The organism is Paracoccus sigandri, assembly GCF_003709565.1.
Taxonomy (GTDB): Bacteria; Pseudomonadota; Alphaproteobacteria; order Rhodobacterales; family Rhodobacteraceae; genus Paracoccus; species Paracoccus siganidrum.
Map to the genome: position 1 here is coordinate 108,983 of NZ_QNRC01000002.1, position 55,014 is coordinate 163,996.

55 protein-coding genes, 1 tRNA gene and 1 riboswitch (2 of these 57 only partly in view) are annotated in these 55,014 nt (G+C 70.0%); of the genes, 20 read left to right on the forward strand and 36 right to left on the reverse strand.

What is annotated here, in order from left to right:
- The 8 genes from C9E82_RS02055 to pdeM form a co-directional block, all read left to right on the forward strand.
- On the forward strand, positions 1-114 hold the end of the coding sequence (locus C9E82_RS02055; RefSeq protein WP_119897697.1) for an acyl-CoA dehydrogenase. The gene continues 2,118 nt to the left of window position 1, outside the view; 114 of the gene's 2,232 nt are visible here — the last part of the coding sequence; its start codon lies beyond the left edge, outside the window; it ends in the stop codon at positions 112-114.
- A complete protein-coding gene (locus C9E82_RS02060; protein WP_119897698.1) occupies positions 111-1,394 on the forward strand; it encodes an acetyl-CoA C-acetyltransferase in 1,284 nt (427 codons plus the stop codon). Before C9E82_RS02055 ends, C9E82_RS02060 begins: the two co-directional genes overlap by 4 nt.
- Positions 1,394-3,457 carry a 3-hydroxyacyl-CoA dehydrogenase NAD-binding domain-containing protein gene (locus C9E82_RS02065; protein ID WP_119897699.1) on the forward strand — a complete coding sequence of 688 codons (2,064 nt, stop codon included), beginning with the start codon at positions 1,394-1,396 and terminating at the stop codon, positions 3,455-3,457. Before C9E82_RS02060 ends, C9E82_RS02065 begins: the two co-directional genes overlap by 1 nt.
- Positions 3,457-5,277 (forward strand): acetyl-CoA hydrolase/transferase C-terminal domain-containing protein, encoded by a 1,821-nt coding sequence (locus C9E82_RS02070; protein WP_240643495.1) that lies wholly within the window; start codon positions 3,457-3,459, stop codon positions 5,275-5,277. The genes C9E82_RS02065 and C9E82_RS02070 overlap by 1 nt, the downstream gene beginning before the upstream one ends.
- 179 nt (positions 5,278-5,456) lie before the next feature.
- Positions 5,457-6,446 carry a ligase-associated DNA damage response exonuclease gene (locus C9E82_RS02075; protein ID WP_119897714.1) on the forward strand — a complete coding sequence of 330 codons (990 nt, stop codon included), beginning with the start codon at positions 5,457-5,459 and terminating at the stop codon, positions 6,444-6,446.
- On the forward strand, positions 6,443-8,002 hold the full coding sequence (locus C9E82_RS02080; protein WP_119897701.1) for a cisplatin damage response ATP-dependent DNA ligase: 1,560 nt from the start codon (positions 6,443-6,445) through the stop codon (positions 8,000-8,002). Before C9E82_RS02075 ends, C9E82_RS02080 begins: the two co-directional genes overlap by 4 nt.
- Complete coding sequence (locus C9E82_RS02085) at positions 7,999-10,407, forward strand: ligase-associated DNA damage response DEXH box helicase (RefSeq protein WP_240643496.1); 2,409 nt, start codon at positions 7,999-8,001, stop codon at positions 10,405-10,407. The genes C9E82_RS02080 and C9E82_RS02085 overlap by 4 nt, the downstream gene beginning before the upstream one ends.
- The gene (gene pdeM / locus C9E82_RS02090) at positions 10,400-11,107 is read left to right on the forward strand and encodes a ligase-associated DNA damage response endonuclease PdeM (protein WP_119897702.1); all 708 of its coding nucleotides are present in this window, start codon (positions 10,400-10,402) and stop codon (positions 11,105-11,107) included. The genes C9E82_RS02085 and pdeM overlap by 8 nt, the downstream gene beginning before the upstream one ends.
- A 24-nt stretch (positions 11,108-11,131) precedes the next feature.
- Here the strand turns inward: pdeM and C9E82_RS02095 are convergent, their stop codons facing one another.
- Genes C9E82_RS02095 through thiD form a run of 10 tightly spaced genes read right to left on the reverse strand, consistent with a single transcriptional unit; the run spans position 11,132 to position 18,506 of the window.
- The gene (locus tag C9E82_RS02095) at positions 11,132-11,869 is read right to left on the reverse strand and encodes an ABC transporter permease (RefSeq protein ID WP_420849815.1); all 738 of its coding nucleotides are present in this window, start codon (positions 11,867-11,869) and stop codon (positions 11,132-11,134) included.
- A gap of 2 nt (positions 11,870-11,871) precedes the next feature.
- Complete coding sequence (locus C9E82_RS02100; protein ID WP_119897703.1) at positions 11,872-12,576, reverse strand: ABC transporter ATP-binding protein; 705 nt, start codon at positions 12,574-12,576, stop codon at positions 11,872-11,874.
- Positions 12,573-13,250, reverse strand: a complete 678-nt coding sequence (locus C9E82_RS02105) for a TenA family protein (RefSeq protein ID WP_119897704.1) — start codon at positions 13,248-13,250, stop codon at positions 12,573-12,575. Before C9E82_RS02105 ends, C9E82_RS02100 begins: the two co-directional genes overlap by 4 nt.
- Entirely contained in the window at positions 13,247-14,194 is a 948-nt protein-coding gene (locus C9E82_RS02110; RefSeq protein WP_119897705.1) for an ABC transporter substrate-binding protein, read from the reverse strand. The genes C9E82_RS02105 and C9E82_RS02110 overlap by 4 nt, the downstream gene beginning before the upstream one ends.
- Positions 14,191-15,180: a HesA/MoeB/ThiF family protein gene (locus C9E82_RS02115; RefSeq protein WP_119897706.1), complete on the reverse strand. Its 990-nt coding sequence runs from the start codon at positions 15,178-15,180 to the stop codon at positions 14,191-14,193. The genes C9E82_RS02110 and C9E82_RS02115 overlap by 4 nt, the downstream gene beginning before the upstream one ends.
- Positions 15,177-15,773 carry a thiamine phosphate synthase gene (locus C9E82_RS02120; RefSeq protein WP_119897707.1) on the reverse strand — a complete coding sequence of 199 codons (597 nt, stop codon included), beginning with the start codon at positions 15,771-15,773 and terminating at the stop codon, positions 15,177-15,179. The genes C9E82_RS02115 and C9E82_RS02120 overlap by 4 nt, the downstream gene beginning before the upstream one ends.
- Complete coding sequence (locus tag C9E82_RS02125) at positions 15,770-16,534, reverse strand: thiazole synthase (RefSeq protein ID WP_119897708.1); 765 nt, start codon at positions 16,532-16,534, stop codon at positions 15,770-15,772. The genes C9E82_RS02120 and C9E82_RS02125 overlap by 4 nt, the downstream gene beginning before the upstream one ends.
- Before the next feature lie 3 nt (positions 16,535-16,537).
- Positions 16,538-16,732: a sulfur carrier protein ThiS gene (thiS, locus tag C9E82_RS02130; protein WP_119897709.1), complete on the reverse strand. Its 195-nt coding sequence runs from the start codon at positions 16,730-16,732 to the stop codon at positions 16,538-16,540.
- Positions 16,729-17,706 carry an FAD-dependent oxidoreductase gene (locus tag C9E82_RS02135; RefSeq protein ID WP_119897710.1) on the reverse strand — a complete coding sequence of 326 codons (978 nt, stop codon included), beginning with the start codon at positions 17,704-17,706 and terminating at the stop codon, positions 16,729-16,731. The genes thiS and C9E82_RS02135 overlap by 4 nt, the downstream gene beginning before the upstream one ends.
- The gene (gene thiD / locus C9E82_RS02140) at positions 17,703-18,506 is read right to left on the reverse strand and encodes a bifunctional hydroxymethylpyrimidine kinase/phosphomethylpyrimidine kinase (RefSeq protein ID WP_119897711.1); all 804 of its coding nucleotides are present in this window, start codon (positions 18,504-18,506) and stop codon (positions 17,703-17,705) included. The genes C9E82_RS02135 and thiD overlap by 4 nt, the downstream gene beginning before the upstream one ends.
- A 64-nt stretch (positions 18,507-18,570) precedes the next feature.
- Positions 18,571-18,676, reverse strand: a riboswitch (TPP riboswitch).
- 163 nt (positions 18,677-18,839) lie between these two features.
- Between thiD and C9E82_RS02145 the strand changes: the two genes are divergently transcribed.
- Positions 18,840-19,136 (forward strand): PRC-barrel domain-containing protein, encoded by a 297-nt coding sequence (locus C9E82_RS02145; protein ID WP_119896487.1) that lies wholly within the window; start codon positions 18,840-18,842, stop codon positions 19,134-19,136.
- Positions 19,137-19,241: 105 nt separating this feature from the next.
- Positions 19,242-19,397, forward strand: a complete 156-nt coding sequence (locus C9E82_RS24340; protein ID WP_170161969.1) for a hypothetical protein — start codon at positions 19,242-19,244, stop codon at positions 19,395-19,397.
- 149 nt (positions 19,398-19,546) lie between these two features.
- Here C9E82_RS24340 and C9E82_RS02150 read toward each other — a convergent pair whose 3' ends face one another.
- From C9E82_RS02150 to gltX, 6 genes are all read right to left on the reverse strand, one after another.
- The gene (locus tag C9E82_RS02150; protein WP_119896488.1) at positions 19,547-19,783 is read right to left on the reverse strand and encodes a hypothetical protein; all 237 of its coding nucleotides are present in this window, start codon (positions 19,781-19,783) and stop codon (positions 19,547-19,549) included.
- A gap of 69 nt (positions 19,784-19,852) precedes the next feature.
- Positions 19,853-20,011 carry a DUF2474 domain-containing protein gene (locus C9E82_RS02155; protein ID WP_205962115.1) on the reverse strand — a complete coding sequence of 53 codons (159 nt, stop codon included), beginning with the start codon at positions 20,009-20,011 and terminating at the stop codon, positions 19,853-19,855.
- The gene (gene cydB, locus C9E82_RS02160; RefSeq protein ID WP_119896489.1) at positions 20,011-21,021 is read right to left on the reverse strand and encodes a cytochrome d ubiquinol oxidase subunit II; all 1,011 of its coding nucleotides are present in this window, start codon (positions 21,019-21,021) and stop codon (positions 20,011-20,013) included. Before cydB ends, C9E82_RS02155 begins: the two co-directional genes overlap by 1 nt.
- 3 nt (positions 21,022-21,024) lie before the next feature.
- Entirely contained in the window at positions 21,025-22,431 is a 1,407-nt protein-coding gene (locus C9E82_RS02165) for a cytochrome ubiquinol oxidase subunit I (RefSeq protein ID WP_119896490.1), read from the reverse strand.
- Between the two features lie 346 nt (positions 22,432-22,777).
- Positions 22,778-22,854 (reverse strand) — tRNA-Met (locus tag C9E82_RS02170).
- Positions 22,855-23,149: 295 nt separating this feature from the next.
- The gene (gene gltX, locus C9E82_RS02175; protein WP_119896491.1) at positions 23,150-24,475 is read right to left on the reverse strand and encodes a glutamate--tRNA ligase; all 1,326 of its coding nucleotides are present in this window, start codon (positions 24,473-24,475) and stop codon (positions 23,150-23,152) included.
- Positions 24,476-24,555: 80 nt separating this feature from the next.
- Here gltX and C9E82_RS02180 point away from each other — a divergent pair, with 80 nt between their 5' ends.
- Both C9E82_RS02180 and C9E82_RS02185 read left to right on the forward strand, forming a co-directional pair.
- Positions 24,556-24,963, forward strand: coding sequence for a metallopeptidase family protein (locus C9E82_RS02180; protein WP_119896492.1), 408 nt, complete (start codon positions 24,556-24,558; stop codon positions 24,961-24,963).
- Positions 24,960-25,910, forward strand: a complete 951-nt coding sequence (locus C9E82_RS02185) for a 1-phosphofructokinase family hexose kinase (RefSeq protein WP_119896493.1) — start codon at positions 24,960-24,962, stop codon at positions 25,908-25,910. Before C9E82_RS02180 ends, C9E82_RS02185 begins: the two co-directional genes overlap by 4 nt.
- A gap of 92 nt (positions 25,911-26,002) precedes the next feature.
- Here C9E82_RS02185 and C9E82_RS02190 read toward each other — a convergent pair whose 3' ends face one another.
- The gene (locus tag C9E82_RS02190; protein WP_090617855.1) at positions 26,003-26,326 is read right to left on the reverse strand and encodes a DUF6280 family protein; all 324 of its coding nucleotides are present in this window, start codon (positions 26,324-26,326) and stop codon (positions 26,003-26,005) included.
- 359 nt (positions 26,327-26,685) lie between these two features.
- On the opposite strand from C9E82_RS02190, the gene efp reads away from it, so the two are divergent.
- A complete protein-coding gene (gene efp / locus C9E82_RS02195; protein WP_119896494.1) occupies positions 26,686-27,249 on the forward strand; it encodes an elongation factor P in 564 nt (187 codons plus the stop codon).
- 60 nt (positions 27,250-27,309) lie between these two features.
- Here efp and dinB read toward each other — a convergent pair whose 3' ends face one another.
- The 3 genes from dinB to C9E82_RS02210 are packed head-to-tail and all read right to left on the reverse strand — an operon-like array spanning position 27,310 to position 30,939.
- Positions 27,310-28,455: a DNA polymerase IV gene (dinB, locus tag C9E82_RS02200; protein WP_119896495.1), complete on the reverse strand. Its 1,146-nt coding sequence runs from the start codon at positions 28,453-28,455 to the stop codon at positions 27,310-27,312.
- Between the two features lie 13 nt (positions 28,456-28,468).
- Complete coding sequence (gene ygfZ, locus C9E82_RS02205; RefSeq protein WP_119896496.1) at positions 28,469-29,188, reverse strand: CAF17-like 4Fe-4S cluster assembly/insertion protein YgfZ; 720 nt, start codon at positions 29,186-29,188, stop codon at positions 28,469-28,471.
- A complete protein-coding gene (locus tag C9E82_RS02210; RefSeq protein ID WP_119896546.1) occupies positions 29,185-30,939 on the reverse strand; it encodes an ABC transporter ATP-binding protein in 1,755 nt (584 codons plus the stop codon). Before C9E82_RS02210 ends, ygfZ begins: the two co-directional genes overlap by 4 nt.
- Before the next feature lie 333 nt (positions 30,940-31,272).
- Here C9E82_RS02210 and C9E82_RS02215 point away from each other — a divergent pair, with 333 nt between their 5' ends.
- Complete coding sequence (locus C9E82_RS02215; protein WP_119896497.1) at positions 31,273-32,445, forward strand: pyridoxal-phosphate-dependent aminotransferase family protein; 1,173 nt, start codon at positions 31,273-31,275, stop codon at positions 32,443-32,445.
- Here the strand turns inward: C9E82_RS02215 and rsmD are convergent.
- The gene (rsmD, locus tag C9E82_RS02220) at positions 32,442-33,008 is read right to left on the reverse strand and encodes a 16S rRNA (guanine(966)-N(2))-methyltransferase RsmD (RefSeq protein WP_119896498.1); all 567 of its coding nucleotides are present in this window, start codon (positions 33,006-33,008) and stop codon (positions 32,442-32,444) included. The two genes, C9E82_RS02215 and rsmD, sit on opposite strands and share 4 nt — an antisense overlap.
- A gap of 97 nt (positions 33,009-33,105) precedes the next feature.
- On the reverse strand, positions 33,106-34,308 hold the full coding sequence (locus C9E82_RS02225) for an NAD(P)/FAD-dependent oxidoreductase (RefSeq protein ID WP_119896499.1): 1,203 nt from the start codon (positions 34,306-34,308) through the stop codon (positions 33,106-33,108).
- Positions 34,309-34,408: 100 nt separating this feature from the next.
- Here C9E82_RS02225 and C9E82_RS02230 point away from each other — a divergent pair, with 100 nt between their 5' ends.
- Complete coding sequence (locus C9E82_RS02230; RefSeq protein ID WP_119896500.1) at positions 34,409-34,894, forward strand: peroxiredoxin; 486 nt, start codon at positions 34,409-34,411, stop codon at positions 34,892-34,894.
- A gap of 85 nt (positions 34,895-34,979) precedes the next feature.
- On the opposite strand, the gene pgi is transcribed toward C9E82_RS02230, so the two are convergent.
- From pgi to C9E82_RS02255, 5 genes are all read right to left on the reverse strand, one after another.
- The gene (gene pgi / locus C9E82_RS02235) at positions 34,980-36,590 is read right to left on the reverse strand and encodes a glucose-6-phosphate isomerase (protein ID WP_119896501.1); all 1,611 of its coding nucleotides are present in this window, start codon (positions 36,588-36,590) and stop codon (positions 34,980-34,982) included.
- A 33-nt stretch (positions 36,591-36,623) separates the two neighbouring features.
- Positions 36,624-37,295, reverse strand: coding sequence for a 6-phosphogluconolactonase (gene pgl / locus C9E82_RS02240; RefSeq protein WP_119896502.1), 672 nt, complete (start codon positions 37,293-37,295; stop codon positions 36,624-36,626).
- Between the two features lie 2 nt (positions 37,296-37,297).
- Entirely contained in the window at positions 37,298-38,749 is a 1,452-nt protein-coding gene (zwf, locus tag C9E82_RS02245) for a glucose-6-phosphate dehydrogenase (RefSeq protein ID WP_119896503.1), read from the reverse strand.
- Between the two features lie 75 nt (positions 38,750-38,824).
- Positions 38,825-39,361, reverse strand: coding sequence for an RSP_2648 family PIN domain-containing protein (locus C9E82_RS02250; RefSeq protein ID WP_119896504.1), 537 nt, complete (start codon positions 39,359-39,361; stop codon positions 38,825-38,827).
- The gene (locus tag C9E82_RS02255; protein WP_119896505.1) at positions 39,358-40,554 is read right to left on the reverse strand and encodes an RSP_2647 family RNA methyltransferase; all 1,197 of its coding nucleotides are present in this window, start codon (positions 40,552-40,554) and stop codon (positions 39,358-39,360) included. The genes C9E82_RS02250 and C9E82_RS02255 overlap by 4 nt, the downstream gene beginning before the upstream one ends.
- 132 nt (positions 40,555-40,686) lie before the next feature.
- Between C9E82_RS02255 and edd the strand changes: the two genes are divergently transcribed.
- The gene (gene edd / locus C9E82_RS02260) at positions 40,687-42,489 is read left to right on the forward strand and encodes a phosphogluconate dehydratase (protein ID WP_119896506.1); all 1,803 of its coding nucleotides are present in this window, start codon (positions 40,687-40,689) and stop codon (positions 42,487-42,489) included.
- Between the two features lie 104 nt (positions 42,490-42,593).
- On the opposite strand, the gene C9E82_RS02265 is transcribed toward edd, so the two are convergent.
- On the reverse strand, positions 42,594-43,460 hold the full coding sequence (locus C9E82_RS02265; RefSeq protein WP_119896507.1) for a LysR family transcriptional regulator: 867 nt from the start codon (positions 43,458-43,460) through the stop codon (positions 42,594-42,596).
- A 137-nt stretch (positions 43,461-43,597) separates the two neighbouring features.
- Between C9E82_RS02265 and C9E82_RS02270 the strand changes: the two genes are divergently transcribed.
- Positions 43,598-43,825, forward strand: coding sequence for a DUF1127 domain-containing protein (locus C9E82_RS02270; RefSeq protein ID WP_170161971.1), 228 nt, complete (start codon positions 43,598-43,600; stop codon positions 43,823-43,825).
- A gap of 163 nt (positions 43,826-43,988) precedes the next feature.
- The gene (locus C9E82_RS02275; RefSeq protein ID WP_119896509.1) at positions 43,989-44,918 is read left to right on the forward strand and encodes a sugar-binding transcriptional regulator; all 930 of its coding nucleotides are present in this window, start codon (positions 43,989-43,991) and stop codon (positions 44,916-44,918) included.
- A 4-nt stretch (positions 44,919-44,922) separates the two neighbouring features.
- On the opposite strand, the gene C9E82_RS02280 is transcribed toward C9E82_RS02275, so the two are convergent.
- The 8 genes from C9E82_RS02280 to C9E82_RS02315 form a co-directional block, all read right to left on the reverse strand.
- Positions 44,923-46,380 (reverse strand): FGGY-family carbohydrate kinase, encoded by a 1,458-nt coding sequence (locus C9E82_RS02280; RefSeq protein WP_119896510.1) that lies wholly within the window; start codon positions 46,378-46,380, stop codon positions 44,923-44,925.
- 20 nt (positions 46,381-46,400) lie between these two features.
- Positions 46,401-47,099: an HAD family hydrolase gene (locus C9E82_RS02285; protein WP_119896511.1), complete on the reverse strand. Its 699-nt coding sequence runs from the start codon at positions 47,097-47,099 to the stop codon at positions 46,401-46,403.
- A 10-nt stretch (positions 47,100-47,109) separates the two neighbouring features.
- Positions 47,110-48,573: a mannitol dehydrogenase family protein gene (locus tag C9E82_RS02290; protein ID WP_119896512.1), complete on the reverse strand. Its 1,464-nt coding sequence runs from the start codon at positions 48,571-48,573 to the stop codon at positions 47,110-47,112.
- A 66-nt stretch (positions 48,574-48,639) separates the two neighbouring features.
- On the reverse strand, positions 48,640-49,638 hold the full coding sequence (locus C9E82_RS02295) for an ABC transporter ATP-binding protein (RefSeq protein WP_119896513.1): 999 nt from the start codon (positions 49,636-49,638) through the stop codon (positions 48,640-48,642).
- A 15-nt stretch (positions 49,639-49,653) separates the two neighbouring features.
- Positions 49,654-50,484, reverse strand: coding sequence for a carbohydrate ABC transporter permease (locus C9E82_RS02300; protein WP_119896514.1), 831 nt, complete (start codon positions 50,482-50,484; stop codon positions 49,654-49,656).
- 3 nt (positions 50,485-50,487) lie between these two features.
- Positions 50,488-51,357 (reverse strand): carbohydrate ABC transporter permease, encoded by an 870-nt coding sequence (locus C9E82_RS02305; protein WP_119896515.1) that lies wholly within the window; start codon positions 51,355-51,357, stop codon positions 50,488-50,490.
- Between the two features lie 72 nt (positions 51,358-51,429).
- Positions 51,430-52,737 (reverse strand): ABC transporter substrate-binding protein, encoded by a 1,308-nt coding sequence (locus C9E82_RS02310; RefSeq protein WP_119896516.1) that lies wholly within the window; start codon positions 52,735-52,737, stop codon positions 51,430-51,432.
- A 230-nt stretch (positions 52,738-52,967) separates the two neighbouring features.
- A complete protein-coding gene (locus C9E82_RS02315; RefSeq protein WP_119896517.1) occupies positions 52,968-53,408 on the reverse strand; it encodes an RrF2 family transcriptional regulator in 441 nt (146 codons plus the stop codon).
- A gap of 84 nt (positions 53,409-53,492) precedes the next feature.
- On the opposite strand from C9E82_RS02315, the gene hmpA reads away from it, so the two are divergent.
- Positions 53,493-54,686, forward strand: a complete 1,194-nt coding sequence (gene hmpA / locus C9E82_RS02320; protein WP_119896518.1) for an NO-inducible flavohemoprotein — start codon at positions 53,493-53,495, stop codon at positions 54,684-54,686.
- A gap of 19 nt (positions 54,687-54,705) precedes the next feature.
- A protein-coding gene (locus tag C9E82_RS02325) for an NnrS family protein (RefSeq protein ID WP_119896519.1) crosses the window boundary here: on the forward strand, positions 54,706-55,014 show its start. Its footprint extends 906 nt past the window's final position; only the first 309 of its 1,215 coding nucleotides appear in the window; the start codon lies at positions 54,706-54,708; the stop codon falls past the right edge of the window.

Consider the following 55,014-nt stretch of genomic DNA (forward strand, 5'->3'; position numbering starts at 1 on the left):
CACGCGCGGCTGGCCGAGATGGAGGAATTGGTCGCGCAGGTCATCGCCGTCGATGACTTCACGCCCGAGGAGCTGGCGCGGCTCTATCCCGGCACGAAGGAGACCTTGCAATGACCCGGAGCGTCTGGCTGGTCGACGGCGCGCGCACGCCTTTCCTGAAGGCGCGGGGCAAGCCCGGCCCCTTCACCCCGGTCGATCTGGCGGTGCAATGCGGCCGGCCGCTGCTGGCGCGGCAGCCCTTCGATCCCGCGCTGATCGAGCTGGTGATCCTCGGCTGCGTCAATGTCATCGCCGACGAGATGAACCCGGCCCGCGTGGCCGCGCTGCGGCTGGGCCTGCCCGACAGCACGGTGGCCTTCAGCGTGCAGATCAATTGCGGATCGGGAATGCAGTCGATCGACACCGCCCTGCGCTACATCCGCGAGGGCAGCCACGACATCATCCTGGCCGGCGGGACCGAGGCGCTGAGCCACGCGCCGCTGGTCCTGCGGCAGGAGGCGGTCGAATGGTTCGGCGAAATGGCCAATGCCAAGGGCGCCGTCGCCCGCGCCAGGGCCGCGGCCGGGTTCCGGCCGGGCTTCCTCAAGCCGGTCGTCGGGCTGGAACGCGGCCTGACCGACCCGATCACCGCGCTGAACATGGGCCAGACCGCCGAGATCCTGGCCCACCGCTTCGGCATCGACCGCGCAACCGCCGACGCCTATGCGATGGACAGCCACCACCGGCTGGCCCGCGCGCAGGACCAGGGCTGGCTGGAGGACGAGGTGATGCCCGCCTTCGACCGCGACGGCCATGCCCATCTGCGCGACGACGGCGTGCGCCCCGACAGCGACATGGCGGGGCTGGCGAAACCGAAACCCGCCTTCGAGCCGCCTTACGGCAAGGTCACGGCCGGCAATGCCAGCCAGATCACCGATGGCGCCTCTTGGACCATCCTTGCCTCGGAGGATGCCGTCCGGCGTCACGGGCTGACGCCCCTGGCGCGGATCGTCGACAGCGAATGGGCGGCGCTGGACCCCTCGGTGATGGGACTGGGTCCGGTCCTTGCCACCACGCCGCTGCTGCAGCGCCACGGGCTGTCCTGCGACGACATCGAGTTGTGGGAGATCAACGAGGCTTTCGCCGCGCAGGTGCTGGCCTGCCTTGCCGCCTGGCAGGACGCGGATTTCTGCCGCGAGGTGCTGGGGCTCGACCAGCCCTTCGGGCGGATCGACCGCGACCGGCTGAATGTGGATGGCGGAGCGATCTCGCTTGGCCATCCGGTCGGCACCAGCGGCAACCGGATCGTGCTGCACCTGGCCAACGCGCTGCGCCGCCTTGGCCATCGCCGCGGCATCGCCACCGAATGCATCGGCGGCGGACAGGGCGGCGCGATGCTGCTGGAGGCGGCGTGATGACCGGTGCAAGGGATTTCCTCGACAGCAGAAAGCTGGAGCTTGGTCCGGCGGCGGACCAGGCCACCCATCCCTGGCGGCGGGCCGAGGCCGACGGCATCGCCTGGCTGGTGCTGGATTGCATGGGCGGCCCGGTCAATACCGTCACCGAGGAGGTGCTGAGCGGGCTTGATGCGGCGCTGCGCGATCTGGCCGAAGCCCCGCCGCGCGGGGTCGTCATCCGCTCGGCCAAGCCCGGCGGCTTCGCGGCGGGCGCGGATATCGACAGTTTCGACCGGATCAGCGGTGAAGGCGCCGTCGATCTGCTGGAACGGGGCCATGCGGCGCTGGACCGGCTGGAGGCCCTGCCCTGCCCGACCGTCGCCGTCATCCACGGCGCGGCCCTTGGCGCGGGCTTCGAGATCGCGCTGGCCTGCGACCATCGCATCGCGATCGAGGGCGCGACATTCGCCTTCCCCGAGGTCAATCTGGGCCTGCATCCGGGCCTTGGCGGCACCTTCCGGCTGACCGGGCTGATCGACCCAGTTCAGGCGATGACCCTGATGCTGACCGGCAAGACCGCGCATGACGAAAAGGCGAAGAAGCTGGGCATCGTCGATCTGATCACCCCGGAACGGCATGTCCGCGCCGCCGTCGAGGCGGTGATCGCGGGCAAGGTCGACCCGCCGGCCAGGGGGCTGAAGGCCCGCGCCTTCGCGCTGGAAAAGGCGCGCAGCCTCGCCGCCGGCCGGATGCGGGCCGAGGCCGAGAAGAAGGCGCCCCCGGCGCATTTCCCCGCGCCCCATGCGCTGATCGACCTGTGGGAAGCCCATGGCGACGACCGCGACGCGATGCAAAGGGCCGAGATCGCCAGCTTCGCGAAACTGCTGGACAGCGAGACCTCGCGGAACCTGCGCCGCGCCTTCTTCCTGCGCCAGGACCTGAAGCAGGATGGCCGCGGCGATGACGGGATCGCCCATGTCCATGTGATCGGCGCGGGCGAGATGGGCGCGGGCATCGCCGGCTGGGCGGCGATCCGGGGCAAGCGCGTGAGCCTGGGCGATGTCAGCCCCGAGGCGCTGGCCCGCGCGATCCGGCAGGTGGCGCGGATCTGCCGCGACAGCCATCTGGACGCGATCGAAACCCGCGACGCGCTGGACCGGCTGATGCCCGACCCCAAGGGTTATGGCTACGCGCGCGCCGACCTGGTGATCGAGGCCGTGCCCGAGGATCGCGACCTGAAGGCCCGGATCCACCGCGAGGCGGCCGCGCGCATGAAGCCGGGCGCGATCCTTGCGACGAACACCTCCAGCCTGCCGCTGGCGGAACTGGCCCGCGCCCTGCCCGAGCCGGCGCGCTTCGCCGGGCTGCATTTCTTCAACCCCGTCGCGAAGATGCAGCTGGTCGAGGTGATCGGCCACGACGCCACCGACCCCGAGGTCATGGACCGCCTGGCCGGTTTCTGCGGCGCCATCGACCGGCTGCCCGCGACCCTGCGCGACTCTCCGGGCTTCCTGGTCAACCGCGCGCTGGTGCCCTATCTGGTCGAGGCGATGGTGCTGATGGACGAGGGCGTCCCGAAAGAGGTCATCGACCGCGCCGCGCTGGATTTCGGGATGCCGATGGGGCCGGTGGTGCTGGCCGATCAGGTGGGCCTGGACATCTGCCTCGACGTGGCCGAAAGCCTGAAATCCGCGCTGGAGAAGCCGATCCCCGAGATCAGCCCGCGCCTGCGCGAGAAGGTGAAGGCGGGCGAGACCGGCAAGAAGGCCGGGCGCGGCTTCTACGACTGGTCGGGCGGCACGCCGCATCCCGAAACCGCGCAGACCGGCCCCGAGGATCTGCAGGACCGGCTGATCCTGCCGATGCTGGATGCCTGCATGGAATGCCTGCGCGAGGGCGTCGCGCGCGACGCCGACCAGGTGGACGGCGCGATGATCTTCGCCACCGGCTTCGCGCCCTTCCGCGGCGGGCCGATGCATTACGCCAGGACGCGCGGTGTCGATGAGATCCGGCGCAGGCTGCAGGAGCTGGCGGATCGCCACGGCGACAGGTTCCGCCCCGATCCGGGCTGGGACGAATGATGCGCCATCACGATGCCGATGCCGTCGCGCGGGACATCGTTTCGCGGACCGGCGGCAGGATCCGCCTGGCGCTGCCGCTTGGCCTGGGCAAGCCGGTCTCGGTCGCGAATGCGCTGGTGCGGCTGGCCTGCGAGGATCCCCGGATCGAGCTGGCGATCTTCACCGCGCTGACGCTGGAACGGCCCCAACCGGGCAGCGGGATCGAGCGGCGCTTCCTGGAGCCCGCCATGGACCGGCTGTTCGGCGCCTATCCGCAGCTGCTCTATGCCGATCTGCTGCGGCGGGGAGAACTGCCCGGCAACATCACCGTGAACGAGTTCTTCTTCATGGCCGGCCGCTGGAGCGAGGTCGCGCAGGCGCAGCAGGACTATATCTCGGTCAACTATACCCATGCGCTGGACCTCTTGCTGCGGAAGCGCCCGAACGTCGTCGCGCAGCTGGTGGCCGAACAGGACGGGCGCTTCAGCCTGTCGGGCAATACCGACATCTCCGCGGACCTGTTCCGGCTGCGGCGCGAGGGGGCGGTGGATTTCCTGGCCGTGGCCGAGACCCATGCGGAACTGCCCTTCTTCGCCGGACGCGAGGCGCTGCTCGATCCGGGGGAATTCGCGCTGGTGCTGGACCGGCCCGAGGACTACGAGCTGTTTTCCGCCCCCAGGCGGCCGGTGGACGACGCAAGCCATGCGATCGGGCTGCATGTCGGCCGCCTGGTCGAGGATGGCGGGACGTTGCAGATCGGCATCGGCTCGATCGGCGACGCGGTGGCGAACGCGCTCCTGCTGCGCCATCGCGGCCAGGACCAGGCGCTGCGGGCGGATTGCCCTTTCGCCCTTCCCCAGGGCGCGGGCGGGCCGTTCCGGGCCGGGCTCTATGCCGTCACCGAGATGCTGGTCGGCGGCCTGCTGGAACTGTTCGAGGCCGGAGTGATCGACCGCGAGGTGGATGGCTGCGCGATCCATGCCGGCTTCTTCGTCGAGACGCGGGACTTCTATCGCCGCCTGCGCCGGATGGATCCCGACCGCCGCGCCCGGATCGGCATGGTCCCGGTCAGCTTCACCAACCAGCTTTACGGCGACGAGACCGGCAGGCGGGCGGCGCGGCGGGCGGCGCGCTTCGTGAATGCGGCGATGCAGGTCTCGCTGCTGGGCGATGTCATGTCGGACGCCGCCGCCGACGGCAAGGTCGTCAGCGGCATCGGCGGGCAGTTCAACTTCATCGAGCAGGCCCATGCGCTGCGGGACGGGCGCGCGATCATCACCCTGCCCGCCACGCGGACGGCCGAGGGCAGGCTGGACAGCAACATCTCGTGGTCGCTGCCCTCGGTCAGCGTGCCGCGCCACATGCGCGACATTGTCGTGACCGAATACGGCATCGCCGATCTGCGCGGCAAGACCGACGCGCAGGTGATCGCCGCCCTGATCGGCATCGCCGACAGCCGGTTCCAGCCGGGGCTGCTGCGGCGCGCGAAATCGGCGGGCAAGCTGCCAAAGGATTTCCGGCTGCCCCGCAGCGCAAGGCGGAACCTGCCGGAACGGCTGGCCGCATGGCTGGACCCGCACCGGGCATTGCTGCCCCGCTTCCCCCTGGGCACCGATTTCGACGAGGTCGAGCAGCGCCTGCTGCCCGCGCTGTCGGTGCTGAAGGACCTGTCGGCCAGCCTTCCCGGCAAGGCCCGGCTGCTGGCGGCGGGTTTCGGCAGGGGCGCCCCGGCCGAGGAACAGCGGGCGATGCGCCGCATGGGATTTAAGAACGGCAGCGGCGGCCTGGAGGCGCTGGCCCTGCGCGGCGCGCTGCGGATAAGCCGGCGCGCCGGGGGCTGAGCCGCGATGTCGCGCCGTCACGGGAACCGCATCGCCTGCCGCTCGTTTCGCTCTGGAACCTTAACCAGGCAGGGGCGACAGCCCGTCCGTCAGATGTGCGACCAGCCCCTTCTCCCCGCCGCCACGACCCGCGCCAAGCCCGCGCCGACCCCGGCCGGCGCAAGGATCGCGGCGTGAGCATCCGGGCCGAGGAGATCGTCTTCCCGACCGAGGCCGGGCTTTACTGCGCGCCCGGCGGCTTTCATGTCGATCCGCTGCGCCCGGTGCCCCATGCGCTGGTGACGCATGGCCATTCCGACCATGCCCGCCCCGGCCACGGAACGGTGACCGCCACCCGCCAGACGCTGGAGATCATGGCGATCCGCCATGGCGAGGATTTCGCCGACAGCCGCCGCATCGCGGAAGGACCGATGCGGATCGGCGGGGTGACGGTCAGCTTCCATCCCGCCGGCCATGTGCTGGGATCGGCGCAGGTCCTGATCGCCCCCGACCAGGGACCGCGCATCCTGATCTCGGGCGACTACTGCCGCAGCCCGAACCCGGTCTGCCAGCCCTTCGAGCCGGTTGCCTGCGATGTCTTCGTCACCGAGGCCACCTTCGGGCTGCCGGTCTTCCGCCATCCCGACCCGCTGGCCGAGATGGCGCGGCTGATCGCCAGCATGGCCGAATTCCCCGACCGGCCGCATCTGGTCGGCGCCTATGCGCTTGGCAAGGCGCAGCGCGTGATCGCGCTGGCCCGCGCCGCCGGGCACGACCGGCCCATCGCCATCCACGGCGCGCTGAAGCGGCTGTGCGACTATCACGTCGAACAGGGCATCGCGCTTGGGCCGCTGGTTCCGGCGACGGAACCGGGCGACGCGCAGCTGATCCTCGCGCCGCCCTCGGCCTTCGCCTCGCCCTGGGTGCAGCGGTTCCGCGATCCGGTGCTGGCCTATGCCTCGGGCTGGATGGCGGTCCGGGCCCGCGCCCGCCAGCGCCGGATCGAGCTGCCCCTGGTCATCAGCGACCACGCCGACTGGCCGCAGCTGACCGCCACCATCCGCGAGCTTTCGCCGCAGGAGGTCTGGATCACCCATGGCGCCGAGGACGGGCTGCTGCGCTGGTGCGAGATCGAGGGCATCCCCGCCCGGCCCCTGCGGCTGGTCGGCTACGAGGACGAGGCGGAATGAAGGCCTTCGCCCGCCTGCTGGAGCGGCTGGCCTTCACCGCGGGCCGCAACGCCAAGCTGACGATCCTGTCGCATTACCTTGCGGCGACGCCCGATCCCGACCGGGGCTGGGCGCTGGCGGCGCTGACCGGGACGCTGGATCTGCGGCAGGTCTCGCCCTCGCTTCTGCGGCGGCTGTCGGGCGAGCGGGTGGACGAACAGCTGTTCGCGCTGTCCTATGATTTCGTCGGCGACCTGGCCGAGACGATCGCGCTGATCTGGCCCGAAACCCCGGTCGCGGACCCGACCCCCGAGGTGCCGCTGTCGCAGGCGGTCGCGCTGCTGCGCGAGACCGGCAAGCTGTCGCTGCCCGCGGCGATCGCCGCGATGCTGGACCGCCTGACGCCGCCCGAACGCCTGGCCTTCCTGAAGCTTGCCACCGGCAACATGCGCGTCGGCGTCTCGGCCCGGCTGGCCCGCATCGCCCTGGCGCAGGCCGGGCCGCGCAGCGTCGAGGAGATCGAGGAGATCTGGCACGGGCTGGAGCCGCCCTATCTGCCGCTTTTCGCCTGGCTTGCGGGGGGCGAGCGTCCCGCCGCCGCCGCGCTGGCGCCGTTCCGGCCGGTGATGCTGTCGACCCCGGTCAGTTCCGACCAGCTTGCGGGCCTGGATCCCGCGGACTACCTGGCGGAATGGAAATGGGACGGCATCCGGGTGCAGGCGGTGGCCGAGGGCGGGCAGCGGCGGCTCTATTCCCGCACCGGCGAGGATATCGGCGCGGCCTTCCCCGACCTGGTCGAGGCGCTGGAATTCGAGGGCACGCTGGACGGCGAATTGCTGATCCGCCGCGGCGCCGAGATCGCACCCTTCGCCGATCTGCAAAGGCGGCTGGGGCGCAAGGCGGTCAGCCGGGCGATGATGCACAGCCATCCCGCCGGGCTGCGGCTCTATGACGTGCTGACATGGCGGGGCGAGGACCTGCGCCCCCTGCCCCTTGCCGAACGCCGCGCCCGGCTGGAGGCCGCGGATTTTCCCGGCGGCCGCATCGACCTGTCGCCGATCCTGCCCTTCGCCAGCTGGGACGAGCTTGCCCGCCTGCGCGCCGACCCGCCCTCGCCGGTGATCGAGGGGGTGATGATCAAGCGCCGCGACGCGCCCTATCTGGCCGGGCGCCCGCGCGGGCCGTGGTTCAAGTGGAAGCACGACCCGATGGTGATCGACGCCGTGCTGCTCTATGCGCAAAGCGGGCATGGCAAGCGCTCGGGTTTTTTCAGCGACTTCACCTTCGGCCTGTGGCAGGGCGAGGACCTGGTCCCGGTCGGCAAGGCCTATTTCGGCTTCACCGACGAAGAGCTGCGCGAGCTGGACCGCTTCGTGCGCCGCAACACCGTGCAGCGTTTCGGACCCGTGCGGCAGGTCGCGCCGCTTCTGGTCCTGGAGGTGGCCTTCGAGGGGCTGAACCGCTCGGCCCGCCACCGCTCCGGGCTGGCGATGCGCTTTCCGCGCATCTCGCGCATCCGCTGGGACAAGCCCGCCGCCGAGGCCGACCGGCTGGAAACGCTGCAGGCGATGCTGTGAGCCCGCGTCCCCCAGACCTGCCCGGACCCTTCGCCGACTGGTTCGCCCGGAACGGCTGGCAGCCCCATCCCCACCAGCTGGCGCTGCTCGCGGCGCGGCAGGACACGCTGCTGATCGCACCCACCGGCGGCGGCAAGACGCTGGCCGGGTTCCTGCCCTCGCTGGTCGATCTGCACCTGACCGGGGCGAAAGGGCTGCATACGCTCTATGTCTCGCCGCTGAAGGCGCTGACGGCGGATGTGGCGCGCAATCTCTCGCGCCCGGTCGCCGAGATCGGCCTGGCGATCCGCGTCGGCGACCGCACCGGCGACACGCCTGCCAGCCAGCGCCGGCGCCAGCGCGCCGACCCGCCCGAGATCCTGCTGACCACCCCGGAATCGCTGGCGCTGATGCTGTCCTGGCCCGAGGCGCCGCGGATGTTCGCCGGGCTCAGGCGCGTGGTGCTGGACGAATTGCACGCCCTTGCCGAATCGAAGCGCGGCGACCAGCTGATGCTGGGCCTGGCCCGGCTGCGCGGCCTGGCGCCCGGCCTGGTCGCCACCGGGCTTTCGGCCACGGTCGAGGACCCGCAGGCGCTGGGGCGCTTCATGGGTGCGGGCCAGGTGATCGAGGCCGATCCCGGCCCCCGGCCCGACATCGCGCTGCTGCCGACCGCGGCGCCGCCGCCCTGGGCGGGGGGCGGCGGGCGCCATGCGGTGCCCGATGTGCTGAACGCGGTGGCCGGGGCGAAGACGACGATCATCTTCCTCAACACCCGCGCCCAGGCAGAGCTGTTCTTCCAGGCGCTGTGGCTGCAGAACGACCGCGGCCTGCCCATCGGCCTGCATCACGGCGCGCTGGCGGCCGAGGCCCGCCGCCGGGTCGAGGCCGCGATGGCCGCGGGCGAATTGCGCGCGGTCGTGGCGACCGGCAGCCTGGACCTGGGGATCGACTGGGGCGACGTGGACCTGGTGATCCAGGTCGGGGCGCCGCGCAACATCAAGCGGCTGGTGCAGCGGATCGGACGGGCGAACCACCGCTACAACGCGCCCTCGCGCGCGCGGATCGTGGCGGCGAACCGCTTCGAGGTGATCGAATGCGTCGCCGCGCTGGAGGCCGCGCGGGCGGGCGAGCTGGATGGCGAGCCGCGCGGGCCGGGGCCGCTGGACGTGCTGATCCAGCACATCCTGCTGACCGCCTGCGCCGGGCCCTTCGACGCCGAAGCGCTTTTCGCCGAAGTCACCACCGCCGGTCCCTATGCCGCCCTGACCCGCGCGGATTTCGACGCCTGCCTGGATTTCGCCGCCACCGGCGGCTATGCGCTGCGCGTCTATGACCGCTGGCAGCGGCTGATGCAGCGCCACGGGCACTGGCAATTGCGCGACCCCCGCGCCGCCAGGTCGCTGCGCATGAACATCGGCACCATCGTCGAGGCCGAGAAGCTGAAGGTCCGCCGCCGCGGCCGGGGCGGCGCGGCCCTGGGCGAGGTCGAGGAAAGCTTCGCCGCCAGCCTCGCCCCCGGCGACACCTTCCTGCTGGGCGGGCAGGTGCTGCGCTATGACCGCATCCGGGAACTGGTGATGGAGGTCACGCCCCAGCCCGGCCGCGACCCGCGGATCGCCGTCTTCTCGGGGCTGAAATTCGCCACCTCGACCGAGCTTTCGCAGCGGATGCTGGCGATCATCGCCGATCCCGGCCGCCATCGCGAACTGCCCGGCGACATCCGGGCCTGGCTGGGGCTGCAGGCCCGCATCAGCGCCCTGCCCCGCCCCGGCCTGCTGCTGTGCGAGACCTTCCCGCGCGCCGACCGCTGGCACCTGGCGATCTATGGCTTCGCGGGCCGCAACGCCCACCAGACGCTCGGCCTGCTGGTGACGCGGCAGATGGAGCAGGCGGGCCTTGCGCCCCTGGGCTTCCTTGCCACCGACCATGCGCTGCTGATCACCTCGCTGAACCCGGTCGAGGACGTGGCGCCGCTGTTGCGCCGCCCGGTCCTGGAACAGGGGCTGGAGGACTGGCTGGCCGACACCTCGCTGATGCGGCGCAGCTTCCGGACGGTGGCGACCATCGCCGGGCTGATCCAGCGCAACCTGCCGGGGCATCGCCAGACCGGGCGGCAGGCGACCTTTTCCAGCGATATCATCTATGACACGCTGCGCCGCCACGACCCCGACCATATCCTGATCCGCGCCACCCGCGACGAGGCGCGGCGCGGCTTCGTCGATTTCGACCGCATCGGCGACATGCTGGCCCGCAATCCCCGGCTGGAGCTGCGGCGGCTGGACCGGGTCTCGCCCCTGGCCGCGCCCTTGCTGCTGGAGATGGGGCGGGTCAGGCTGGGCGGCACCGGGCAGGAGAGGCTGGCGGAGAAGATGGCGCAAGAGCTGATGGCAAGCGCGGGACTGGACGGGCTGGGCGATGGCTGAGCCGGGCACGGGCCGCGCGCTGCGATTCGCCGGGCTGGATTTCGTCGCCCGCCCCTCGGGCGCGCTGTGGTGGCCGGAACGGCAGACGCTGATCCTTGCCGACCTGCATCTGGGCCGGTCCGAGCGTTACGCCCGGCGCGGCGGGCCGCTTCTGCCGCCCTGGGACCTTGCCGACACGCTGGACCGGCTGGGCGCCGAGATCGAGGCGCTGCAACCCCTGCGCGTGGTCTCGCTGGGGGACGGTTTCGACGACGACCTGGCGGGCCGCGCGATCGCGGCGGATGCCGCGCGCCGGCTGTGGCATCTGGCCCAGGGGCGCGACTGGATCTGGGTCGCGGGCAATCACGACCCCCTGCCCGCCGGCCCCGGCCTTCCGGGCCGCAGCCTGGACGAGCTTCGGGATGGCATCGCCCTGCGGCATATCGCGGGGCAAGGCCCGGACGTCTCGGGCCACATGCACCCGGTGCTGCGGCTGGCCGGCCGGAACTGGCGCTGTTTCGTCCTGGGCCGCGACCACCTGGTCCTGCCCGCCTTCGGCACCTATACGGGCGGGCTGGCGATCACCGCCCCCGCCTTCCGCCGCCTGGTTCCCCAGGGGCTGGCCATCTGCTGTTCGGAACGGATGTTCACGGTGCCGCTGGCCGGCGACGGGCCGGGGATGCGGCGCGGCTCGGGCGCGAATGGCCAAGGACGGCGCTGATCCCGGCAGCCGGGGGCGATTGCCTCATGCGAAGCGGGCGAAGCCGCGTCGCACCATCCAGCTGACCGTTGCGTGGAAGGCCAGCGCCAGCAGCGTGACCAGCGCCAGCGCGGCGAAGGTCAGGTCGATGCGCATCCGGCCGTTGGCGTGGATCATCACCGCGCCCAGCCCCTCGGACCCGCCGACCCATTCGCCGATCACCGCGCCGATCGGCGCATAGACGGCGGCCAGCTTCAGCCCGCTGCCCAACATCGGCAGGGCCATCGGGATGCGCAGGTGCCACATCTCGCGCCAGCCATTCGCCCCCATGGTCCGCGCCAGGTCCAGGCAGGCGGGCGAGGTCCGCATCAGCCCGTCCAGAAAGGCCGAGGCCACCGGAAAGAAGCAGATCAGCGCCGCCACCACGATCTTCGGCGCCATGCCATAGCCCAGCCACAGGGTCAGGATCGGCGCCAGCGCGAAGATCGGGATCACCTGCGAGATGAGCAGCACCGGACGCAAGGCCGCCGCCAGCCGGGGAAAGCCGGCCATCGCCACGGCAAGCGCGGCGCCCGTCCCGGCGCCAAGCGTGAAGCCCGCCAGGATCTCGGTCGCGGTGCGCAGCACGGCGCGGGCCAGGACCGTGCGATGGCTGGAGAGCGCCTCGGCCACGGCCACGGGTCCCGGCAGCAGGAAGGGCGGCAGCCCGGTCGCGACGACCAGAGCCTGCCAGGCCAGCAGGAAGCCCGCCGCCACGGCCAGTGCGGTGCCGATCCGGCGCAGGATCACGCCGCGGCCTCCTGGGTCAGCCGGGTCAGCAGCGCGCCCTGGCAGGCCAGCACGCCGGGATCCGAGGGCGCGCGCGGCGGCGGGCCGGCGGGCGTGGGTTCCGTGGTCAGCCCGGCCTCGGTCAGCAGGCAGATGCGGTCCGACAGCCGCGCGGCCTCGGCCGGGTCATGGGTGACCATCAGCACCGTGCGGCCGATGAGCAGCCCCGCCGCCAGGTCCTGCATCGCCAGCCGCATCCGCGCATCCAGCGCCGAGAACGGCTCGTCCAGCAGGACCAGCGGGCGGTCCTCCATCAGCGTGCGGGCCAGCGCCACCCGCTGCCGCTGCCCGCCCGACAGCGCGGCGGGATATTTCGCGGCATGATCGGCCAGCCCGGCGCGCGCCAGGATCGAATCCAGCCGCGCGGCATCGGCTGCCTGCCCCCGCAGCCGCGGGCCAAGCGCCGCGTTCTGGCGCGTGGTCAGCCAGGGCAGCAGGCCGGGATCCTGCGCCATCAGCGCGACCGGCGGGCGGTTTTCCACGCGGCCAGCAAGGCTGCCGCCGATGGGCAGCCCGGCGATCAGCCGCAGCAGCGTCGATTTTCCGACGCCCGAGGGTCCCAGAAGCGAGGTCCATTGCCCCGGCGGCAGCTCCAGCCGGATCGGCGGGAACAGCGCCTGTCCGTCGATGCGCACCTGCCCCGAGAGGACCACCGGCCTCATGCCCGGCCCAACCCCCAGAAGGCAGCCTCCAGCCGGGTGGCGGTGGTGAAACGCGCGCTCAGCGCCTGCCAGCGCGGCAGGGTCTGCGGCGCGGGACCCAGCCGATCCGCCACCGCGCGGTCGATCAGCGCGCCGGTGTCGCGGCACAGCTGCTGGTACTCCGCGCCGCCATAGGTCCCGATCCAATCGCGATAGGGCGTGTCGCCGGCATCAAGCAGCAGCCGCGCGCCGATCTCGCCATAGCCCAGGACGCAGGGCGCCAAGGCCGCCAGCAGGTCCAGGAAATCGCCGGAATAGCCCGCCTCCAGCACATAGCGCGTATAGGCGAGGTTTTCCGGCGCCTCCTCGGTCGCCTCAAGATCCGCGCGGCTGATGCCCTCGGCCGCGCAGATGCCGACATGCAGCGCCATCTCGCCATGCAGCAGCGCATGTACGGTGGCGCTGGCGGCCTGCATCTCGGCCAGGCTGCCGGCCTTGACCACGGCCAGCGACCAGGCGCGCGCGAAATGCATCAGGAACAGATAGTCCTGCCGCAGATAGGTCAGGAAAGCCGCGCGGGGCAGCGATCCGTCCCGCAGCCCCTCGACGAAGGCGTGGCGGGTATAGTCCGCCCAGGGGCCGGGGCAATCGGCGCGCCAGCGGGCGAAGCTGCGTCCGTAATCCGGCGCGCTCACGGCTCGGCCCCCGGATCGAGCGCCAGGTCCGAGACCGGCAGGATGCTGTCGATCAGCCCCGATTCGTGCAGGAAGGCCTCGAAACGCGCATAGCGGCCATGGTCCAGCGCCGCCGGGCTGTGGGCGAAGCGCGGCAGCGTGTCGGCCCAGGCGCGGGTGTTCAGCTCATCCGACAGGTCGGGCGAGGTGGCGGCGAAGGTCTCGAAGGCCTCCTCGGGGTGGTTGACCATGTATTGCGTGCCGCGCTCGATGGCGGCCAGGAAGCGGTTGATGCGGTCGCGGTCCAGGCTGTCGCGATTGGCGACGAAGATCAGCTCGTCATAGCCGGGCAGGCCCTCTTCCTCGGGGAAGAAGCAGCGACCGTCGCCGCCGGCCAGCCGCATCTGGGTCAGCTCGAAATTGCGGAAGGCGCCCATGACGGCATCGACCTGGCCGGTCAGAAGCGAAGGGGTCAGCGACCAGTTCACGTTGACCATTTCCACGTCCTCCGGCGTCAGCCCGCCCTTGGCCAGCATCGCCCCGGTCATCGCGCTTTCCACGCCCGAGACCGAATAGCCGATCTTGCGGCCCTTCAGGTCGGCAAGGCTCTGGATCGGGCCGTCGGCATGGACCATCAGGCAGTTCAGCGGCGTGGCGACCAGCGTGCCGACGCGCACCACCGGCAGCCCCTCGTGGACCTGCAGATGAAGCTGCGGCTGATAGCTGACCGCCAGATCGGCCTGGCCGGCGGCGACCAGCTTCGGCGGCTCGGTCGGGTCGGCGGGGGCGATCACCTCGACCTGCAGATCCTGGTCGGCGAAGAAGCCCTTTTCCTGCGCCAGGATGATCGGCGCGTGGTCGGGATTCACATACCAGTCGAGGATCAGGGTCAGCTTGTCCTGCGCCATCGCCGGCAGCGCGAAGGCCAGCCCGGCGGCAAGGGCAATGAGGCGGGTCGGGGTCATCGGGGTTCTCCTGTAAGGATGATGGGCGGGTCGGCCAGCAGCAGGATCTCGCCCGGCCAATGGGGACGCAGCCGGTCGGCGGCGCGCCAGGCGCGCAGGCCCGAGCGGCAGGCGAAGACGGCGCGCTGACCGGCGGCGGGACGGGGACCGCCGGGGCCGAAATCCTCGACCCTGTGGCGCCGGGCATGGCGGGCGGCGGGCTGCGGCGCCTCGGCCTCGTCGCGCAGTTCCACAACGAAATCATTGGCTTGCAGGTCATTCTTCGCAAGGAAGGGGAAGATTTCATCCGGCTCTGGCGCATCGTCGAAGCGGAACGCGCTGCTGCGGAAGCCCTGCATCTCGTAGCGGATCAGCTGCCCCAGCGGCGAGGGCGTCAGCCCGACCAGCACCGCCAGCGCCATCTGCGCCTGGATCAGGCCGAACATGCCGACCACCGGGCCAAGCACCCCGGCCGAGGCGCAGGTCGCCAGGGTATCGGGCAGGTCGGGAAAGACCGCGCGCAAGGACGGCGCGCTGCCGCAGAAGCCGCCGACATAGCCCGAGAGGCCCAGGACCGAGGCCGAGATCAGCGGCCTGCCCGCCGCCAGGCAGCAATCCGACAGGATATAGCTGACCGCGAAACTGTCGGCGCAGTCCAGCACCAGATCGGCATCGGCGACCAGGCCGGGCGCGTTGTCGGGGGTCAGCCATGCGACCAGCGGCGCGACCGCGACATCGGGGTTCAGCGTGCGGGCGAATTCCGCCGCCGCCTCGGCCTTGGGTCGGCCCAGATGCGGGCCATAGATCGGCTGGCGGTGCAGGTTGGTTTCCTCGACCAGATCGGGATCGACCAGGGTGATCCGCCCCACGCCCGCCGCCGCCAGATATTGCACCACCGGCACGCCAAGCCCGCCCGCGCCGACGACCAGCAGATGCGCGGCCCCGATCCGTGCCTGACCCTCGGCGCCGATCTCGGGCAGGATCACCTGGCGGGCGTAGCGGTTCATGCCGTCACCCGCAGCCAGTCGCGCACGCGGCCCTCGGGGTCGGGGTTCAGGGTGATGTCGGTCACGACCGAGACCACATCGGCGCCGGCGGCGAAGGCTTCAGGCGCGCGGTCGATGTTCAGCCCGCCGATGGCGATCAGGGGGATGGTGCCGATCCGCGCCTTCCATTCGGTCAGCTTCGCGACGCCCTGCTGGTGCCATTTCATCTTCTTCAGGATCGTCGGCCAGACCGGCCCCAGCGCGACGTAATCGGGCGACAGCGCCAGCGCGCGCTCCAGCTCGGCCTCGTCATGGGTCGAGACGCCCAGCTTCAGCCCGGCGGCGCGGATGGCATCCAGGTCGGCATCGTCCAGATCCTCCTGCCCCAGATGGAGCCAGTCGCAGCCTTCCTCGATAGCGATCCGCCAGTGGTCATTGACCACCAAGATCGCGCCGTGGTCGCGGCACAGCTCGCGGGCGCGGCGGATCTGGGCGCGGGTTTCGGCGTCGGAACGGTCCTTGACGCGCAACTGCACCAGCTTGACGCCAAGCGGCAGCATCCGTTCCAGCCAGTCGGCAGATTCGAAGATCGGATAGAAACGCGGCAGGGTCATGACAGGAACGCCTTTCCGATGACGGGGGTCGAGGGGGCGGCCATGTCGCGCGGCTCCATCGGGTCGGCTTCATGGGCGGCGCGGCCGGCCTCGACGGCCAGCGCCATGGCCCGCGCCATCGCCGCCGGATCGCCCGCGTGGGCGACGGCGGTGTTCAGCAGCACGGCGTCGAACCCCATCTCCATCGCCTGCGCGGCATGGGACGGCAGGCCGATCCCCGCATCCACCACCAGCGGCACATCCGCGAAATGCGCCCGCAGGCTGCGCAGCCCATAGGCGTTGTTGATCCCCAGGCCCGAGCCGATCGGCGCGCCCCAGGGCATCAGCACCTGGCAGCCCGCGTCCAGCAGCCGCCCGCAGACGGTCAGGTCCTCGGTGCAATAGGGGAAGACCTGGAAGCCGTCCCCGGTCAGGATGCGGGCGGCCTCGACCAGTCCGAATACGTCGGGCTGCAGCGTGTCGGTATGGCCGATCACCTCCAGCTTGATCCAGTTCGTGTCGAACAGCTCGCGCGCCATATGGGCGGTGGTGACGGCTTCCTTGACCGTGTGGCAGCCCGCCGTGTTGGGCAGGATGCGGGCGCCAAGGCCCTGGACCAGCGACCAGAAATCCTGCCCGCCGCCCTGCTCGCGACGCAGGGAGACGGTGGCGATGCCGGCCTTCGAGGCGCGGAAGGCCTCGGCCAGGATCGCGGGCGAGGGATATTGCGCGGTGCCCAGCATCAGGGGGCTGGCGACCTCGACCCCGTAGAAGACCGGCATGGCCTAACCCCCCTGCATGGGCGCGACGACCTCGATCCGGTCGCCGTCATGGATCGGGGTGGCGGCGCGCAACCCGGCGGGCACGAAATCGCCGTTGCGGGCGGTGGCGAGCTTGCCATTGAGGCCCTGTTCGGCAAGCAGGTCGGCAAGGGTCGCGGCCTCGGTTTGCCGCGCCTCGCCGTTGAGGGTGATGTTCATCGGGATACCTCGTCCATGAATTCGGGGGTGATGCCGGTTTCCAGATGATCCGCCGCCATCGCGGCCACGGCGGGCGACAGCAGGAAACCGTGGCGATAGAGGCCGTTGGCGAAGATCGTGGCGCCGCGCCGCCGCAGCCTGGGAAGGTTGTCGGGGAAGGCCGGGCGGGCATCGGCGCCGGTCTCCAGCACCTCGGCCTCGCCGAAGGCCGGGTGCAGCGCATAGGCGGCGGACAGCAGTTCCAGCAGCGAGCGGGCGGTGACGATGCCGCGCCGGTCGCTTTCGATCATCGTCGCGCCCAGCATGAACACGCCATCGCCGCGCGGCACGATATAGAGCGGGATGCGCGGATGCAGCAGCCTGACGGGGCGCGAGAGCGTCACGTCGGGGCAACGCAGCACCAGCATCTCGCCGCGCACGCCGCGCAGGTCGGCAAGCCGGTCGCGGGCGGCGAGGCCGCGGGCGTCGATCAGGGTTTCCGGCGCGGCTTCGGGGGGCGTGCGGTGGAAAGCCACACCCTGCGCCACCAGCCGGTCGCGCAAGGCCGACAGCGCGGCGCGGGGGTCCAGATGCGCCTCGGCCTCGTAGAACAGCCCCGCGGCGAAGCGCCCCGCCAGATCCAGCTCCAGCGCGGCGATCTGATCGCCGTCCACCGTCCGGTGCCCGGTCGAGCGGCGGGCGAAGCGGGCCAGCTCGCCCCGGTCGCGGTTCAGGGTCAGGACCAGCGTGCCGTTGCGCTGGACGCCGCCCGCATGACGGTCCCACCAGTCGATGGCTGCCAGGCCGTGGCGCTCGACCGGTTCCTCGGCGGATTCGCGTTCGCAATGCGGGGCCAGCATCCCGCCCGCCCACCATGAACAGCCATGTGGGCCGGGCGCGGGTTCGGGATCGACCAGTTCGACCGGATGCCCGCGCGCAGCCAGTTCCGAGGCGATCACCAGACCCATGACGCCCGCGCCGAGGATGCGGATCATACCCCTGCCCCCCACAGCGCGTGGAAGTGATGCACCGGCCCGTGGCCCGAACCGACGCGCAGCCGGTCGGCGGCGGCGATGGCGCCCTGCAGATAGGAATGCGCGCGGGTCACGGCCTGCGGGACCTCCATGCCCTGCGCCAGCCCCGCCGCGATGGCCGCCGACAGCGTGCAGCCGGTGCCATGGGTGTTGCGGGTCTCGATGCGCGGCGCGACCAAGGCATGGCGCTGCGGGCCGACCAGCAGGTCGGTGCAGATGGCGCCGCTGTCATGGCCGCCCTTCATCAGCACCCATTCCGGTCCCAGCGCCAGCAGCGCGGCACCCTGGGCCTCTCGCGCCTCCAGATCGGCGGCGGGGGACGCGCCCAGGATCTCGGCCGCTTCCGGCAGGTTCGGGGTCAGCACCGTGGCCAGCGGCAGCAGTTCCGCGCGCAGCGCCGCGATGGCCTCGGCGGCCAGCAGCCGGTCGCCGGATTTCGCCACCATCACCGGGTCCAGCACCACCGGCAGGCCGCACCCGCGCAGCCCCTCGGCCACCGCGCGGATCACCTGCGGATCGCCCAGCATCCCGATCTTGACCGCGCCGACCGCAAGATCGTCGAAGACCGCCGCGATCTGCGCCCCCACGATGGCCGGCGACAGCGCCTGAACCGCCGTCACCGCGCGGGTGTTCTGCGCGGTGACCGCGGTCAGCACGCTGGCCCCATAGGCGCCAAGCGCGGAAAACGCCTTCAGGTCGGCCTGGATCCCGGCGCCCCCGCCGCTGTCGGACCCCGCGATGGTCAATGCGATTGCTGTCACGTCGCCCCCATATCGACCGACGGATGGTGCGGGGGGCCTGGGGCACGGCAGAAGGCTGCCATGCACCGTCGAGCTACCCGTTCCCTCCGCCGGTATTAACCGGATCAGGTTCGATGGGTCGGCATGCCGCCTCTCAGCCCCGGTCTTGCGGGGCACCCCAACGAGTAAGTGCCAGCAAGCTAATGCGCCAAGGCGCGATCGGCAAGGGGGCATGTCGGCGGGGAATGTCGGCCAGGCCCCGCCGGGCCTTCGGCAAGCTGCCCTTTGTTAACGGAACGGCGGCCCGCCCCCGCGCGTTCCCCCAGCCCCACCAAGTCAACAGGAGGAATTGGCATGGACCACACCAGGCACACCCGACTGACCGAGGCGGAACTGACCGACGCGGTGCTGACCGGGGCCACGATCTTCGGCCCGGACAACGAGAATGTGGGCTATGTCTCGCATGTCCATGGCCGCGGCGCCGATGCGCAGGTTGTCATCGATGTCGGCGGCTTTCTGGGCATCGGCTCGAAGCCGGTCCTTGTCCCGGCGCGGGAACTGGACTTCATGCGCGACGAAAGCAACGCGGTTCACGCCGTCGCCCGCTGGACCAAGGACGAGATGAAGGCCCTGCCCGAGCATGTGGACTGACCTGCCCGCCCGCGGCCGGTTCCGCTGCGGGCGCGCGATCCCTCATTTGCGTCGCGGGCGGCGCTGTGCTTTCATCGCCGCGTCAGCAACCGGGGAGACTGACAGATGCCCGAACCATCAGAGATACGGATCGATGTGACGGACGCCCACAAGGCGATTTTCATCGCCATAACCAGGGCCTGCGACGAGCAGGGACTGGACAAGGCCCTGGCCAGGCAGATCGCCACGCGGGCCCTGGACCTTCTCGACACGCCGAAATGACCGGCAGGAAATACCCCCGCCCGATGCGTTCGGGCGGGTCGAACCGGCTGGCGGGCTGCTGGCGGGAATCGATGGGCTGGGCGCAACTGAGTGCCTGGCGGGGCGAAAGGCGGTGCCGGATGACCGCCTGACGCGATTTCATGCAAACATCAGGCAGACTGGGCTTCGATGCGCGCGGCGTTTTCCTTGATCGCGTTCAGGGCCGCAAGCTCGGTCCAGGCCTGCCCCGAGGCCTGCGGTTCCGTCCAGACGGTCCACAGCCACGGTTCGATGCCGGGTTTCTGGGGTTCATGACGGATGCGACCGACAGGGACCCCGTCACGGCAGATCGTCCAGTCATTCGCCTCGGACCTGCCGTCGACAATCGTTTTGATACGTGTCCACATGGGGGCGATTTACAGCGACGACCGCACCAGAGTCCAGCGAAACCGTCATGACGTCGCGGCGCCCCGCGATCACGGACTGAGCCCCGCCAGCCCCATGATCCAGCGCACGCCCAGGGCGACGGCCCCCAGCGCGCCGACGCCGAGCGCCCAGATCAGCACCAGCCATCCCAGCCGCTTCCAGATGGATTTCGGCGCCTGCGAGCGGCGCCCCATGCGCACGGGCTTCATCAGTGATAGCCCTCGCCCGCCCGCACCTTGCCCCGGAAGACGTGATAGGACCACGCGGTATAGGTCAGGATCACCGGGATGATCAGCAATGCGCCGACCAGCGCGAAGCCCATGCTCTGCGGCGGGGCGGCGGCCTCGCGGATCGAGATGTCGGGCGGGATGATGTTCGGCCAGATGCTGATGCCCAGGCCCGAATAGCCCAGGAACAGCAGGAACAGCACCAACAGGAAGGGCGTGGCCCCCGGATCGCCGCCCCGCAGCGCGCGGATCAGCAGAAGCGCGGTCAGCCCGACCAGCAGCGGCACCGGCGCGAAGAAGAACAGGTTCGGCAGGCTGAACCAGCGTTCCGCCACCGCCGGATGGGCCAGCGGCGTCCACAGGCTGACCATGGCGATCACCGCCAGCAGCGCCAGCAGCGCCGGGCGGGCCAGCGCGACCATGCGGTCATGCAGCGCGCCCTCGGTCTTGATGATCAGCCATGTCGCGCCCAGAAGCGCATAGGCGACCATCAGCCCCAGCCCGGTAAAGACGCTGAACGGCGTCAGCCAGTCCATCGGCCCGCCGAGGAAGCGCGGCCCCTCGGTCTGGAACCCGTTCAGGAACGCCCCCAGCGAGGCGCCCTGGAAGAAGGTCGCCACGGCCGAGCCCAGCATGAAGGCCTTGTCCCAGAAGGGCTTGTGATGCTCGTCGGCCTTGAAGCGGAACTCGAAGGCCACGCCGCGCCAGATCAGGCCCAGCAGCATCAGCGCCAGCGGGATATACAGCGCGGACAGCACCACCGCATAGGCCAGCGGAAAGGCCGCCATCAGCCCGGCGCCGCCAAGGACCAGCCAGGTCTCGTTGCCGTCCCAGGCCGGGGCGACGGTATTGACCATCACGTCGCGATCCTCGCGCCGCGGCACGAAGGGGAACAGGATGCCAATGCCCAGGTCGAACCCGTCCATGATGACATACATCATCAGCCCGAAGGCGATGATGACGGCCCAGATGATCGGCAGGTCGATGCCCATGTCTCAGCCCTCCTTCGGGTCGGGCGCGGCCGAGAGCGGCCGGGCCGGGCGCCGCGCGGGATCGTCGCCCGCGGTCGCGGGCTCGTCCTCGCCCGCCTCGGGTCCCTTGCCGACCAGTTTCAGCATGTAGCTCGTGCCGATGCCGAAGACGATCAGATAGGCGACGACGAAGGTGACCAGCGTGACGCTCATGGTCAGGGCAGAGTGATCCGACACCGCCTCGCTGGTGCGCATCACGCCGTGGATGATCCAGGGCTGGCGGCCGATCTCGGTCGTGTACCAGCCGGCCAGGATCGCGATCAGCCCGCTTGGCCCCATCAGCGCGGCGAAGCGCAAGAACCAGCGCCCCTCGTAGAGCCGGCCGCGCCAGCGCCGCCAGGCCGCCCACAGGCCAAGCGTCACCATCAGCATCCCCAGCCCGACCATGGTGCGGAAGGTCCAGAACACAACCACGACCGGCGGGCGGTCCTCGGGCGCGAATTCCTTCAGCCCCGGATAATGGCCGTCCCAGCTGTGGGTCAGGATCAGGCTGGAGAGGTTCGGGATCTCGACCTTCCAGCGGGTCACCTCGGCCTGCTGGTCGGGCCAGCCGACGAGGATCAGCGGCACGCCCTGGCCCGGCGTGTTTTCCCAATGCCCCTCCATCGCGGCCACCTTGGCGGGCTGGTGTTCCAGCGTGTTCAGCCCGTGCTGGTCGCCGATCAGCACCTGCAGGGGCGCGACGGCCAGAAGCATCCACATCGCCATCGACAGCATCCGCCGCACCATGGGATTGTCGTTGCCGCGCAGCAGGTGCCAGGCCCCCGAGGCGCCGACGAACAGCGCCGTTGCCAGGTAGGCCGCCGTCAGCATATGCGCCAGCCGATAGGGGAAGGACGGATTGAAGATCACCGCCAGCCAGTCGACCGGCACGACCACGCCCTCGACGATCTCGAAGCCCTGCGGCGTGTGCATCCAGCTGTTCGAGGCCAGGATCCAGGTGGCCGAGATCACCGTGCCGATGGCCACCATCACGGTCGAGAAGAAATGCAGCCCCGGCCCGACCCGGTGCCAGCCGAACAGCATGACGCCCAGGAAACCGGCCTCCAGGAAGAAGGCCGTCAGCACCTCGTAGGCCAGCAGGGGCCCGGTGATCGAGCCCGCGAAGGCCGAGAAATAGCTCCAGTTCGTGCCGAACTGATAGGCCATGACCAGCCCCGAGACGACCCCCATGGCGAAGTTCACCGCGAAGATCCTGGACCAGAAATGGTAAAGATCGCGATAGACCGCGTCCTTCTTCCACAGCCACATGCCTTCCAGCACCGCCAGATAGCTGGCCAGCCCGATGGTGATCGCCGGATAGATGATGTGGAACGAGATGGTGAAGCCGAACTGGATCCGGGCCAGCTCAAGCGCGGTCAGGCCGAACATCTGCGGTCTCCTCGGGGCGCGGTCGGCTGCGGGCGGGACATTCGGTCGAAGGCTAGCACGGATCCGGGCCGAAGATCGACCGCCAGCGGGAAAATATCGCGGGCGGCCGCGACGGCCCGGCGGATCCGGGTCGGGGATGCCGCAGGATCATGCGCATCGCCGATGGCCAGGCCGCGCAGTCACCCGCACGGCCCGAGGCGGTATCACCACGCCCGCAGTTTCGGTCCTGTCCGCCACACCGTCGCCGGCAACACTTTGCGGAGGCTGGCGCGGGCCAGGGAAGAGAGCCGCAGGCAGCGCGCGCCATCACCCAGTGACCTGAACCGGAAGGATTTTTTGGATGAAATGGTAGCGGAGGAGGGATTTGAACCCCCGACACAAGGATTATGATTCCTCTGCTCTAACCAGCTGAGCTACTCCGCCACGGGTGAGGGGCGATGTAAGCGAGGCGGCCGGGGGCGTCAAGCGCTTTTCTGCGCTTTTTGCGTCGATCGCGGCAGCCTCGCCGGATGGGGGCGGCATCCCTTCTCCACCCGCGGCCGGGCAGGCGTTTCGGACAGCAGTTTCAAGCCGTTCCCCGGTCGGGGCCTGGTTTCAGGCGCCTGGCAGCGCGCAGCCGGGCAGCCCGCCGTGCGGGGTCCGCGATCCTTGATCCGCGCGCCCGGATCCGGCGCCGGAGAAAGCCCCGCGCGCCCGTGGAATGCCTGTCGCGCGCCGTTCAGCCGCGGGCGCGCACGACCTGCAGAAGCGGCATCACCTCGGACATGTCGGGCCCGTGGGCCTGGCCGGTCAGCGCCTTGCGCAGCGGCATGAACAGGCCCTTGCCCTTGCGGCCGGTCTGCGCCTTGACCTCGGCGGTCCATTCGCCCCAGGTCGCGTCCGTATAGGGCGGCGGCGGCAGCAGGCGCAGCGCCTCGGCGACGAAAGCGGCATCCTCGGGGTCGATCTGCGGCTCGGCGCCGTCATGGAAGATGCGCCACCAATCGGCCAGGTCCTCCAGCCGGGTGATGTTCTGCGAGGCCACGCGCCAGAAACGCTCGGCCAGGTCGGCGGGCACGCCAAGCGCGGCGATGCGGTCGCGCACCGCCTCGAAGGGCAGCGACTGGTTCAATTCGCGGGTCAGCGGCCACAGGTCCTCGGCATCGAATTTCGTGGGCGAGGCGCCGAAATGCGACAGGTCGAACCCCGCGGCCAGCTCGTCCAGGCTGGTCTTCAGCGCGACCGGCTGGCTGGAGCCGAGATGCGCCATCATCGACAGCAGCGCCTCGGGCGCGACGCCCGCCTCACGCAGGTCGCGGATCGACAGCGCGCCAAGACGCTTGGACAGTTCCTCGCCCTTCGCGCCGGTCAGCAGGCTGTGATGGGCGAAGGCCGGCGGCGTGCCGCCAAGCGCGCGGATGATCTGGATCTGCGTCGCGGTATTGGTGACATGATCGGCCCCCCGCACGATATCGGTCACGCCCATGTCGGTATCGTCGACGGAGGACGCGAAGGTATACAGCACCTGCCCGTCGGCGCGGATCAGCACCGGGTCCGACACGCTGGCCGCGTCGATGGAAATATCGCCCAGGATGCCGTCGGTCCATTCGATGCGCTCGTGATCCAGCCGGAAGCGCCAATAGCCCTCGCGCCCCTCAGCCCGCAGCTTCTGCTTCTCGGCCTCGGACAGGTTCAGGCCGGTGCGGTCATAGACCGGCGGGCGGCCCATGTTCAGCTGCTTCTTGCGCTTCAGGTCCAGTTCGGTCGGGGTCTCGAAGACCTCATACAGCCGGCCCGCGCCGCGCAGCCCGTCGGCGGCCTCGGCATAGCGGTCCAGGCGCAGCGACTGGCGCTCGACCCGGTCCCAATGCAGGCCCAGCCAGTCCAGGTCGCGCTTGATGCCGTCGGCATATTCCTCCTTCGAGCGCTCGCGGTCGGTATCGTCCAGGCGCAGGATGAAACTGCCGCCCGCCTTGCGCGCGATCAGATAGTTGAACAGCGCGGTGCGCAGGTTGCCGACATGGATGTGGCCGGTGGGCGACGGTGCGAAGCGGGTGATGGTCATGGGACGTCTCCTGTTGAGGCTGCTCTTTCACAGACGGCGGATTTTGTCCATATGAGGGGCGGATGACGCAGGAGGCGCGGATGAGTGACTGGAACGGCCTGACGGCCCCCGATGCGGCCGAGATGGAGGCGATGGCGCGCGCCGCGCTGCAGGCGCTGCCGCCCGAATTCGCCGGTCATGCCGCCGACGTGGCGATCCGCGTGGCCGAATTCGCCCCCGAGGAGGTGCTGGACGAATTGCAGATCGACGACCCGTTCGAGCTGACCGGCCTCTATGACGGCATCCCCGTGACCGAGAAATCGGTGCTGGACCAGCCGGGCGGCCCCGATATCGTCTGGCTCTATCGCCGGCCGCTGCTGGACGAATGGGCCTCGCGCGGGGACGTGACGCTGGGGGAGCTGGTCGGCCATGTCGTCACCCACGAGCTGGCGCATCACTTCGGCTGGTCGGACGACGACATCGCCACCATCGACCGGTGGTGGGAATGAGCCAGGACCCGATCCTGACCGTCACGCTGAACCCGGCGCTGGACCTGTCGACCTCGGCCGACGAGGTGCGCCCGGACCTGAAGCTGCGCTGCGACAAGCCGGTGGTCGATCCGGGCGGCGGCGGCATCAATGTCAGCCGGGCGATCAAGGTCATGGGCGGGCAGTCCACCGCCATGGTCGCGCTTGGCGGCGCCACCGGGCAGCGCATCGCGGAACTGCTGAAGGCCGACGGGCTGTCGCTGGTCCGGCTGACCGCGCCGGGCGAGACGCGGCAGTCGCTGGCGGTGAACGACCGCGCGACCGGCGGGCAATACCGTTTCGTGCTGCCGGGGCCGGAATGGCACCGCGCCCATGTCGCCGACATGACCTCGGCCATCGCCGAGGGCGCGCGGGCGGGCGGCTGGGTGGTCGTGTCGGGATCGAACCCGCCGGGCGTGCCGGACGGGTTCGAGCAGATGCTGACCGTGCGGCTGAAGGACAGCGCCGCGAAGCTGGTCGTCGACACCTCGGGCGAGGCGCTGCGGGTGCTGGCGGGGTCATCGACCCCGGTCGACGTGCTGCGCATGGACAGCCACGAGGCCGAGGGGCTGGCCGGCCGCCCCCTGCCGCTGCGCAGCGACAGCGCGGGCTTCGCGGCGGGGCTGGTGCGCGACGGCGCGGCGCGTTCGGTGATCGTGGCGCGGGGCGCGGACGGGTCGGTCATCGCCGGGCCGGACGGCGCCTGGCACGCCGAGGCGACGCCGGTGCAGGTGGTCAGCGCGGTCGGCGCGGGCGACAGTTTCGTGGCGGGCTTCGTGCTGGCCTCGGCCCGCGGCTGGCGCGTGGAGGAAGCCCTGGCGCTTGGCGCGGCGGCGGCCTCGGCGGCGGTGATGACCCCCGCGACCGAGCTGTGCCATGCCGATGACGTGGAACGCTTCTATGCCGGCCGCGTCGTCAGCCGGCTTTGAGAAGCCCCCCGCACAGCATAGCGCGGCGCGGAAACGCAAAGGCCGCCCCGGAAGGGCGGCCTGCGGGGCCTGGTTGGTCAAGTGACGTGCGGTCAGGCCGCTTCGGCCTCGGCCTCGGCGGCCATGCGGCGCTCGCTCTCCTCGCGCGACAGCGCGACCGAGGTGCGCACGCCCTTCGAGACGAATTCCATCAGCCCCTTCACCACGCGTTCGTTCGGGTCGATCCCGGCGCAGCTCAGCACCTCGCGCCCGTCGCGCGACCGCGCCCAACGCGCGATCTGCTCGGGGCCGTTGCCATATTTCTTGTCATCGGCAATGGCGTCGTCCAATGCCGCCAGCACCACGGCCGCGAAAAGCTTGCGGGCACGCTGGCCTTGTTCAAAATTGAATGCAGAGCCGTCAACAAAATCGCGCATATCGTTCGTCCTGGTTCAGTTCCCGCAGGCAGACACGGGAAAAGCGGGAAGACTTGACGCCAACCCTTCGTTATTCATTCCGTTTCTTCGACGGTGCCGCCTGCAATAGCCGTGACGGCGCCGATTCGGTATTCCCTGTCTCGCATGGCTGTCATGCATTACCTGCATGTCATGCAAAAATCAGGTGAAATCTGCCATACCCACGTCACTTCGGCAAAGCTCCGCCCCCGGGTCCTGCCTTGACAACGCCGCAATTCCGTATTGGTTGCCAGACATCGCAGGCCCCGATATAGGGGCGCGGCAGCGCCGTTCAACCGTTCGGACGGCGACATTCCCATATCATTTCCAAGGTCCGTCCCATGCCCAAGATCAACGGCAACGAAATCCGCCCCGGCAATGTGCTGGAGCATGACGGAGGCCTCTGGGCCGCCGTGAAGGTCAGCCACGTCAAGCCCGGCAAGGGCGGCGCCTTCGCCCAGGTCGAGCTGAAGAACCTCCGCGACGGCCGCAAGCTGAACGAGCGTTTCCGCAGCGAAGACAAGGTGGAACGCGTGCGCCTGGACCAGAAGGACCAGCAATTCCTGTATGAAACCGACGGCAAGCTGGTCTTCATGGACAGCGAGACCTTCGAGCAGACCGAGCTTGACGCCGAGCTGCTGGGCGACCGCCGCCCCTTCCTGCAGGACGGCATGACCGCCACCATCGAATATTACGGCGAGGAAGCCCTGTCGGTCGCCCTGCCCCAGAAAGTGACCTGCACCGTCGCCGAGACCGAGCCGGTGGTGAAGGGCCAGACCGCCGCCAACAGCTACAAGCCGGCGATCCTCGACAATGGCGTGCGCATCATGATCCCGCCCTTCGTCGGCGAGGGCGAGGCCATCGTGGTCAATACCGAACTGTTCGAATACAGCGAACGCGCCTGATCCGGCATCTGCCCCGATCACATTGATTTGAAACGCCCCGGCCCCGCGCCGGGGCGTCTTTCACCTGTGGCGCGGGCTCGGGTCCAGCCCGTCGTCCCCGAACAGCTCCAGCTGGCCGTCGGGCGGCGCCTCGTCATGGTCGAAGCCGGACAGGGTGATCCCCAGCAGGCGCACGCCGCGCGGGTCGGGCAGGACGGTATCGGCCAGCTCGCAGGCCAGCGCCAGCATCTCGGCTTCGCAATCCACCATGCGCGGCAGCGTCCGGGCGCGGGTGATCTGCTGGAAATCGGAGAACTTCACCTTCAGCGTCACCGTCCGGCCGCGCAATTCGTGCCGCGCGACATGGCGCCAGACCTTCTCGGCCAGCGGGGCCAGCGCCTCATGCGCCTGACCCAGGGTCATCAGGTCGGTGAAATAGGTGTTCTCGGCCCCGACCGACTTGCGGATCCGGTCCGGCCGCACCTGCCGGTGGTCGATCCCGCGCGAGATGTTCCAGTAATACCGCCCCGACTTGCCGAAGCGGCGGGTCAGGAACTCCAGCTCCTGCGCGCGCAGGTCGGCGCCGGTATGGATGCCCATCGCGTTCATCTTGCGCGCCGTGGCCGGGCCGATGCCGTGGAACTTGCCGACCGGCAGGCTCAGCACGAAATCCGGGCCGCGCTCGGGGGTGATGACGCACAGCCCGTCGGGCTTGTTCTGGTCCGAGGCCAGCTTGGCCAGGAACTTGTTGTAGCTGACCCCGGCGCTGGCGGTCAGCTGCGTCGCCTCGCGGATGCGGGCGCGGATCTCCTTCGCGACCTGGGTGGCGGTCTGGCCGGGCCACAGGTGGTCGGTCACGTCCAGATAGGCCTCGTCCAGCGACAGCGGCTCGACCAGCGGAGTATAGTCGGCGAAGATGTCGCGGATCTGGGCACTGACCGCGCGATAGACATCGAAGCGGTGGCGCACGAAGATCAGGTCCGGGCACAGCCGCCGTGCCGTGACCGAGGGCATGGCCGAGCGCACCCCGAAGGCCCGCGCCTCGTAGCTGGCCGCCGCGACCACGCCGCGCAGCGAGGCCCCGCCCACCGCCACCGGCTTGCCGCGCAGCTGGGGATCGTCGCGCTGCTCGACCGAGGCATAGAAGGCATCCATGTCGATATGGATGATCCTGCGCGGCGCCGACCCGTCGGCCGCGTCCGGGGGCGTATCCGCCCCGCCGGTCATTCGGCCCGGCTTGTCATTCGGCGGAAAGGCGGGCCTCGCCGGCCTCCATCCCCTCGCCCAGCCGGTCGAAGCGGACATGGGCGATGGCACGGCCGCCCGACCGGGTGAACAGCGTGCCGACCTCGCGCCCCTCGCGCAGGATCTTCGTGCCGACCGGCGCCGCGCCCTCGATGCGCAGCGTCGTCAGCCCCTTGCGCAGTTCGGTCTTGTGCTTCATCCGCGCGGTGACCTCCTGCCCGACATAGCAGCCCTTGCGGAAATCGACGCCATGCAGGCGCTCGAACCCGGCTTCCAGGATGAAGGTCTCGTTGGGGATCAGCTCGACCAGCGTTTCCGGGATGCAATGGGCCACGCGGATCGCGTCCCAGTCGCTGCCGTCATCGCCGCCCTTGCCATAGAGCCGCCAGCCGAGCGCCTCGTGCCGCGGATCGGCGATGGCGCCCTCGGGGGCCGGGCTGGTGCCGCGGGCGACGGCCATCTCGACGGGTTCCAGCGCCACCTTCGAGCGCAGCCTGTACATGCCCAGCCGCCGCATCAGGTCCCCGGCCAGATCCGCATGGACATCCAGCAGCAGCGCGTCGCCCCGCGGAATGATCAGGAAATCGGCCAGGTATTTCCCCTGCGGCGTCAGCAGCGCCGCCCAGCAGGGGGCGCGGCGGACGTCATTCGTCACCAACCCCTGCAGGAATTCCAGGCGATCCTCGCCGGTGACGCGGATGATCTGGCGGCTCATGTGTCCTCTCCGAATTGCAGCGCGACCAGGCGGGCATAGGCGCCGCCCTTCGCCATCAACTGGTCATGGCTGCCCTCTTCGACAACCCTGCCCGCCTCGATCACCACGATCTTGTCGGCATTGCGGATCGTGGACAGGCGATGCGCGATCACCAGCGTCGTGCGGCCCCGCGACAGCCGGTCCAGCGCATCCTGCACCAGCCGCTCGCTGGCGGTGTCCAGCGCGCTGGTGGCCTCGTCCAAGAGCAACACCGGCGCGTCGCGCAGGATCGCGCGGGCGATGGCCACGCGCTGGCGCTGCCCGCCCGACAGGCTGGAGCCGCGCGGCCCCACCGGCTGGTCCAGCCCCAGGGGCTGGATGCTGGCGAATTCGGTGACATGGGCGGCGTCCAGCGCCCGCGCCAGGGCGTCCGGCCCGGCATCGGGCCGCCCCATCAGCACGTTCTCGCGCAGGGATTCGTCGAACAGCGCCGCCTCCTGCGCCACGGTGGAAAACTGGTCGCGCAGCACGCCCAGGTCATAGTCCGAAACCGGCACGCCGCCCAGCAGGACCTGCCCGCGATCGGGATCGACCATTCGCGTCAGCAGGTTGAAGACGGTCGACTTGCCCGCCCCCGAAGGCCCGACCAGCGCGGTGGTCCGCCCGGCCTCGGCCGCGAAGGACAGGCCGTGCAGCACCGTATGGCCTTCATAGGACAGCCAGACATCCTCCAGCCGGATCGAGGTCTCCTCGGGCGGCGCCTTGCGCGGCCCCGAGCGGATCGTGGGCCGCGTATCCAGCACCTGGTAGATCCGCTCCAGGCTGGCGGCGGCGGTCTGCCAGCTGCCGGCCAGCGTGCCCAGCCGGCGCATCGGCTGGAAGGCCAGCGCCAGCGCGCTGAAGAAGGCCATGAAATCGCCGACGCTGCGCTCGCCCTCCATCACCTGCGCGCCGCCAAGCGCCAGGACCGAGACGAAGCCGATGCCGGTGACGATATCGGTCAGCGCCGGGATCACCACGCTGGTCGCGGCCACCTTCACCTCGGCCTGGCGGATGCGGTCGACGATCTCGCCGAAGCGGCGGTTCTGGACATCCTCGGCGCGGTTCAGCCGGATCGAGGCGATGCCATGCAGCACCTCGTCCAGCCGGGTGGCGCGCGCGCTGGCATTGACCCGGCTCTGGGCGACCTTGCGGCGGATGTAGCGCTGGACCAGCGCGGCAGGCGCGATCAGGATCGGCGCGCCGATCAGCGCGGCCACGGTCCAGACCGGGTCGATGGTGACGGCGACCGCGAACAGCATGAACAGGGCGATGATGTCGCGGGTCGCGCCGGTGATCAGCGTGGCCCAGACCCCCTGCACCGCGATCGTGTCGCCCTGCACCCGCTCGATCAGCGCGCCGGGCGGGTTGTCGCGGAAGAAGCGGCCGTCCAGCAGCATGATATGGGCCAGAAGGTCGCGCTGCATCAGGGTCGAGATCCCCAGCGAGATCCGCGTCAACAGCGACCGCCCCGCCACCAGCGTCAGCGCCCGGAGCAGGAAGATGCAGAAGATGGCGCCGCCGACCCACCAGATCGCGCCCTCCTCGCGCCCGACGAAGACCCGGTCGAAAAGCGGCTTCAGCATCCACGAGATCAGCGCCAGGGTAGAGCCTTCCAGCGTCATCAGCAGGAAGGCCACCACCATGCTGCCGCGATGCCGGCGCAGGTAATCCGTCCAGAAGCGGCGGAACAGGGACGGGGTTTCGACGGTCTGGGGCACGGCTTCCTGCATCTGTGATCGATCGGGCAGCGCGTCGGGCCGGGCCGGGCAAGGTCCGCGCGTCCGCCACAGCATTAACCCGTCCGGCCGACCCGGGGCAAGCCGCTGGCCGGAAAGGGGAAGAAAGGGGGCTCGCCGCCCCCTCTTGGCCTGCGGCCAATTCACCCCGCAGGTATTTCGAAAGGAGCGCGAGGGCCCATGCCCTCGATCGGCCCGCCCCTCGCGCTCCTTCCAAATACCTCGGGGGGAGCCGCGCAGCGGCGGGGGGCAGCGCCCCCCTGCCCAGGTTGACGCCGGGCGGGCGGCGGACTACCGATCGGCGATTGCACCCGCGAAAGTCCCGCCATGAGCCTTGCTTCCGGCCGCCCTATTCTCTCGATCCCCGGTCCCTCGCCCCTGCCCGACCGCGTGCTGCGCGCCGCCCATCGCGCCTCGCCCGACATCTACGGCGACGAGCTGGCCGAGCTGAACCTGTCGGTCATGGCGCAGCTGAAGCGGCTGGCGGGCACGCGCGCCCATCTGGCGCCCTATATCGGCAACGGCCATGTCGGCTGGGAGGCCTCGGCCGCCAACCTGTTCGATGCGGGCGAGCGGGTGCTGGCGCTGACCTCGGGCCATTTCGGCCGCAGCTGGGCGGCGCAGCTGGCCGAGATGGGGATCGCGGTCGAGCTGCTGGATTTCGGCCTGGCGCCGCCCGATCCGGCCCGGCTGGCCGAGCGGCTGGCGGCGGACAAGGCGCAGGATATCCGCGCCGTGCTGGTCTGCCAGATCGACACCGCCAGTTCGGCCAGCGCCGATATCGCGGCGATCCGGGCGGCGATGGGCGATCATCCGGCGCTCTTGGTGGTGGATGCCATCGCCTCGCTCGGCTCGGCGCCGATGAAGATGGACGAATGGGGCGTGGACGTGCTGATCTCGGCCAGCCAGAAGGGGCTGATGTGCCTGCCGGGGACCTGTTTCCTGTGGTTTTCCGACCGGGCGGCGGCGCGCGGCCGGACCAGCCTGACCACGCCGGTCTGGGACTGGCATCTGCGCGCCAATGCCGAGGCGCTGTGGCGGTTCTGGGGCGGCACGCCGCCGGTCCAGCAGATCCACGCCCTTGACGAGGCGCTGCGCATGATCCTCGACGAGGAGGGCTTGGAGGCCGTCTGGGCGCGCCATCATGCGCTGGCCGAGACGGTCTGGGCCGCGGTCGACGCCTGGGGGCGCGGCAATCCGGCGATCCGGCTGGCGGTCGCCGATCCGGCGCGGCGGGCGGCCTCGGTCACGGCGATCCACCTGCCGGGCGCCGAGGAGCTGCGGGCCTGGACCGCGGCGAAGGCGGGCGTCACGCTCGGCATCGGCCTGGGGGCCGAGGATCCGCCGAACGCCTTGCGCGTGGCCCATATGGGCCATTGCAACGCGGCGATGGTCATGGGCGTCCTGGGTGCGATGGAGGCGGGCATGTGCGCGCTGAAGGTGCCGCATGGCACCGGCGGGCTGGAGGCGGCCGCCGCGGTGATCGCGGCGCGGGCCTAGGCGTCCGGCATCCGCGCCAGCGTCACGATGCTGTCGCCATAGCGGCGCTGGTCGATCTGGACCAGCGGCGCGGGAACGACGGGCGGGCGCGATTCCTCCCACACGATCATGGCGCCGGGCGCGATCCAGCCGCCGGCCAGCGCCGAGGCGATCGCGGCTTCGCCGCGGCCCTGCCCATAGGGCGGATCGAGGAAGACCAGCGTGAAACCCGCGCCGCGGTTCTGGCCCAGCCGGGTGGCGTCGCGGCGCCAGAGATCGGTTGCGCCCATGGCGCGGGCGCGCTCGACATTGGCGCGGATCAGCGCGCGGGCGCGAGTGCCCTCATCGACGAAGGCCACCCGCGCGGCGCCGCGCGACAGCGCCTCGAGCCCCAGCGCGCCGGTGCCCGCGAAGAGGTCCAGCACCCGCGCGCCGGGGACCGGGTTGCCGTGGCTGCCATTAACCAGCAGGTTGAAGATCGATTCGCGCACCCGGTCGGTGGTCGGGCGCAGATGCGCGGCCAGGTCGCCCTCGCCCAGCTCGGCCAGCTTCAACCCGCGCAGGCTGCCGCCGACGATCCTCATGGGCGGGAACCCGGTTGCGTCCCGCGATGACGGGGGGCCGTCTGCCCCCCGGCCCCTGCGGGGCTCCCCCCGAGGGTATTTGCGCAACGAAGAAGCATCATGCGAGCAGCGCCTTGAGATCGGGGGCGGAGGGGATGAGGTCGGGATCGGGAGAGCGGCCGGCCTCGATCAGGCGCTTGCCGATCATGTAGGCGCGGGCGTCGTTCAGCGCGTCCACGGCGATCAGCCGGGCGTCGCGGAAATACCAGACCGAGCCGCCATGCTGGCCGTCGCCGGGGCGGGTGACGATGCGGTCATGGCCGCTGTTCAGCCCGGCGATCTGCAGCTTGGCGTCGAACTGGTCGGACCAGAACCACGGCCGGGCGGCATAGGGGCGGTTCGCCCCCAGCATGTTGTCGGCCACGCATTCGGCCATGTCGATGGCGCCGCCGACGCTTTCCAGGCGGAGGCGCCCGCCCGGCTGGGGAAAGCTTGCGCAATCGCCCGCCGCCCAGATCGCCGGGTCGGAGGTCCGGCCGAAGGCGTCGGTGGCGATGCCGTCCTGCAGCGTCAGGCCCGCGGTCGCGGCCAGCGTGGTCTCGGGCAGGACGCCGATCCCCATCACCACCAGGTCGGCCGGCAGCTGGCGGCCGTCGGCCAGCGCGACGCCCTCGGCGCGGGTCGTGCCGGCGATGCGTTGGATCGGGGCGCCTTCGAGAATCTCGACCCCATGCGCCAGGTGCAGCGCGCGGATCATCTCCGCCGTTTCCGCCGCGGCCACCCGGCCCAGGATGCGCGGCGCGGCCTCGACCAGCGTGACCTCGAGCCCCAGCTTGCGGGCCACGGCGGCGGCCTCCAGCCCGATATAGCCGCCGCCGATCACCACCAGCCGCCGGCCGGGCCGCATCTGGGCGGCCAGCGCATCGACATCGGCCAAGCCGCGGATCACATGGGTGCCCGGCAGATCGCCCCCCAGGGCGGCCGGCAGGCGGCGCGGCGCGGCGCCGAGCGTCAGCGCCAGCGCGTCATAGGGCAGCTGCCCCGCGCTGGTCGTCACCCGTTTCGCGGCCCGGTCGATCGCCGTCGCGGTTTCGCCCAGGCGCAGCTCGATCCGTTGCTCGGCCCACCATTCGGGCGCACGCAGCAGCAGGCGGTCCAGCCCCATCTGGCCCAGCAGATAGGCCTTGGACAGCGGCGGGCGCTGGTAGGGCGCGACCGGCTCGGCCCCGATCACGGTCAGCGGGCCGTCATGCCCCTTCGCGCGCAGCCGCGCCGCCATCGAGGCCGCCGCCTGCCCCGCCCCAAGGATCACGATGCGCATTCCCGTCTCCGTCGCTCTGGCCAGCGGCCCTATCACACTGGCCCATCACCGGGCGGCACCCTATAGTCGCCGCGAATCCGTTGCAATTCAGGAGGACGCCATGACCATCACCGTCGGAGACAAGCTGCCAGCGGGCCAAGCCCTGCGCGTGGGCGAGAACGGCCCCGAAGCGGTCGACCTGGCCGGGCTGGCCAGCGGCCGGGTGGCGATTTTCGGCCTGCCGGGCGCCTTCACCGGCACCTGCACCAATGCGCATATGCCCAGCTTCATCCGCAGCGCCGACGCCTTCCGGGCCAAGGGCGTCGACCGGATCGTCTGCCTGACCGTGAACGATCCCTTCGTGACCGATGCCTGGGCCAGGGCGACCGGCGCCGACAAGGCCGGGATCGAGGTCCTGGCCGATGCCGATGGCAGCGTCACCCAGGCGCTTGGCCTGTCCTTCGACGCGCCGCCCGCCGGGCTTTACGGCCGCTGCAAGCGCTTTGCCGCGCTGCTGAAGGATGGCCGCTTCGAGGTGGTCGACATCGAGGATTCCCCCGGCACCTGCAGCGTCAGCGCCGGCGAAGCCCTGCTGGAAAAGGCCTGACAAGGCCCCCTCGCACTCCTTGAAAATACCTTCGGGGGGAGTTCCCGGAACGGGAACCGGGGGGCAGACAGCCCCCCCGCCTCGCCTAGCCGCGCATCGACCGGAAGAGGCGCGCCAGATGCAGGGTCGAGGCATCGTGCCCCGCCGCATCCTCGCCCTTCAGCAGCGGCTCGACCTTCAGCGCCAGCTCCTTGCCCAGCTCGACCCCCCACTGGTCGAAGCTGTTGATCCGCAGGATCACCCCCTCGACGAAGACCCGATGCTCATAAAGCGCCACGACCTGCCCCAGCGTGTAGGGCGTCAGCTGCCGCATCAGCAGCGTGGTCGAGGGCCGGTTGCCCGGAAAGACCCGGTGCCGCGCCTGGCGTTCCAGCTCGGGCCCCTCCAGTCCCCTGGCCGCCATCAGCGCCCGCGCCTCCTCGAGCGAGCGGCCGCGCATCAGCGCCTCGGATTGCGCCAGGCAGTTCGCGGCCAGAAGGATGTGGTGATGCGCCAGCGCCTCCTCGTGCCCGCGCGCGGCAAGGATGAATTCGCAGGGCACGACCGAGGTGCCCTGATGGATCAGCTGATAGAAGGCGTGCTGGCCGTTGGTGCCCGGCTCGCCCCAGACCACGGGTCCCGAGGGCACGGCCAGTTCGCTGCCGTCCATCGCCACGCGCTTGCCGTTCGATTCCATTTCCAGCTGCTGCAGATAGGCGGGCAGCCGCAGCAGGCGGTTGTCATAGGGCAGCACGGCGCGGGTCGGATATCCGCAGACCTGGTGATGCCAGATGCCGACCAGCGCCAGCAGGACGGGCAGGTTGGCCTCCAGCGGCGCCGCGCGGAAATGCGCGTCCATCGCCGCGCCGCCCGCCAGGAATTCGTCGAAACGCTCGGGGCCGATGGCCAGCATCAGCGACAGCCCGATCGGGCCCCAGACGGAATAGCGCCCGCCGACCCAGTCCTCGAAGCCGAAGACCCGCGAGAGGTCGATGCCGAAATCCGCCGTCTTCTCCGTGGCCGAGGACAGCGCCGCGAATTGCGCCGCCGGCTGGGCGACCGACCCGGCCATCCAGTCCCGCGCGGTCTGCGCATTGGTCATGGTCTCGATGGTGGTGAAGGTCTTCGACGCCACGATCACCAGCGTCGTCGCCGGATCCAGCCCCTTCAGCGTATCCGCGATATCGGCGCCGTCCACGTTGGAAACGAAATGCACCCGCGGCCCGTCATGAAAGGGCGCCAGGGCCAGCACCGCCATGTAGGGTCCCAGGTCCGAGCCGCCGATGCCGATATTCACCACATCGGTGATGCGCCCGCCCTGCCCCGAAAACGCGCCCGAGCGCAGGTCGCGCGCAAAACCCGCCATCCGGTCATGGGTCGCGCGCAGCTCGGGCATCACGTCCTGCCCGTCCAGCACCACGCTGCCCGACAGATTGCGCAGCGCCGTGTGCAGCACCGCCCGGCCCTCGGTCTCGTTGATCCGCGCGCCGGCGAACATCGCCTCGCGCCGCGCCTCCAGGTCGGCGCCGCGCGCCAGCTCCAGCAGCAGGTCGCGCGCGCCGGCGTCGATCAGCGTCTTCGACCAGTCGAAGACCAACCCGTCGGCCTGGGTCGCGAAGTTTTCCGCCCGGTCGGGGTCGGCCTCGAACAGGTCGGTGATTCGGGTATCGCCCTGCGCCGCGCGGTAATCGGCCAGGCGGTTCCAGATCGTCGTCATGCGGATGTCCCTCTTTCTTTCGGACCAGAGGGCCTATTCGGCCCAATGGACGGTGGCCGCGTCCAGAAACGCCCGGATCGGCGCCTCGGTCGGGTCCAGCTTCTGCGCCCGTTCCAGCGCCTCGCGCTTTTCCGGGCCCATGATCAGCAGATGGAGATGCATCGCCTTCGACAGGACCGGCCGGGTCAGCGTCAGGCGCGGCTCCTCGGCGCCGGGCGCGCGGATCGCCATCAGCGGCGGCGCGTCCGAGGCCAGCGCCTCGGCCAGCCGGTCGGCGCCGGGAAACAGGCTGGCGGTGTGCATGTCGTTGCCCATGCCCAGCAGCGCCACGGTGATCGGCAGATGCTCGGCGATGCGCTGCGACAGCACGTCCGCCGCGTCCTCGGGCCGCTCATGGCCGGTATAGAGGTCGATATGGCTGGCCGCCGCCGCCCGGTCGCGCAGCAGGTGCCGCCGCAGAAGCCGCCCGTTCGAGCGCTTGTGCTCGCCATCCACCCAGCGTTCGTCGCCCAGAAAGATCGTCACCCGCTCCCAGTCGATATCGGCGCCGCTCAGCGTCTCGAAGACCGGGATCGGGGTCGAGCCGCCGGGAACACACAGCGAGGCGGCCGGATTGGTGCGCAGATGCTGGCCCAGCTGGCCGGCGATCCGGTCGGCCAGCGACAGGGCCAGCATTTCCCGGTCGGGATATTCCTTGAATTCCATGCTCATGCGCGAATCTCCCTCCATCGGCGGTTGTCGCGATGCATCAGGCGCAGCGCCTCTTCGGGCCCCGAGGAGCCCGCGTCATAGGGTTCGGGCCGCTGCTTGCCTTCCTCCCATGCGGCGATGATCGGATCGGTCCAGGCCCATGCCGCCTCGACCTCGTCACCGCGCATGAACAGCGTCTGGTTGCCGCGGATCACGTCCATGATCAGCCGTTCATAGGCGTCGGGCATGTCGGCGCCCTCGGGGCCAAGCGCGTCGGCGAAGGACATGTCCAGCGGCACCTGCACCAGCCGCATCCCGCCCGGACCCGGCTCCTTGATCATCACCTTCAGGTTCATACCTTCGTTCGGCTGCAGGCGAATGACAAGCTCGTTCGCCTTGGGCTCGCCGCTGTCGTCGAAGATCGAATGCGGCGGCTCCTTGAAGGTGATGGCGATCTCGCTGGTGCGGGCGCGCAGCTTCTTGCCGGTGCGCAGGTAGAAGGGCGTGCCCTGCCAGCGCCAGTTCGAGATGCGGACCTTCATCGCGACATAGCTTTCGGTGCGCGAATCGGGGTTCTCGGCATCGGCCAGATAGCCCGCGCCCTCGCCGTCGGCCTGGTACTGGCCGCGCACGATGTCGACGGGCGCGACCGGCTCCAGCGCGCGGATCACCTTCAGCTTCTCGTCGCGCACCGCATCGGGGTCGAAGTGATAGGGCGGCTCCATCGCGATCAGGCACAGAAGCTGCATCATGTGGTTCTGCACCATGTCGCGGATCGCGCCGGACTTGTCGTAATAGCTGCCGCGCCCGGCGACGCCCACGGTTTCGGCCACGGTGATCTGCACATGGTCGATGAACTGCGCGTTCCACAGCGGCTCGAACAGGATATTGGCGAAGCGCACCGCCATCAGGTTCTGGACGGTCTCCTTGCCCAGGTAATGGTCGATCCGGTAGATCTGATGCTCGTCGAAATGCCGCGCCAGCGTGGCGTTCAGCGCCCGCGCCGTCGCCAGGTCGCGGCCGAAGGGCTTTTCGACCACGATGCGGCTGTCGGCATCGGCGATGCCGTGCCCCGCCAGCCTTTCGGCAATGTCGCCGAACAGCGCCGGCGCGACCGAGAAATAGAAGGCATGGACCACGCCGCCGCGCATCTTCTGCTTCAGCGCCGGCCAGCCGTCCTCGCCCTTCGCGTCGATGGCCACATAGCTGAGGTGGCGCAGGAATTCCGTCAGTTGCGGATCGCCCTTGGGCACGCTGCCGAATTCCCGGATCGCCGCCGCCGCCGCGTCGCGAAAGCCCGCGTCATCCTGCTCGGTCCGGGCAGCGCCGATGATCTGGGCGCCTTCGGGGATCTGACCCGCAACATAGCGCCGGAAAAGCCCCGGCAGGATCTTGCGCTGCGCCAGATCGCCGGTTGCACCAAAGATCACGAGATCGAATTCATCGACCGGGATCACACGCGAGACCATGCCGTCCTCCTTGTCGTCCGCGTCCCGAATAACGCTTGTTAGCGATAACAACAAGTCCTTCACCTTTCGGGTCCCCTATCCTTTCAGAGCCTTGGCCAGCCGCGGCAACCTTGCCCGTTTCAGCATCATCGCCAGCGCCATGTCGCCGCCCATCCGCGCCGCCTTGTCGCGCGCGGCCTGGGCTGCACGCTGGACCACCTGCTGGCCGTCCGCCAGCAGCTCCAGCAGGAAGGCGTCGGGATGGATCGCCCGCAGCCCCAGCGAGGCCATCGCCCCGCGCGGAAAATCGCGCAGATTCGCGGTCACGATCAGGGCAGCCTTTCCGGCAAGCGCGGCCTCGACCACATGGGCATCGGCCGGGTCGGGCAGATCGATCGCCAGGACCGTGCCCTGCGGCGCGACGCAGGCGGCCGGAAAGCGGTCCTGCAGCAGCGCGATCTCGGCCCCCGCAACGGAGCCCGCCTCGGGTCCCAGCCGGGCAGCGGCGTGGCGCCATTCGTCAAGGATGCGCTGCGACCACAGCGGCTGATAGAGCCCCGCCGCCGCGACATCGGCCAGGATCTCGCGCAGGATGGTCGGGAACAGGACATTGGCGTCCAGAACCGCCCTCATCCGTCCAGCCGGAAGAACAGCGCCTTCAGATATCCGGTCTCGGCCAGCTGCGGCAGCGTCGGATGGTCCGGCCCGGCCTGCCCGCTATGGATCAGCACGCCGCGCCGCCCGCCCCGGCCGATGCCGCGCGCGCTGGCATTGCGGAAGGCGGTCAGGTCGGCGGCATGGGAACAGCTGCACAGGCCCAGATAGCCCCCCGGCGCCACCAGCGGCGCGGCCAGCTTCGCCACCCGCTCATAGGCGCGCAGCCCCGCCTCCAGCGCCTGTTTCGAGGGCGCGAAGGCCGGCGGATCGCAGATCACCAGATCGAAACGGCGATCCCCGGTGGCCAGCTCCTCCAGCGCCTCGAACGCGTCCGAGCGCATCACCGCCAGCCGCGCGCCCGCGCCCATCGCCCGCGCGCCCCCGGCGGCCAGTTCCAGCGCGGCGGCGCTGCCATCGACGCAGGTGGCATGATCCGCCCCCGCCGCCAGCGCGGCCAGGCCGAAGCCGCCGACATGGCTGAACACGTCCAGCACCCGCGCACCCATCGCCAGGCGCTGCGCGAAGGCGTGGTTGGGGCGCTGGTCATAAAACAGCCCGGTCTTCTGCCCGCCCAACAGGTCGGCCAGGTAGATGGCGCCGTTCATCGCGACCTCTACCGGCGCCTCGGGCGCGATGCCCCGCAGCACCTCCATCCGCTCGTCCAGCCCCTCCAGCCCGCGCGCGCGGCCCTGGCCGTTCAGGATCACCGTCCCGACCCCCGCGACCTCGGCCAGCGCATCGGCGATCCGGTCGGCCATCGCATCCGCCCAGGCCGCATTGGGCTGGATCACCGCGGCATCGCCGAAACGGTCGATGACCAGGCCGGGCAAGCCGTCGGCCTCGGCATGGGCCAGCCGGTAGAAGGGCTGGTCGTAAAGCCGCTGCCGCATCGCCAGCGCCCGGCCGATCCGCGCCCGCAGCCAGGCGTCGTCGATCCGCGCCCCCGCATCGGGGTCCATCACCCGCGCCACGATCTTCGAGCCGGGATTGACCGTCACCAGCCCCAGCGGCCGGCGCTCGGCATCCTCCAGCACCGCGAAGCCGCCGGCCGGTATGTTGCGCGTCCTGCGGTCCAGCACCGCCTCGTCGGCGAAGACCCAGGGAAAACCATGTCGGATCGCCTGCGGCTTCGATTTCGGGCGCAGGCGGATGACGGGCAGTTCGCTCATGTCAGCATTCCTTTCCCCGCCGATCTGACACGGGCGCCCGCAAGGCACAAGCACCCCGCGGCCGATGACGGCGGCGGTTGAACCGTTAACGCTAACGGTCTATATTCCCTGCAAGAGCCAGAGGAGCCAGCCATGTCCCTTCACGCCACGATCGACCGCGTCACCGACAGGATCCGCGAGCGTTCGGCGAAAACCCGCGCCGCCTATCTTGCCAAGATCGCCCGCGCCGCCGAGGACGGCCCGCGACGGGCGCATCTGTCCTGCGGCAACCAGGCCCATGCCTATGCGGCCATGCCCGACAAGGAGGACATGGCGAGGACGCGCAAGCCCAATATCGGCATCGTGACCGCCTATAACGACATGCTCTCGGCGCATCAGCCCTATGAGCGGTTTCCCGACATCATCCGCCGCGCCGGCCATGCGGCGGGGGCGACGGTGCAGGTCGCGGGCGGCGTGCCGGCCATGTGCGACGGCGTCACGCAGGGCCGCGCGGGGATGGAGCTGTCGCTGTTTTCCCGCGACGTGATCGCGCTGGCCGCCGGGGTGGGGCTGTCGCATGACTGTTTCGACGCGGCGCTTTACCTGGGGGTCTGCGACAAGATCGTGCCGGGGCTGGTCATCGCGGCGGCGACCTTCGGCCATGTCCCCGCGGTCTTCATCCCGGCCGGCCCGATGCCCTCGGGCCTGCCCAATGACGAAAAATCCAGGGTCCGCCAGCAATTCGCCACCGGAGAGGTCGGCCGCGACGCGCTGATGGCGGCCGAGATGGCCTCCTATCACAGCCCCGGCACCTGCACCTTCTACGGCACCGCGAATTCCAACCAGATGCTGATGGAGTTCATGGGGTTGCACCTGCCCGGCTCCAGCTTCGTCAACCCGAACACGCCCCTGCGCGAGGCGCTGACGGTGGCCGGCGTCCAGCGCGCGGCGGCCATCACCCGGCTGGGCAACGACTTCCTGCCCGCGGGCGAGGTCCTGGACGAGCGCGCCTTCGTCAACGGCATCGTCGGGCTGATGGCGACGGGCGGCTCGACCAACCTGGTGCTGCACCTGCCCGCCATGGCCCGCGCGGCCGGCGTGCTGATCGACATCGAGGATTTCCACGACATCTCGGAATCGGTGCCGCTGATGGCGCGCGTCTATCCCAACGGGCTGGCCGACGTGAACCATTTCCACGCCGCCGGGGGCCTGGGCTACATGATCGGGCAGCTGCTGGAGGCCGGGCTGCTGCATCCCGACGTCAAGACCATCAACGGCACCGGCCTCGACGGCTACACCGCCGAACCCAAGCTGGACGGCGACCGGATCCGCTGGGAGGCCGGGGCAAGCGAGACGCTGAACGACAAGATCCTGCGCCCCGCCACCGATCCCTTCGCGCAGACCGGCGGGCTGAAGCAGCTCCAGGGCAACCTGGGCCGGGGCGTCATCAAGGTCAGCGCCGTCGCCCCCGAACGCCATGTCATCGAGGCGAAGGCCCGCGTATTCAGCGACCAGGAACAGGTCAAGGCCGCCTTCAAGGCCGGCGAATTCACCGAGGACACGATCGTCGTCGTCCGCTTCCAGGGCCCGCGCGCCAACGGCATGCCGGAACTGCATTCGCTGACGCCGACGCTGGCGGTGCTGCAGGATCGCGGGCTGAAGGTGGCGCTGCTGACCGACGGGCGGATGTCGGGCGCCTCGGGCAAGGTGCCGGCGGCGATCCATGTCTCGCCCGAGGCTTCGGTTGGCGGGCCGCTGGCGCGGGTCCGCGACGGCGACGTGATCCGCCTCGACGCGGTGACCGGCCGGATCGACTGCCTGGCGGCGGATTTCGACGACCGCCAGCCCGCCGCCTTCGACCCCTCGACCAGCTCCGAAGGCATGGGCCGAGAGATGTTCGCGGCCTTCCGCGCCGTCGCCGGCCCCGCGACCGAAGGCGCCGCCGTCGTCGTCTGATACCCATCCCAACCCGGCCGCTTTCATCTTGGCGAAAATATCCCGGGGGAAGCCCTCATGACCCCGTCGAGGGGTCATGAGGGCTGGGGGCAGAGCCCCCGGGCTCAGGCCGCCGCCGCCGCGACCTCGCAGACCGCGCGCCGCAGATAGCCCGCGAAATCGGCCGCCTCGCGCCGGGCCGGGCCATCGGCGACATAGACGTTCAGCCAGGTCGGCGGCAGGGGCGGCAGCGCGCCGCCATGCTCGACCGGCTCCAGCCCCGACTGGGAAATGCCGCGCGGCAGGATGGTGACGCCCAGATCCGCCGCCGCGCTGACCTTCCAGGTGTCGCTGCCGCCATCGGCCACGCCCTGGACCCATTCGATCCCGCAGCGATCCAGCGCCGCCATGCCGATCGGGTAATAGGCGCAATGCGGCGAATTCGCGATCGGCAGCGGCCGCTGGGTCCAGGCCTGGCCGCCGATCGCGCCGAACCAGGCCAGGTCGACCTTGGCCAGGTGGATCGCCCCCGGCGGCGCCTCGAATTCCGTGGTCAGGATCACGTCATGGTCGCCGCGCTTCATCTGCTCGCGCAGGTCCTTGCTGCGGGCATCGTTGATGATCAGCGCGACGGAGGGGTTGTTCTGGCGGAAATCCCGTACCGCCTGCGCGACCTTGGCGAACAGCCAGTCGCTGGTCAGCCCGACGCGCAGCCGCCGCTCGGGACGTTCGTCGGTGAAGCGCGCCAGGATCGAATCGTTCAGCGCCACCAGCTTGCGGCCCTCGATCAGAAGCTCGGTGGCGAAGTCGGACAGCACCACGCCGCGCCCCTGCTTGACCAGCATCGGCTCGCGGAACAGCTCCTCCAGCCGCTTCATCTGCATCGACAGCGCGCTTTGCGTCATGTGCAGCGTCTCGGCCGCGCGGGTGACCGAGCCGTATTCGGCCACCGCCTGCAACGAGCGGATCGTGGCGATGTCGAGATTTCGCATGGTTCAATCTCCGTGATGCTTCGGATCAAAATCATTCGTTTCACAAATACGACGCGACGGCCTATTTATCAATTGTCAAAATGACAAACGGATAACCCATCATTTGACATGATGGAATTCATCATCGGAGTTGAACCATGGCACAGAAATCCCTTGCAATGCTGCCCGTCGCGACCGGCCAGGGTATCGTGCCGCGCCCGAACTGGCTCGCACGCGTCCTGACCATGTTCGATGTGCGGCGCACCCGCATCGAGCTGGCGCGACTGGACGACAGCCAGCTGCACGACATTGGCCTGACCCGCGACCAGGTCCAGGCGGAACTGGAACGCCCGGTCTGGGACGTTCCCGCGAACTGGCGCCGCTGAGCGCTCCCTGCCCAGTCAAGACACCGGGCGCCAGAACGGGGCCTGGCGGGACGGGAAAACCGCCCTGCCAGGCCCCGCCCATCTGGACGGGGCCGCGCCGTCCGGGATAGATTTTGCCGGAAGAAATCCGCGCCCAGGGCGCGCGAGAGGCAAGGCAGGCCGGATGTCGAACCAAGGACGGAAGCTGGAACAGGCGGCGCGGGCGGCATGGCTGTCCCATGTCGCCGGCAAGACCCAGGACGAGATCGCCGGGCTGATGGGCGTGTCGCGCCAGACCGCGCAGCGGCTGGTGGCCCAGGCCACGGCCGAGGGCCTGGTCAAGATCCGCATCGATCACCCCTTCGCCGATTGCCTGGAACTGGCCGCGAAGCTGCGCGCGCGCTGGGGTCTGCGGCTTTGCGAGATCGCCCCCGCCGACGCCCCCGAGGCCGGGGTCGCGCATATGCTGGCCGACGTGATGGAGGACTGGCTGCGCCGGCCCGATCCCCTGACCCTCGCCATCGGCACCGGGCGCACGCTGCGCGCCGCGCTGGCCGCCCTGCCCCATATCGACTGCCCCCGGCACCGGATCGTTTCGCTGACCGGAAACATCGCGCCCGACGGCTCGACCGCCTATTACAACGTTCTGTTTTCCATGTCGGAACTGGTCACGGCCCGCAGCTTCCCCCTGCCCCTGCCGGTGATCGCGCCCAGCCCCGCCGAATGCGCCGCCATCACCGCCCAGCCCGGCATCCGCCGGGTGATCGAGATGTCGGCCTCGGCCGAGGTGGCCTTCGTGGGCATCGGCACGCTGGACCGCAACGCGGCGCTGATGCAGGACGGCTTTCTCAGCTCGGCAGAGCTGGAGCTGCTGGTCGAAGCCGGCGCCGTGGGCGAGATCACCGGCTGGGCCTATGACGCCTCGGGGCGGTTGATCCAGGGGCTCAGCAACGACCGCGTCGCCTCGGCCCCGATCCCGCCGCGCGACACGACGCTGGTGGTCGGCGCGGCCTTCGGAGCCGAGAAGATCCCGGCGATCCGCGCCGCGCTGGAGGGCGGGCTGATCAGCGGGCTGATCACCGACGCGACGACCGGCGCCGCGCTGCTGGACTAGCGGCCTACATCCCCGCGATCTCGTCCCGGTGCTGCTGCATCCGCAGGAAGATGCGCCAGTCGCGTTCGCGCGCCGCGCGCCGGCCCGGATCGGGGCGCGTGACCTGGACGGGACGGGCGAATGCCGCCCGCGCCGCGCGGATCCCGCCCATCAGCGGCGCGGCGGCGGCAATGGCCGAGCCGCGCAGCACCGCGTCCTCGGGCTGCCAGTGGATCTCGGCCCCGGTCGTGTCGGCATAAAGCTGGCGCATCAGACCCGCACGCGCCTGCCCGCCCGCCATGGCCAGCGCGTGGGGCTGCAGGCCCATATGCCCGATCACCTGCCGCGTTCCCAGCGCGATCCCGACCGCCGCCCGCCAGTAGAGACGGTCCAGCGCCGGAATGTCGCGATCCAGCGGCAGGCCATGGATCACCCCGCGCATCAGCGGATCGGCGAAGGGCGCGCGGTTGCCCTTGAAATCGGGCAGCACATGCAGGTCTTCGGGCAGGTCCCCGGCCCGGCCATCGGGCGCGCGGGCGATGCGGGCCAGGATCGCGTCATGCGTCTGGGGCCCCGGATAGAGGCGGCGGATCGCCTCCAGCACCGCGCCGGTCGCGGACTGGCCGCCCTCGGTCACCGCCTCGCCGGACAGGATGGCGCCGGGATAGGGACCCCAGAGGCCCGGCCGCCGCGGCACGTCGCGCGCCATCACGCAATTCGAGGTGCCCGCGATCAGCGCCGGCATGTCGGGCGCGGCCCCCAGCGCCCCGGCGAAGGCGTCGATCAGCCCGGCCGCGACCACGGTGTCGCGGTCCAGCCCCAGTTCCGCCGCGCCGCGTTCGGACAGGCAGCCGATGCGGTCGCCGGGCGCCAGGACCTTGCCGGGGCGCGGAAAGCCGTCGATCCCGACCCGGCGCATCAGGTCGCGCTGCCAGCCGCCGCGATCGGGCAGCCAGGGCCATTTCGCCGCCGCCGCGCAGAGCGAGCGCGCCTCGATCCCCGTCGCGCGCCAGGCCAGCTGGTCGCACAGGTCGCGGATGCCGCGCAGCGCGGCCCAGGTCTCGGGGCGGCGGCGGGCCAGCCACATCAGCTTGGGCGTCTGCATCTCGGGCGAGACCGAGCCGCCGGCCCGCGCCACCACCTCATGCGCGATCCGGCCCAGTTCCGCCGCCTCGGCCAGCGCGCGATGGTCATGCCAGGCGATCACGTCGGGCGCGAAGCCGGGCGCATCGACGACCAGCGAGCAGGTCGCGTCGAAGGCCAGCGCGCGCAGCTGCGAGGGCGCCGCCCCGGCCATGCGCCGCGCCTCGGCCAGCGCATCGGCCACGCCCTGCCAGATCTCGGCGAAATCATGGCCCGCCTGGCCGTCCGGGCCGGGGATCAGGGAAAACCCGCGGCTGGCCCGCGCCAGCAGCCTGCCGTCCGGCGCGAAAAGCCCCGCACGCACACAGGCCGAGCCCACATCCACGGCGCCAAACAGCACGTCTCTCTCCCTTTACGGTCTCAGTCCAGACGCGCCAGAGTGTTGGGCAAATCCGCGGCATGTTCAATCAGCGCATCGGGCCGCAGTTCGGCCAGCCGTTCGGCCAGCCGCGCCTGCCCGGCATGGCTGCCGCCCAGAAAGCCGATCACCCGCATCCCCGCCGCGCGGGCGGCGCGGATGCCCGAGGGGCTGTCCTCGATCACGATGCAGTTTTCGGGCGCCACGCCGATGCCGCGCGCGGCGTGCAGGAACAGGTCGGGGGCGGGCTTGCCGCGCGCGACCATCGCCGAGGAATAGACATGCGTGCCGAAGAACCGCCCCAGCCCGGTCAGCCGCAAGGACAGCGCCAGCCGCTCGGGGCCGCTGGACGAGGCGACGGCGCGCGGCCCGGCCAGCGCCTGCAGCGCCTCGGCCATGCCGCGGATCGGGCCCAGCCGGCGGCGAAAGGCGGCCTCCAGCCGCGCGGCGAAGCCCGGCATCGCGGGGCGCAGGTCGGTGCCGTGGTCGCGCAGCGCGGTCTCGATCAGCACCTCCACCGAGCGGCCCAGGAATTCGTCATAGATCCGCTGGGTGCCGATGGGCAGGCCAAGCCCGCGCAGGGTGGCGGCCAGTTCCTCGGCCGCCAGCGGCTCGGAATCGACCAGCACGCCGTCGCAATCGAAGATCAGCCCGCAGCCATCGTCCCGCCGCACCGCATCGGCCCCTGCCCGCCCGATCATCCGCCGCCCTCTAGCGGCCCAGATAGGCGGCAAGCGTCGCGGGCGTGCCCTCGCGCCACAGCCGGGCCAGCCAGTCGGCGAAGGCGCCCGCGAAGACCGGATCGCGGCCGGTTTCGCCATAGATCTCGGACATGGCCAGCCAGGCCGCCGGGTCCTGCCGCGCGGCCTGTGCCACCCGGGTCAGCCGGTCCCAGTTCGGATCATTGGGCTCGATCACCGCGCCGCTGTCGCTGACGCCCGCGCAATAGCGGCACCACAGCGCCGATTCCAGCGCCAGGCCGGTGACCGGCAAGCCCCGCGCCAGCCGGTCGGCGATGGTCGGGATGATGAATTTCGGCTGCCGGTTCGAGCCGTCGAGGCACAGCCGGCGCACCGTGTCGCCGATCTTGGAATTGGCGCAGCGTTCGGCCACGCGGGCGAAATAGGCGGCCAGATCGGTGCCGGGCACCGGCGGCACGGCGGGGATGATCTCGTCGGCCTCGACCTTTTCCAGGAAGCCGCGCACCAGCGGGTTCTCCATCGCCTCGTGGACGAAATGGATGTCCATCAGCCCGGCCGGATAGGCGATGACCGCGTGACCGCCGTTCAGGATGCGGATCTTCATCAGCTCCCACGGGGTCACATCAGCGACGAATTCCACGCCGGCCTGTTCCAGCGGCGGGCGGCCGGCGGGGAAGCTGTCCTCCAGCACCCATTGGGTGAAATCCTCGCAGAAGACCGGGACCTGGTCGGGGATGCCGAATTCCTCGCGCACCAGCCGCCGTTCGCGGTCCGAGGTGGCGGGCGTGATCCGGTCCACCATCGCGTTGGGAAAGGCCACCCCGGCCTCGATCCAGGCGGCAAGATCCGGGTCCGAGAGCCGCGCGGTTCCCACCACCGCCTCGCGCGTGACGGCGCCGTTATGGGGGATGTTGTCGCAGCACATGACGGTGAAGGGCGGATGGCCCGCGGCGCGACGTGCCTTCAGCCCGGCCACGATCAGGCCGAAGACCGTGGCCGGCGCCTCGGGGGTCTGCCCGTCCGCCGCGATGGCCGGATGGGCGGGATCGAAATGGCCGGTCGTGGCGTCGATGAAATAGCCGCCCTCGGTGATGGTCAGCGAGACGATGCGGATCGCCGGGTCGGCCATGGTCGCGATCAGCCGCGCGGCATCGCCCGGCGCGATGAAATCCACGACCGGCCCCAGCACCCGCGCCTGCGACCGTTCGGCGGATTGCTCGACCAGCGTATAGAGGTGATCCTGCGCCGCCAGCGCCTGGCGCATCGCCTCGTCGCCCGGCATGACGCCCGCGCCGATGATGGCGAAATCCTGCGCCAGCCCCATGTTCATCAGCCGGTCCAGATAGGCCGCCTGATGGGCGCGGAAGAAATTGCCGACGCCGAAATGCAATATCCCCGCCCGCAGCCCGGCACGATCATAGAGGGGGCCGGGCTGGCCCAGCCGCCCCAGGCTGGCATTCGACAATCCGTCCATCGCTATCGCTCCTGTCCGGGGCGTCGCCGCGCCCCCTTGTGCTGAAGTCCAATCCGGGCGCGCGGCTCAGATCGCCAGACCCTGCTGGTCGAAGCGATAGACGCGGCCCTCCTGCGGGGTCAGGTGGATGCGGTCGCCGTGATCGACCGGGAATTCCCCCTCGGCGCGGGCCACGACATGGGTGCCGTCGTCCAGGTCCACATGCAGGAAGGTGTCCGAGCCCAGATGCTCGGCCACGCCCACGGTGCCGCCGAAGGCGCCCTCGGAGGTCGACAGCCGCCAATGTTCGGGCCGCACGCCGATCGCATGGGCGTCATGCGTCCCCGCCGCCTGCCCTTCCAGGAAATTCATGTTCGGGCTGCCGATGAAGCCCGCCACGAAGCGGTTGGCCGGGCGGCGATAGAGATCCAGCGGGCTGCCCACCTGCTCGATCCGGCCGGCGCGCAGCACGACGATCTTGTCGGCCATGGTCATCGCCTCGACCTGGTCGTGGGTGACGTAGACCATCGTGGTCGCCAGCTTCTTGTGCAGCTCGGAAATCTCGACCCGCATGTTCACCCGCAGCGCCGCGTCCAGGTTCGACAAGGGCTCGTCGAACAGGAAGGCCGAGGGCTCGCGCACGATGGCGCGGCCGATGGCGACGCGCTGGCGCTGGCCGCCCGACAGCTGGCCGGGCCGGCGGTCCAGGTAATCGGTCAGGTTCAGGATGCCGGCCGCGTGGCTGACGCGGCGCTCCTGCTCGGCCGCCGCCATGCCGGCCATCTTCAGCGGGAAGGCGATGTTCTTCCTGACCGACATATGCGGATAGAGCGCGTAGGACTGGAACACCATCGCCAGCCCGCGCCGCGCCGGCGCCGCATGGGTCACGTCCTGGCCGTCGATCAGGATCTGGCCCGAGCTGACATCCTCCAGCCCCGCGATCAGCCGCAGCAGCGTGGACTTGCCGCAGCCCGAGGGGCCGACGAAGACCACGAATTCGCCATCGTTGATTTCCAGATCGACGCCCGGAATGACCTCGACATCGCCGAACGCCTTGCGAACCGATTTCAGCGTGATGCTTCCCATGGTTCCTTCCCCTTCCTATTTCACCGCGCCGAAGGTCAGGCCGCGGACAAGTTGCTTCTGGCTGAACCAGCCCAGGATCAGGATCGGGGCGATGGCCATGGTGCTCGCCGCCGAAAGTTTCGCATAGAACAGCCCCTCGGGCGATGAATAGCTGGCGATGAAGGTCGTCAGCGGCGCCGCCTGCGAGGTGGTAAGGTTCAGCGTCCAGAACGCCTCGTTCCATGCCAGGATGACGTTCAGAAGCAGGGTCGAGGCGATGCCCGGCACGGCCATCGGCGTCAGCACATAGAGGATCTCGTTCTTCAGGCTGGCGCCGTCCATCCGCGCGGCTTCCAGGATCTCGCCCGGGATCTCGCGGAAATAGGTATAGAGCATCCAGGTGATGATCGGCAGGTTGATCAGCATCAGCACGACGGTGATGCCCAGCCGCGTGTCCAGAAGGCCCCAGCTGCGAAACAGCAGGTAGATCGGGATCAGCACGCCCGCGGCCGGCATCATCTTGGTGGAGAGCATCCACATCAAGAGGTCCTTGGTGCGCTTGGCGGGCTGGAAGGCCATCGACCAGGCGGCCGGGATGGCGATCAGCAGGCCCAGCAGCGTCGAGCCGATCGAGATCACCACCGAGTTCGAGAAATGCCGGAAATAGGGCGACCGCGCCTGCACCTCGGAATAGTTCCGCGTCGTCCAGTCGAAGAACAGGAACTTGGGCGGGCTGGCGATGGCGTCGGCCTCGGACTTGAAGCTGGTCAGGATCGTCCACAGGATCGGGAAGAAGATCACCAGCGCGATCCCCCAGGCGATGAAGGTGACGGTCCAGCGGCGGGTTTCGGAAACATTGCGTGCCATGGCTTACTCCAGCGTCTTGCCGATCATCCGCATCAGGAAGATCGCAACGATATTGGCAAGGATCACGGCGACGATGCCGCCGGCCGAGGCACCGCCCACGTCGAATTGCAGCAGGGCCTGCGAATAGACCAGGAAGGTCAGGTTGGTGGACTGATAGCCCGGTCCGCCATTGGTGGTCACCAGGATCTCGGCGAAGACCGACAGAAGGAAGATCGTCTCGATCAGGATCACCACGGTGATGGCCCGCGACAGATGCGGCAGGACCAGGTAGGTGAACTTGCTGAAGGCGCCCGCGCCGTCCATCTCGGCCGCCTCCATCTGCTCGCTGTCCAGCGATTGCAGGGCGGTCAGCAGGATCAGCGTGGCGAAGGGCAGCCATTGCCAGGACACGATCAGGATGATCGACATCAGCGGCGCCTCGGCCAGGAAGTCGATGGGCTGGGCGCCGACCGCCTTGGCCATCCAGGCAAAGAGCCCGTTCACAGGGTTCATGAACATGTTCTTCCAGACCAGCGCCGAGACGGTGGGCATGATGAAGAAGGGCGCGATCACCAGGATGCGCACCATCCCCTGCCCGCGCATCGGCTGGTCCAGCAGCAGCGCCAGCGCGATGCCGCCGCCCACGGTGATGACCAGGACGCCCCCGACCAGCATCAGCGTGTTGCGCATCGAGGTCCAGAAGGCCGGGTCGGACAGGAAGTATTCGTAGTTCAGAAAGCCGATGAAGCGTTCCATCCCCGGCGACAGCAGGTTGTAGCTTTGAAAGCTGAACCAGAGCGTCATCCCCAGCGGCACGATCATCCAGCCCAGAAGCAAGAGGACCGAGGGCGCGACCATCAGCCGCGCAAGCGTTGTCTGGTGCCTTGTGGCCATCGCTGCGCCTCCCCACGCGATTTCCCGGATCGGACCGGGGGCGGATGGCCCGCCCCCGGCGATGTCATCCGCCTATTTCGGATAGCCCGCGCGGGTCATCTCGCGCTCGGCGATCTGCTGGGCCATCTGCAGGGCCTGCTCGACCGTGGCCTGCCCGGCCAGCGCGGCCGAGAATTGCTGCCCGACCGTGGTGCCGATCGCCTGGAATTCCGGGATGCCCACCCATTGCGTGCCGATATAGGGCACCTCGACCGTGGTCGGGTTCGCCAGGTCGGCCGACATGATGCTGTCCAGCGTCGTCTGGGCGAAGGGCGCGGCCTCCTGGTATTCCGGGTTCTCGTAAAGCGAGGTCCGGGTGCCCGGCGGCACATTGGCCCAGCCGTCGGCGGCCGCGATCTCCTCGGCATAGGCCTTGGACGTGGCCCAGGCGACGAATTTCTTCGCCGCATCGGGCGACTGGGTCGAGGACGGGATCGCCAGCGTCCAGGCCCAGAGCCACATCGCCGGCTTCTCGCCTTCCGGCGCCAGCGCATAGCCCACCTTGTCGGCCACAGTGCTGTCATCGGGGTTCGACACGAAGCTGGCGGCCACGGTGGCGTCGATCCACATGCCGCATTTGCCGGTCTGGAACAGCGCCAGGTTCTCGTTGAAGCCGTTCGAGGAGGCGCCCGGAGGCCCGGCCTCGTTCATCACCGCCACATAGTCGCTCAGCGCCCTGTTCCAGGCCTCGCCGTCGAATTGCGGCTTCCACTCGGCATCGAACCAGGCCGCGCCATAGCTGTGCGCCATCGAGGTCAGGAAGGCCATGTTCTCGCCCCAGCCCGCCTTGCCGCGCAGGCAGATGCCATAGATCTCGTTCGGCCGGTCGGTCATCTTGCGCGCCGCGTCGAAGACGAAGTCCCAGGTCGGGCGCTCGGGCATTTCCAGCCCGGCGGCCTCCATCAGGTCGGTGCGATACATGATCATCGCCGATTCGCCGTAGAAGGGCGCGGCGAAAAGCTGGCCGTCGCGCGACAGGCCGGCGGCGATCGGCGGCAGGATGTCCTCGGCGTCGTATTCCTCGCCCATGTCCTCCAGCGGCAGCAGCCAGTCCTGGGCGGCCCAGATCGGCACCTCGTAATTGCCGACGGTGACGATGTCGTATTGCCCGCCCCGCGTGGCGATGTCGGTGGTGACGCGCTGGCGCAGGACGTTTTCCTCCAGCGTGACCCATTCCAGCTGAATGTCGGGATTGGCCTCGGTGAAGGACGAGGTCATCCGCTGCATGCGGATCATGTCGCCATTGTTGACGGTGGCGATGGTCAGCGTCTCGGCCAGAACCGGAGCGCCCATCGCCGTCACCGCGCAGGCCCCCATGAGGGCGCGCCACATCATGCTCATATCGTCTTCCTCCCTACGGATCAGCATTTGCCAAACTGCTGGGCAAATGCTCACACAAGCAGGGCGAGCCTGTCAAGGGGGTATGACAAGCACGTCGCCGCCGACAGGCGACGGAGCGTCGGGCGCCAATTCTCGGGCATTGATGGTATAGAATTTCCGTTTACAAACGTGGTATTGCGGTCAAATTCTCATACAGGACTTCATGTCGCACCGCCCCGCGCAAGGCGCGTTCAGGACGCCGGCCCGCCGATGCTCTCGATCCCGAACAGCTGCCGCAGCGCGTCGGGCCTGGTCGCGACATCGGCCAGCCGATAGCGGTCCAGAACCGCCAGGAAGGCCTCCATCGCCTCGGCGAAGATGGCGGGCAGGTCGCAGGCCGGCGCGATCAGGCAGCCGGCGCAATCGACCAGCGGGCAATGGCCCTCGGTATGGCGGACCAGCGCCCCCAGCGTGATCTGATCGGCCGGCCGCGCCAGCCGCAGCCCGCCATTGCGGCCGCGGATCGTCTCGACAAATCCCGCGTGGCCAAGGTCCTGCACGATCTTCATCAGGTGGTTCTGCGAGATGCCGTAGATCGCGGCGATCTGGCGGATCGAGGCCAGGTCGTCCCGGCGCATCGCCAGGTGGATCATCACGCGCAGCGCATAATCGGTATAGCGGGTCAGCTTCATTTTGTCACATTAGATGCATTTCATTTGCATGTATATAGCGCCCCGATTAGATGTATCCAGAATACATCTTTAACGGAGAGCGCCATGCCCGCACAGCCATCCCCCGAAACCGTCGCCCTGGTGAAGGCGACCGTCCCCGCCCTGGCCGAACATGGCGCCAGCATCACCGAGGCGATGTATCGTCGGCTGTTCCGGGACCCCGAGATCGCCGCGCTGTTCAACGACGCGAACCAGAAAAGCGGCGCGCAGCGTTTCGCGCTGGCCGGCGCGGTGCTGGCCTATGCGCAGAACATCGACAACCTGGGCGCCCTGGCCGGCGCGGTCGAGCGGATGGCCCAGAAACATGTCGGCTATGCGATCCTGCCCGAACATTACCCGCATGTCGCCACCGCCCTTCTGGGCGCGATCGAGGAGGTGCTGGGCGATGCCGCCACGCCCCAGATCCTGGCGGCATGGGGCGAGGCCTACTGGTTCCTGGCCGAAATCCTGAAGGAGCGCGAGGCGGCGATCCGCGCCGGGATCCTGGCGCAGCCGGGCGGCTGGACCGGCTGGCGGCGCTTCGCCATCATCGACAGGCGGGCGGAAAGCGACACCATCATGTCCTTCACCCTGCGCCCCGAGGATGGCGGCCCGGTCATCGCCCACCGGCCCGGCCAATACCTGACCCTGCGCTTCGACGCGGCAGGCCGGCCGGGGATCAAGCGCAACTACACCATCTCCTGCGGGCCGAACCGGGACCATTACCGGATCACCGTCAAGCGCGAACCGCGGGGCGAGGCCTCGTGCTTCCTGCATGACGACACCACGCTCGGCACGGTCCTGGAATGCACCCCGCCCGCCGGCGATTTCCACCTGCCCGCCGCGCCGCGCCGGCCGGTCGTGCTGCTGTCGGGCGGCGTCGGGCTGACGCCCATGGTCAGCATGATGGAAGAGATCGCCGCCCATCACCCGGACCTGCCGGTCTATTACGTCCACGGCACCACCGGCCGCGCGACCCATGCGCTGGATCCGCAGATCCGCCACTTGGCGCGGCGCCACGGCCGGACCACGGTCGCGACCTTCTACGAACAGCCCGACCCGGCCGGCGGCGCCAATGACGGGCTGATCACGCTGGACTGGCTGCGCGACAACGTCCCGCTGTCCGACGCCGACATCTACCTCTGCGGCCCCAAGCCCTTCCTGCGGCATTTCGTGTCGGGCCTGGTCGGCGAGGGCATCCCGGCCAGCCGGATCCATTACGAATTCTTCGGGCCCGCCGACGAGGTGCTGGCGGCCTGACCCATCGCGGAGACGCAACATGTCCACGTCGCAACGGATGCGCAGCTACCGCGGGCCGGCGCTGTTCAGCCACGGCTTCCGGCCGTTCTTCCTGCTGTCCTCGGCCTGGGCGGCGCTGGCCATGGGGCTGTGGATCGCCATGCTGGCCGGCGCCGCGCCCCTGCCGCTGGCGATGGACCCGTTCAGCTGGCACGCGCATGAATTCCTCTATGGCTATCTGGGCGGCGTGATCGGCGGCTTCGTGCTGACCGCCGTGCCCAACTGGACCGGGCGGCTGCCGGTGACCGGCGCGCCGCTGGCCGGGCTGGTCGGGCTGTGGCTTCTGGGG

Bases quoted from the DNA above. Each gene is read 5' to 3' on its own strand.
- dinB (WP_119896495.1), bottom strand. From the start codon at position 28,455: ATGACCGGCGGGGCGGATACGCCCCCGGACGCGGCCGACGGGTCGGCG.
- C9E82_RS02225 (WP_119896499.1), bottom strand. From the start codon at position 34,308: ATGCGCATCGTGATCCTTGGGGCGGGGCAGGCGGCGGCCTCGATGGCG.
- C9E82_RS02135 (WP_119897710.1), bottom strand. From the start codon at position 17,706: ATGATCCGCATCCTCGGCGCGGGCGTCATGGGTCTGGTGATCGCCTCG.
- C9E82_RS02300 (WP_119896514.1), bottom strand. From the start codon at position 50,484: ATGGCACGCAATGTTTCCGAAACCCGCCGCTGGACCGTCACCTTCATC.
- C9E82_RS02080 (WP_119897701.1), top strand. From the start codon at position 6,443: ATGAAGGCCTTCGCCCGCCTGCTGGAGCGGCTGGCCTTCACCGCGGGC.
- C9E82_RS02145 (WP_119896487.1), top strand. From the start codon at position 18,840: ATGGACCACACCAGGCACACCCGACTGACCGAGGCGGAACTGACCGAC.
- C9E82_RS02270 (WP_170161971.1), top strand. From the start codon at position 43,598: ATGGCACAGAAATCCCTTGCAATGCTGCCCGTCGCGACCGGCCAGGGT.
- edd (WP_119896506.1), top strand. From the start codon at position 40,687: ATGTCCCTTCACGCCACGATCGACCGCGTCACCGACAGGATCCGCGAG.
- C9E82_RS02150 (WP_119896488.1), bottom strand. From the start codon at position 19,783: ATGTGGACACGTATCAAAACGATTGTCGACGGCAGGTCCGAGGCGAAT.
- C9E82_RS02115 (WP_119897706.1), bottom strand. From the start codon at position 15,180: ATGAACCGCTACGCCCGCCAGGTGATCCTGCCCGAGATCGGCGCCGAG.
- pgi (WP_119896501.1), bottom strand. From the start codon at position 36,590: ATGACGACGATCTGGAACCGCCTGGCCGATTACCGCGCGGCGCAGGGC.
- C9E82_RS02305 (WP_119896515.1), bottom strand. From the start codon at position 51,357: ATGGCCACAAGGCACCAGACAACGCTTGCGCGGCTGATGGTCGCGCCC.
- C9E82_RS02155 (WP_205962115.1), bottom strand. From the start codon at position 20,011: ATGAAGCCCGTGCGCATGGGGCGCCGCTCGCAGGCGCCGAAATCCATC.
- C9E82_RS02275 (WP_119896509.1), top strand. From the start codon at position 43,989: ATGTCGAACCAAGGACGGAAGCTGGAACAGGCGGCGCGGGCGGCATGG.
- pgl (WP_119896502.1), bottom strand. From the start codon at position 37,295: ATGGAATTCAAGGAATATCCCGACCGGGAAATGCTGGCCCTGTCGCTG.
- zwf (WP_119896503.1), bottom strand. From the start codon at position 38,749: ATGGTCTCGCGTGTGATCCCGGTCGATGAATTCGATCTCGTGATCTTT.
- C9E82_RS02290 (WP_119896512.1), bottom strand. From the start codon at position 48,573: ATGGACGGATTGTCGAATGCCAGCCTGGGGCGGCTGGGCCAGCCCGGC.
- rsmD (WP_119896498.1), bottom strand. From the start codon at position 33,008: ATGAGGATCGTCGGCGGCAGCCTGCGCGGGTTGAAGCTGGCCGAGCTG.
- ygfZ (WP_119896496.1), bottom strand. From the start codon at position 29,188: ATGAGCCGCCAGATCATCCGCGTCACCGGCGAGGATCGCCTGGAATTC.
- C9E82_RS24340 (WP_170161969.1), top strand. From the start codon at position 19,242: ATGCCCGAACCATCAGAGATACGGATCGATGTGACGGACGCCCACAAG.
- C9E82_RS02215 (WP_119896497.1), top strand. From the start codon at position 31,273: ATGAGCCTTGCTTCCGGCCGCCCTATTCTCTCGATCCCCGGTCCCTCG.
- C9E82_RS02185 (WP_119896493.1), top strand. From the start codon at position 24,960: ATGAGCCAGGACCCGATCCTGACCGTCACGCTGAACCCGGCGCTGGAC.
- gltX (WP_119896491.1), bottom strand. From the start codon at position 24,475: ATGACCATCACCCGCTTCGCACCGTCGCCCACCGGCCACATCCATGTC.
- C9E82_RS02110 (WP_119897705.1), bottom strand. From the start codon at position 14,194: ATGACCCCGACCCGCCTCATTGCCCTTGCCGCCGGGCTGGCCTTCGCG.
- C9E82_RS02125 (WP_119897708.1), bottom strand. From the start codon at position 16,534: ATGCCGGTCTTCTACGGGGTCGAGGTCGCCAGCCCCCTGATGCTGGGC.
- C9E82_RS02100 (WP_119897703.1), bottom strand. From the start codon at position 12,576: ATGAGGCCGGTGGTCCTCTCGGGGCAGGTGCGCATCGACGGACAGGCG.
- C9E82_RS02190 (WP_090617855.1), bottom strand. From the start codon at position 26,326: ATGCGCGATTTTGTTGACGGCTCTGCATTCAATTTTGAACAAGGCCAG.
- C9E82_RS02230 (WP_119896500.1), top strand. From the start codon at position 34,409: ATGACCATCACCGTCGGAGACAAGCTGCCAGCGGGCCAAGCCCTGCGC.
- C9E82_RS02310 (WP_119896516.1), bottom strand. From the start codon at position 52,737: ATGAGCATGATGTGGCGCGCCCTCATGGGGGCCTGCGCGGTGACGGCG.
- C9E82_RS02250 (WP_119896504.1), bottom strand. From the start codon at position 39,361: ATGAGGGCGGTTCTGGACGCCAATGTCCTGTTCCCGACCATCCTGCGC.
- C9E82_RS02165 (WP_119896490.1), bottom strand. From the start codon at position 22,431: ATGTTCGGCCTGACCGCGCTTGAGCTGGCCCGGATCCAGTTCGGCTTC.
- C9E82_RS02180 (WP_119896492.1), top strand. From the start codon at position 24,556: ATGAGTGACTGGAACGGCCTGACGGCCCCCGATGCGGCCGAGATGGAG.
- efp (WP_119896494.1), top strand. From the start codon at position 26,686: ATGCCCAAGATCAACGGCAACGAAATCCGCCCCGGCAATGTGCTGGAG.
- C9E82_RS02070 (WP_240643495.1), top strand. From the start codon at position 3,457: ATGCGCCATCACGATGCCGATGCCGTCGCGCGGGACATCGTTTCGCGG.
- cydB (WP_119896489.1), bottom strand. From the start codon at position 21,021: ATGGGCATCGACCTGCCGATCATCTGGGCCGTCATCATCGCCTTCGGG.
- C9E82_RS02060 (WP_119897698.1), top strand. From the start codon at position 111: ATGACCCGGAGCGTCTGGCTGGTCGACGGCGCGCGCACGCCTTTCCTG.
- C9E82_RS02285 (WP_119896511.1), bottom strand. From the start codon at position 47,099: ATGATCGGGCGGGCAGGGGCCGATGCGGTGCGGCGGGACGATGGCTGC.
- C9E82_RS02120 (WP_119897707.1), bottom strand. From the start codon at position 15,773: ATGACCCTGCCGCGTTTCTATCCGATCTTCGAATCTGCCGACTGGCTG.
- C9E82_RS02210 (WP_119896546.1), bottom strand. From the start codon at position 30,939: ATGCAGGAAGCCGTGCCCCAGACCGTCGAAACCCCGTCCCTGTTCCGC.
- C9E82_RS02065 (WP_119897699.1), top strand. From the start codon at position 1,394: ATGACCGGTGCAAGGGATTTCCTCGACAGCAGAAAGCTGGAGCTTGGT.
- pdeM (WP_119897702.1), top strand. From the start codon at position 10,400: ATGGCTGAGCCGGGCACGGGCCGCGCGCTGCGATTCGCCGGGCTGGAT.
- C9E82_RS02255 (WP_119896505.1), bottom strand. From the start codon at position 40,554: ATGAGCGAACTGCCCGTCATCCGCCTGCGCCCGAAATCGAAGCCGCAG.
- C9E82_RS02265 (WP_119896507.1), bottom strand. From the start codon at position 43,460: ATGCGAAATCTCGACATCGCCACGATCCGCTCGTTGCAGGCGGTGGCC.
- hmpA (WP_119896518.1), top strand. From the start codon at position 53,493: ATGCCCGCACAGCCATCCCCCGAAACCGTCGCCCTGGTGAAGGCGACC.
- C9E82_RS02315 (WP_119896517.1), bottom strand. From the start codon at position 53,408: ATGAAGCTGACCCGCTATACCGATTATGCGCTGCGCGTGATGATCCAC.
- thiS (WP_119897709.1), bottom strand. From the start codon at position 16,732: ATGAACATCACCCTCAACGGCGAGGCGCGGCAAACCGAGGCCGCGACC.
- C9E82_RS02295 (WP_119896513.1), bottom strand. From the start codon at position 49,638: ATGGGAAGCATCACGCTGAAATCGGTTCGCAAGGCGTTCGGCGATGTC.